Annotated in this window: 49 protein-coding genes (1 of these 49 cut by a window edge); 26 read left to right on the top strand and 23 right to left on the bottom strand. The window is 72.4% G+C overall.

Translation table 11 applies throughout. From position 1 onward, the window contains the following. Together AC0682_RS22220 and AC0682_RS22215 are read left to right on the top strand one after the other, a co-directional pair. Positions 1-717 carry the 3' portion of an AzlC family ABC transporter permease gene (locus AC0682_RS22220; RefSeq protein WP_478534791.1) on the top strand. It extends 129 nt beyond the left edge of the window, so 717 of the gene's 846 nt are visible here — the last part of the coding sequence; the start codon falls outside the window, past its left edge; its stop codon occupies positions 715-717. After that, entirely contained in the window at positions 714-1,022 is a 309-nt protein-coding gene (locus AC0682_RS22215; protein WP_478534790.1) for an AzlD domain-containing protein, read from the top strand. The genes AC0682_RS22220 and AC0682_RS22215 overlap by 4 nt, the downstream gene beginning before the upstream one ends. 44 nt (positions 1,023-1,066) lie before the next feature. Here AC0682_RS22215 and AC0682_RS22210 read toward each other — a convergent pair whose 3' ends face one another. Continuing rightward, positions 1,067-1,993, bottom strand: coding sequence for a hypothetical protein (locus AC0682_RS22210; RefSeq protein WP_478534789.1), 927 nt, complete (start codon positions 1,991-1,993; stop codon positions 1,067-1,069). Between the two features lie 80 nt (positions 1,994-2,073). Here AC0682_RS22210 and AC0682_RS22205 point away from each other — a divergent pair, with 80 nt between their 5' ends. Both AC0682_RS22205 and AC0682_RS22200 read left to right on the top strand, forming a co-directional pair. Next, positions 2,074-2,268 carry a DUF3046 domain-containing protein gene (locus AC0682_RS22205; RefSeq protein WP_478534788.1) on the top strand — a complete coding sequence of 65 codons (195 nt, stop codon included), beginning with the start codon at positions 2,074-2,076 and terminating at the stop codon, positions 2,266-2,268. 217 nt (positions 2,269-2,485) lie between these two features. Next, the gene (locus tag AC0682_RS22200) at positions 2,486-3,613 is read left to right on the top strand and encodes an AI-2E family transporter (protein WP_478534801.1); all 1,128 of its coding nucleotides are present in this window, start codon (positions 2,486-2,488) and stop codon (positions 3,611-3,613) included. Positions 3,614-3,649: 36 nt separating this feature from the next. On the opposite strand, the gene AC0682_RS22195 is transcribed toward AC0682_RS22200, so the two are convergent. The 7 genes from AC0682_RS22195 to AC0682_RS22165 all read right to left on the bottom strand — a co-directional run bounded on the left by AC0682_RS22195 (position 3,650) and on the right by AC0682_RS22165 (position 13,805). Beyond that, complete coding sequence (locus AC0682_RS22195; RefSeq protein WP_478534787.1) at positions 3,650-4,426, bottom strand: cytochrome d ubiquinol oxidase subunit II; 777 nt, start codon at positions 4,424-4,426, stop codon at positions 3,650-3,652. Positions 4,427-4,435: 9 nt separating this feature from the next. Further along, complete coding sequence (locus tag AC0682_RS22190) at positions 4,436-5,734, bottom strand: cytochrome ubiquinol oxidase subunit I (RefSeq protein ID WP_478534786.1); 1,299 nt, start codon at positions 5,732-5,734, stop codon at positions 4,436-4,438. A 210-nt stretch (positions 5,735-5,944) separates the two neighbouring features. Continuing rightward, positions 5,945-6,610: a response regulator gene (locus tag AC0682_RS22185; RefSeq protein ID WP_478534785.1), complete on the bottom strand. Its 666-nt coding sequence runs from the start codon at positions 6,608-6,610 to the stop codon at positions 5,945-5,947. Then, entirely contained in the window at positions 6,607-7,851 is a 1,245-nt protein-coding gene (locus AC0682_RS22180) for a sensor histidine kinase (RefSeq protein WP_478534784.1), read from the bottom strand. Before AC0682_RS22180 ends, AC0682_RS22185 begins: the two co-directional genes overlap by 4 nt. A gap of 87 nt (positions 7,852-7,938) precedes the next feature. After that, complete coding sequence (locus tag AC0682_RS22175) at positions 7,939-8,940, bottom strand: SDR family oxidoreductase (RefSeq protein WP_478534783.1); 1,002 nt, start codon at positions 8,938-8,940, stop codon at positions 7,939-7,941. 49 nt (positions 8,941-8,989) lie between these two features. After that, positions 8,990-11,860 carry an ATP-binding protein gene (locus AC0682_RS22170; protein WP_478534782.1) on the bottom strand — a complete coding sequence of 957 codons (2,871 nt, stop codon included), beginning with the start codon at positions 11,858-11,860 and terminating at the stop codon, positions 8,990-8,992. 352 nt (positions 11,861-12,212) lie between these two features. Next, positions 12,213-13,805 carry a S8 family peptidase gene (locus AC0682_RS22165; RefSeq protein WP_478534781.1) on the bottom strand — a complete coding sequence of 531 codons (1,593 nt, stop codon included), beginning with the start codon at positions 13,803-13,805 and terminating at the stop codon, positions 12,213-12,215. Positions 13,806-14,297: 492 nt separating this feature from the next. Between AC0682_RS22165 and recA the strand changes: the two genes are divergently transcribed. Continuing rightward, positions 14,298-15,425: a recombinase RecA gene (recA, locus tag AC0682_RS22160; protein ID WP_478534780.1), complete on the top strand. Its 1,128-nt coding sequence runs from the start codon at positions 14,298-14,300 to the stop codon at positions 15,423-15,425. A gap of 9 nt (positions 15,426-15,434) precedes the next feature. Further along, entirely contained in the window at positions 15,435-16,112 is a 678-nt protein-coding gene (recX, locus tag AC0682_RS22155; protein WP_478534779.1) for a recombination regulator RecX, read from the top strand. 127 nt (positions 16,113-16,239) lie between these two features. Here recX and AC0682_RS22150 read toward each other — a convergent pair whose 3' ends face one another. The 9 genes from AC0682_RS22150 to AC0682_RS22110 form a co-directional block, all read right to left on the bottom strand. Then, the gene (locus AC0682_RS22150; RefSeq protein WP_478534778.1) at positions 16,240-16,881 is read right to left on the bottom strand and encodes a DUF6197 family protein; all 642 of its coding nucleotides are present in this window, start codon (positions 16,879-16,881) and stop codon (positions 16,240-16,242) included. A 139-nt stretch (positions 16,882-17,020) separates the two neighbouring features. Next, positions 17,021-17,467: a rhodanese-like domain-containing protein gene (locus AC0682_RS22145; protein WP_478534777.1), complete on the bottom strand. Its 447-nt coding sequence runs from the start codon at positions 17,465-17,467 to the stop codon at positions 17,021-17,023. Next, the gene (locus tag AC0682_RS22140) at positions 17,464-18,075 is read right to left on the bottom strand and encodes a cupin domain-containing protein (RefSeq protein ID WP_478534776.1); all 612 of its coding nucleotides are present in this window, start codon (positions 18,073-18,075) and stop codon (positions 17,464-17,466) included. The genes AC0682_RS22145 and AC0682_RS22140 overlap by 4 nt, the downstream gene beginning before the upstream one ends. A 73-nt stretch (positions 18,076-18,148) precedes the next feature. Continuing rightward, positions 18,149-18,235, bottom strand: a complete 87-nt coding sequence (locus AC0682_RS22135) for a putative leader peptide (RefSeq protein WP_311605579.1) — start codon at positions 18,233-18,235, stop codon at positions 18,149-18,151. A gap of 32 nt (positions 18,236-18,267) precedes the next feature. Then, positions 18,268-20,007, bottom strand: coding sequence for an FAD-dependent monooxygenase (locus AC0682_RS22130; protein ID WP_478534775.1), 1,740 nt, complete (start codon positions 20,005-20,007; stop codon positions 18,268-18,270). Positions 20,008-20,173: 166 nt separating this feature from the next. After that, positions 20,174-21,127, bottom strand: a complete 954-nt coding sequence (locus AC0682_RS22125; RefSeq protein ID WP_478534774.1) for an amino acid ABC transporter permease — start codon at positions 21,125-21,127, stop codon at positions 20,174-20,176. Next, complete coding sequence (locus AC0682_RS22120; RefSeq protein WP_478534773.1) at positions 21,124-21,771, bottom strand: amino acid ABC transporter permease; 648 nt, start codon at positions 21,769-21,771, stop codon at positions 21,124-21,126. Before AC0682_RS22120 ends, AC0682_RS22125 begins: the two co-directional genes overlap by 4 nt. 154 nt (positions 21,772-21,925) lie before the next feature. Next, the gene (locus AC0682_RS22115; protein ID WP_478534772.1) at positions 21,926-22,849 is read right to left on the bottom strand and encodes a glutamate ABC transporter substrate-binding protein; all 924 of its coding nucleotides are present in this window, start codon (positions 22,847-22,849) and stop codon (positions 21,926-21,928) included. Positions 22,850-22,904: 55 nt separating this feature from the next. Beyond that, a complete protein-coding gene (locus AC0682_RS22110) occupies positions 22,905-23,690 on the bottom strand; it encodes an amino acid ABC transporter ATP-binding protein (protein WP_478534771.1) in 786 nt (261 codons plus the stop codon). A gap of 347 nt (positions 23,691-24,037) precedes the next feature. On the opposite strand from AC0682_RS22110, the gene AC0682_RS22105 reads away from it, so the two are divergent. Together AC0682_RS22105 and AC0682_RS22100 are read left to right on the top strand one after the other, a co-directional pair. Next, positions 24,038-24,730, top strand: a complete 693-nt coding sequence (locus tag AC0682_RS22105) for a response regulator transcription factor (protein WP_478534770.1) — start codon at positions 24,038-24,040, stop codon at positions 24,728-24,730. 18 nt (positions 24,731-24,748) lie between these two features. Continuing rightward, the gene (locus AC0682_RS22100) at positions 24,749-26,170 is read left to right on the top strand and encodes a sensor histidine kinase (RefSeq protein WP_478534769.1); all 1,422 of its coding nucleotides are present in this window, start codon (positions 24,749-24,751) and stop codon (positions 26,168-26,170) included. A 16-nt stretch (positions 26,171-26,186) separates the two neighbouring features. Here the strand turns inward: AC0682_RS22100 and AC0682_RS22095 are convergent, their stop codons facing one another. Further along, entirely contained in the window at positions 26,187-27,185 is a 999-nt protein-coding gene (locus tag AC0682_RS22095) for a TAXI family TRAP transporter solute-binding subunit (RefSeq protein ID WP_254811518.1), read from the bottom strand. A gap of 89 nt (positions 27,186-27,274) precedes the next feature. Between AC0682_RS22095 and miaB the strand changes: the two genes are divergently transcribed. Further along, complete coding sequence (gene miaB, locus AC0682_RS22090) at positions 27,275-28,795, top strand: tRNA (N6-isopentenyl adenosine(37)-C2)-methylthiotransferase MiaB (RefSeq protein WP_478534768.1); 1,521 nt, start codon at positions 27,275-27,277, stop codon at positions 28,793-28,795. Positions 28,796-28,919: 124 nt separating this feature from the next. Beyond that, on the top strand, positions 28,920-29,633 hold the full coding sequence (locus AC0682_RS22085; protein WP_478534767.1) for a class III extradiol dioxygenase subunit B-like domain-containing protein: 714 nt from the start codon (positions 28,920-28,922) through the stop codon (positions 29,631-29,633). 67 nt (positions 29,634-29,700) lie between these two features. Here AC0682_RS22085 and AC0682_RS22080 read toward each other — a convergent pair whose 3' ends face one another. Continuing rightward, the gene (locus AC0682_RS22080; RefSeq protein ID WP_254811515.1) at positions 29,701-29,970 is read right to left on the bottom strand and encodes an antitoxin; all 270 of its coding nucleotides are present in this window, start codon (positions 29,968-29,970) and stop codon (positions 29,701-29,703) included. Between the two features lie 168 nt (positions 29,971-30,138). On the opposite strand from AC0682_RS22080, the gene miaA reads away from it, so the two are divergent. From miaA to hflX, 6 genes are all read left to right on the top strand, one after another. Next, positions 30,139-31,077, top strand: coding sequence for a tRNA (adenosine(37)-N6)-dimethylallyltransferase MiaA (miaA, locus tag AC0682_RS22075; protein ID WP_254811514.1), 939 nt, complete (start codon positions 30,139-30,141; stop codon positions 31,075-31,077). A 107-nt stretch (positions 31,078-31,184) separates the two neighbouring features. Continuing rightward, positions 31,185-31,634 (top strand): hypothetical protein, encoded by a 450-nt coding sequence (locus tag AC0682_RS22070; RefSeq protein WP_254811513.1) that lies wholly within the window; start codon positions 31,185-31,187, stop codon positions 31,632-31,634. 158 nt (positions 31,635-31,792) lie between these two features. Further along, the gene (dapF, locus tag AC0682_RS22065; RefSeq protein ID WP_478534766.1) at positions 31,793-32,674 is read left to right on the top strand and encodes a diaminopimelate epimerase; all 882 of its coding nucleotides are present in this window, start codon (positions 31,793-31,795) and stop codon (positions 32,672-32,674) included. A gap of 188 nt (positions 32,675-32,862) precedes the next feature. Continuing rightward, positions 32,863-35,070: a RelA/SpoT family protein gene (locus AC0682_RS22060; RefSeq protein ID WP_254811511.1), complete on the top strand. Its 2,208-nt coding sequence runs from the start codon at positions 32,863-32,865 to the stop codon at positions 35,068-35,070. Positions 35,071-35,246: 176 nt separating this feature from the next. Further along, on the top strand, positions 35,247-36,704 hold the full coding sequence (locus AC0682_RS22055; RefSeq protein ID WP_478534765.1) for a M1 family metallopeptidase: 1,458 nt from the start codon (positions 35,247-35,249) through the stop codon (positions 36,702-36,704). A 187-nt stretch (positions 36,705-36,891) separates the two neighbouring features. Continuing rightward, positions 36,892-38,412, top strand: a complete 1,521-nt coding sequence (gene hflX, locus AC0682_RS22050) for a GTPase HflX (protein WP_254811509.1) — start codon at positions 36,892-36,894, stop codon at positions 38,410-38,412. A gap of 213 nt (positions 38,413-38,625) precedes the next feature. Here the strand turns inward: hflX and AC0682_RS22045 are convergent, their stop codons facing one another. Next, a complete protein-coding gene (locus tag AC0682_RS22045; protein ID WP_478534764.1) occupies positions 38,626-39,072 on the bottom strand; it encodes an ATP-binding protein in 447 nt (148 codons plus the stop codon). Between the two features lie 131 nt (positions 39,073-39,203). Then, positions 39,204-40,376, bottom strand: a complete 1,173-nt coding sequence (locus AC0682_RS22040) for a trypsin-like serine peptidase (RefSeq protein ID WP_254813179.1) — start codon at positions 40,374-40,376, stop codon at positions 39,204-39,206. A 356-nt stretch (positions 40,377-40,732) separates the two neighbouring features. On the opposite strand from AC0682_RS22040, the gene AC0682_RS22035 reads away from it, so the two are divergent. Genes AC0682_RS22035 through AC0682_RS22015 form a run of 5 tightly spaced genes read left to right on the top strand, consistent with a single transcriptional unit; the run spans position 40,733 to position 48,875 of the window. Continuing rightward, on the top strand, positions 40,733-42,133 hold the full coding sequence (locus AC0682_RS22035; RefSeq protein WP_478534763.1) for a diaminobutyrate--2-oxoglutarate transaminase family protein: 1,401 nt from the start codon (positions 40,733-40,735) through the stop codon (positions 42,131-42,133). A gap of 29 nt (positions 42,134-42,162) precedes the next feature. Then, on the top strand, positions 42,163-44,067 hold the full coding sequence (locus AC0682_RS22030) for an IucA/IucC family protein (protein WP_478534762.1): 1,905 nt from the start codon (positions 42,163-42,165) through the stop codon (positions 44,065-44,067). A gap of 54 nt (positions 44,068-44,121) precedes the next feature. Continuing rightward, complete coding sequence (locus tag AC0682_RS22025; protein WP_478534761.1) at positions 44,122-44,904, top strand: GNAT family N-acetyltransferase; 783 nt, start codon at positions 44,122-44,124, stop codon at positions 44,902-44,904. A gap of 60 nt (positions 44,905-44,964) precedes the next feature. After that, on the top strand, positions 44,965-46,866 hold the full coding sequence (locus tag AC0682_RS22020) for an IucA/IucC family protein (protein ID WP_478534760.1): 1,902 nt from the start codon (positions 44,965-44,967) through the stop codon (positions 46,864-46,866). A 38-nt stretch (positions 46,867-46,904) separates the two neighbouring features. Continuing rightward, on the top strand, positions 46,905-48,875 hold the full coding sequence (locus AC0682_RS22015; protein ID WP_478534759.1) for an ATP-dependent DNA helicase: 1,971 nt from the start codon (positions 46,905-46,907) through the stop codon (positions 48,873-48,875). Positions 48,876-48,952: 77 nt separating this feature from the next. On the opposite strand, the gene lexA is transcribed toward AC0682_RS22015, so the two are convergent. After that, the gene (gene lexA / locus AC0682_RS22010) at positions 48,953-49,750 is read right to left on the bottom strand and encodes a transcriptional repressor LexA (protein WP_019762227.1); all 798 of its coding nucleotides are present in this window, start codon (positions 49,748-49,750) and stop codon (positions 48,953-48,955) included. 517 nt (positions 49,751-50,267) lie between these two features. On the opposite strand from lexA, the gene nrdR reads away from it, so the two are divergent. Both nrdR and AC0682_RS22000 read left to right on the top strand, forming a co-directional pair. After that, positions 50,268-50,780 (top strand): transcriptional regulator NrdR, encoded by a 513-nt coding sequence (nrdR, locus tag AC0682_RS22005; RefSeq protein WP_254811505.1) that lies wholly within the window; start codon positions 50,268-50,270, stop codon positions 50,778-50,780. 165 nt (positions 50,781-50,945) lie between these two features. Beyond that, positions 50,946-53,840, top strand: coding sequence for a vitamin B12-dependent ribonucleotide reductase (locus tag AC0682_RS22000; protein WP_478534758.1), 2,895 nt, complete (start codon positions 50,946-50,948; stop codon positions 53,838-53,840). 468 nt (positions 53,841-54,308) lie between these two features. On the opposite strand, the gene AC0682_RS21995 is transcribed toward AC0682_RS22000, so the two are convergent. Beyond that, positions 54,309-54,845 carry a TerD family protein gene (locus AC0682_RS21995; RefSeq protein WP_478534757.1) on the bottom strand — a complete coding sequence of 179 codons (537 nt, stop codon included), beginning with the start codon at positions 54,843-54,845 and terminating at the stop codon, positions 54,309-54,311. 224 nt (positions 54,846-55,069) lie between these two features. Between AC0682_RS21995 and AC0682_RS21990 the strand changes: the two genes are divergently transcribed. The 3 genes from AC0682_RS21990 to AC0682_RS21980 all read left to right on the top strand — a co-directional run bounded on the left by AC0682_RS21990 (position 55,070) and on the right by AC0682_RS21980 (position 57,327). Further along, positions 55,070-55,675, top strand: coding sequence for a YdbC family protein (locus AC0682_RS21990; protein WP_478534756.1), 606 nt, complete (start codon positions 55,070-55,072; stop codon positions 55,673-55,675). A gap of 71 nt (positions 55,676-55,746) precedes the next feature. Continuing rightward, positions 55,747-56,406, top strand: a complete 660-nt coding sequence (locus tag AC0682_RS21985) for a histidine phosphatase family protein (protein WP_478534755.1) — start codon at positions 55,747-55,749, stop codon at positions 56,404-56,406. 12 nt (positions 56,407-56,418) lie between these two features. Continuing rightward, positions 56,419-57,327, top strand: coding sequence for an ADP-ribosylglycohydrolase family protein (locus AC0682_RS21980; RefSeq protein ID WP_478534754.1), 909 nt, complete (start codon positions 56,419-56,421; stop codon positions 57,325-57,327). Positions 57,328-57,671: the final 344 nt, after the last annotated feature.

Genomic DNA, 57,671 nt, shown 5'->3' with positions numbered 1-57,671 from the left:
GCCGTCGGCATCGCCGTAGGGCTCTCCGGCTTCGCCTTCGGCGTCACCGCCGCCGGCTCCGGGCTGAGCCTGCTCCAGATCTGTGCCCTGAGCCTCCTCGTCTTCACCGGTGCCTCGCAGTTCGCTCTGGTCGGGGCGTTGGCGGCGGGCGGCAACCCGTACACGGCGGCGGCCGGGGCGTTCTTCCTGGGCGTCCGCAACGCCTTCTACGGGCTGCGCCTCTCGCAGCTCCTGGTGCTTCCCGGGGCGGTGCGGCCCCTCGCCGCCCACTGGGTGATCGACGAGACGACCGCGGTCACCCTGGCCCAGCCCACCCGGCGGGCCGCGCGCATCGGCTTCACGGCCACCGGGCTCACCCTCTACGTGCTGTGGAACCTCACCACCCTGGGGGGTGCCATGGGGGCCGAGGCGCTGGGCGACACCGAGGCCTGGGGCCTGGACGCGGCCGGCCCCGCCGTCTTCCTCGCGCTGCTCGCGCCGATGCTCAGGAGCACCACCGAACGCGTCACCGCCGGGCTCGCGGTGCTGCTGGCCCTGACGCTGCTGCCCGTTCTGCCGGCCGGCGTACCGGTGCTGCTGTCCGCGCTCGCGGCGCCCGTCGTCCTCTTCCTGACGGGGCGGCGCGCGCGGGGAGCCGGCCCTGTGGCGCCGAGGCAGCGGAAGGGAACGACGGCGTCGGAGGAGACGGCGGAGAAGAAGGGCGACCGGGACTCGTGAACGTATGGATAGCCATCGGCCTGACCGCTGTGGGCTGCTACCTCGCCAAGTACGCGGGCCTGCTGGTACCCGCCGGAGTGCTGGAGCGGCCGCTCGTACGGCGGATGGCGACCCTGCTGCCGGTGGCGCTGCTGGCGGCCCTCACCGCGCAGCAGACCTTCGGCGACGGACAGCACCTGGTCCTCGACGCCCGGGCCGCCGGACTCGCCGCCGCGGCGATCGCGCTGATCCTGCGCGCCCCCTTCCTGGTGGTCGTCGGCGCGGCCGTGGCGGTCACGGCGGGCGTCCGCGCGCTGGGGGGATGAGCGGAGCGCCGGGGCGAGCGGAGGGAAGGACCGGAAGAACCTGGTCAGCCCGGCGTGCGGCCGTAGGCGCGCAGCGTCTCCAGGGCCCTGAGTGTCACCAGGGGCCGCCCCTCCAGGGCGGTGCCGGGGGCCCACTGCCGCCAGTTCACCGGCCAGCCGCCGTCCTCCTGCTGCTCCGCCGCCAGGTGGTCCAGCGAGCGCTCCAGCTCCTCGTCGGTGAACCAGCGGCGGGCCAGCGAGTCCGGCGTACGGGCGTAGTCGTACGGGAAGTGGTGCTCGCCCGGTGCGTAGCCGGGTGCGTAGCCCGGGGCCACCGGGTACTCCGCCCGCCGGGCCGGATCCAGCACCGCGAGCCGCTGGGCGCGCACCAGCCGGCCGAGCCGGTCAGCCGCCCGCTCGGCACGGGGCCGGTCCGGCACCCCGTCCAGGAAGGCGACCGCGGCCTCGATCTCGTACGGGTGCGACTGCTCCAGGGCGTCCACGGCGCTCCAGCAGAAGTCCGTCGCCCGGAACAGCCAGGCGTGCCACACCTCGTTGCGGTGCAGAAGTCCGACGATCGGACCGGTCGAGAGCAGTTCGGCCGGTGGGTCGTCGACGACGGGTGCGAAGGGGGCGGCGGGATAGCCGCGCTGGGCGGGGAGCAGCGCGGGAAGCGCGCCCTCTTTCGTCGACACGTCGCTCAGATAGCGGCAGATGCGCTCCACGCGCGATCCGTCGCAGCGGCCGATGGAGTCGAGGACGCCGAGGGCGTGGGCGGTGTGCAGCGGCTGGCTGACCGGCCCCCGCAGATCGGGTTCCAGTGCGTGGGCGTAGCCGCCGTCCTCGTTGCCATAGGCGGCGAGCGCCGTTTCGACGAGGTCCGGGGAGCCGTCGAGGAAGCGGTGGGCGAACCTGCGCTGTTCGAGGACGCGGGCGGTGAGCCAGATGAAGTGCTCGGCGCGGGCGAGGGGAGGTGCTCCGGTTCCAGCCATGGACCGACCGTAGAGGGGGACGAGGCCCCGGCACAGGCCCGGCGGACCGGCTGCACTCTCAGGAGCGCGATACTGGTGGCATGCGGTTGACGATTTTCTGGGAGCGCATGGCGGACCACTTCGGTCCCGCGTACGCGGATTCCTTCGCGCGTGACCATGTGATGGCCGAACTCGGCGGCCGTACGGTGCACCAGGCGCTGGACGCGGGCTGGGAGACGAAGGACGTCTGGCGTGCGGTCTGCGCCTCCATGGACGTCCCCGCCGACAAGCGCTGACCCCGTCGGTCCCGCCCGGGACCGCCCGGTGCGGTACGTGCTCCGACCGGCCGGGTCCGCCCGGTGGTACGTGCTCCGACCGGCCGGGGGATCCGCTGTCAGTGGCGTAGGCGAGACTTGTCCCGTGCCATCGACAGACGAGACCGTCCCGGCCGAGCCGCCCGCCTCCCCGCCCGCCGAGCCCCCAGCGCCGCCGTCCGGCCCGGGGCCCGCCCGGATGCCGGGCTGGCTGCCGCGCGCGATGGTGCTGGCCCTGGCGCTCTACGCCTGCTTCCAGCTCGGCAGCTGGGCCTTCGACCAGCTCATCGGGTTGCTGACCAATGTGCTGATCGCGTTCTTCCTCGCGCTCGCCATCGAACCCGCCGTGGGCCGGATGTCGGCGCGCGGCATGCGCCGCGGGCTGGCCACGTTCCTCGTCTTCATCGGCCTGATGATCTTCAGTGCGGGGTTCGTCGTCCTGCTGGGGTCGATGCTCGCGGGCCAGATCGTCGACATGGTCGACGACTTCCCCAAGTACATCGACTCGGTGATCAACTGGGTCAACCAGACCTTCCGCACCGAGTTGTCGCGGGTCCAGGTCCAGGACAGCCTGCTGCACTCCGACTGGCTGCAGAAGTACGTCCAGAACAGCGCCTCCGGGGTGCTCGACGTCTCCACCACGGTCCTGGGCGGACTGTTCCGGCTGCTGACGATCTCCCTGTTCTCGTTCTACTTCGCCGCTGACGGCCCCCGGCTGCGCCGCGCCCTCTGTTCCGTGCTGCCGCCGGCCCGGCAGACCGAGGTGCTGCGCGCCTGGGAGATCGCGGTCGACAAGACCGGCGGCTACCTCTACTCACGAGGCCTGATGGCCCTGATCTCCGGCGCCGCGCACTACATCCTGCTGGTCGTCCTCGGCGTGCCCTACGCTCCGGCGCTCGCGGTCTGGGTGGGGCTCGTCTCGCAGTTCATCCCGACCATCGGTACGTATCTGGCGGGCGCCCTGCCGATGCTGATCGCCTTCACGGTCGACCCCTGGTACGCCCTGTGGGTGCTCGGCTTCGTGGTCGTCTACCAGCAGTTCGAGAACTACGTTCTCCAGCCCAAGCTGACCGCCAGGACCGTCGCCATCCACCCGGCGGTCGCGTTCGGTTCGGTGATCGCGGGAACGGCCCTGCTGGGGGCCGTCGGCGCCTTGATCGCCATCCCCGCCGTCGCCACCCTCCAGGCGTTCCTGGCGGCCTACGTGAAGCGGTACGACGTCACCGACGACCCCCGGGTGCACGGCGGCCCCCGGCCGCGGCGCGGGGAGCCGGTCCTCTCCCGGATACGCCGCGCGCTCGGCGGCCAGGGGCGTACGGGCCCCTGAGGCGGGGCCGCCGAGCACCCGGGGCAGCCCCCGGGGTCAGAGGTACGAGGGGCGTGTCACCCGGTGGCGGAAGGTGTGCCAGGTCCACGCCTGGGCGGCGACCAGAAGCGGGCAGAACGCCAGCAGGACCGGGACGAGCAGGGTGAGCGTCGCCCCGTCCGCCGCGTGTGCCGACGGGTGGAGCGCCGGGCCCGCGAAGAGCGGCAGTGCGCCCATCAGGACGGCGGTCAGGGCGAAGGACCGGCCGGGACCGGTGCGCCCCACCAGCCGGTGCGCCCGCGACCAGGGCCGCCCCGTCAGCCGCAGCGCCGCGAACCCCAGACCGTGCGCGGCGAACAGCGCGGCGACGGCCAGCGCGGTCACGGCCCCCACCGGGGCGGTCGCCGTCCGCTCCGGCGTCCCCGAGAAGAGCGCGGCCAGCAGCCAGCCCCAGGACAGCGCCACCGCCCAGCTGCCGCACACCACGGCCCCGTCGCACCCCGCCCGCCACGGCCGTCCGCCACCCCGCCCGCGCAGCCACAGCCCCGCGTCGCGCACCGTCCAGCCCGCGACCAACGCCACGACCACGGTGAACTGGGCGCTCAGCAGCTCCCCCTCCAGGACCGGGAAACAGCCCACCAGCACGCCCGCGGTGGCCACGAGCCACACCTCGTTGCCCAGGAAGAACGGGGCGAAGGAGGCGATCACCAGGCGTCGTTCGCGGTCGTCCCCGCCCAGGTACGGCAGCAGCATGCCGGTGCCGATGTCCGCACCGGCGAGGACGAAGTAGCCGGTGGCGAAGAAAGCGAGCAGGCAGACGGCCAGGGTGTCCACGACGGCTCCTCAGTAGCGGGGGGTGAAGGGCGGTGCTCCGGCGTCCGGGACGGCATCAGCAGAGGCGGGGACCCGCTCGTCGTGTCCGAGCCCCGCCTCCACCGGCCCGGTCCGCGCGTGGCGCAGGAGCAGCCGGCCGTTGAGGACGGCCAGCGCCGCGAAGAGCACGGTGAAGACGATCAGTGAGGTGAGCATGGTGCCGGGGGAGTGGCTGGAGACGGCGTCCCCGGTCTTCAGCAGCCCGTACACCACCCAGGGCTGGCGGCCGGCCTCCCGGAAGACCCAGCCGCTGATCATCGCCAGATAGGGCAGCGGCACGGCGGCCATCAGCACCAGGTGCCAGAGCCGGAAGCGCTCGACGGCCTTGCGGAAGCAGGCGAGCACGACCCCGGCCAGCGAGAGGTACATCATCAGCGCGAAGGCGAGCAGCATCAGCAGGGCGCCGCCCCGTGTCCACACCTCGGACGGCACGTAGTCGCCGGGGCCGAACCGGGCGACCATCTCCGCCTGGAGGTCGGCGATCTCCGCCGTCTTCCGACCGAACACGGCCGACTTCATCGGCTGGAGATCCGCCAGCCGGGCCAGCTGGACCCCGCCGAAGCCCGCCGTGACCCACAGGGCGGGGAACGACACGAACACCCCGATACGCAGACTCCGTACGAAGAACTCACCCTCGGCGGTGCGCCGGAAGAGGTGGTAGGCACTGACGCCCGCCATGAAGAACCCGGCCGTCAGCAGCGCCCCGCCCAGGATGTGCCCGAAGGCCAGCAGCGTACTGGGGTTGGTGAGCAGCGCCCCGGCGTCCGCGAGGACCAGCCGGCCGTTCTCGGTGCGATGGCCCACGGGGTTGTTGAGGAAGCCGTTGGAGACGAGGATCCAGTACGCGGACAGGCAGGCGGTCAGGGCGACGATCCAGATCGTCGTCAGATGGACCCACCGGTTGAACCGGTGCCATCCGAAGATCCACAGCCCGAGGAACGTCGACTCCACGAAGAACGCGACGACCGTCTCGACGGCCAGCGAGGTGCCGAAGACATTGCCCGCGTAGTGCGTCAGACCGCTCCAGCTCAGTCCGAACTGGAACTCCATCACCAGCCCGGTGATGATCCCGACCGCGTAGTTGATGACGTACAGCTGCCCCCAGAAGCGCACCATGCGGTGGTACGGAGCCTTCTTCGTGACCGTGGCCGCTGTCTGGATGCAGGCCACGACGAGGGCCAACCCCAGCGTCAGGGCGACGAAGAGGAAGTGGCCGCCCGCCGTGAGGGCGAACTGCAGCCGCGCGAGGTCGAGCGTTTCCGGATCCACCCCGAAAGCCTCGGTGCGGGGCAGGTGCCCGCGCGTCGGCCCGGGGAGGACAACGGGCCTACACCGGGAGTTGTGGCCGGTGCCGTCCGCGTACTACGGAAGTTGACCCCCGGGGCGCCGGAGATCCAGGTGCCCGGAGATCCAGGTGCCCGGAGACCCAGGTGCCCGGAGACCCTGGGGCCCGGATACCCGGCCCCAGGCGCGTCCCGCTCAGGCCAGCCAGCCCGGCGTGATCATGCCCGACTCGTAGGCGAGGACCACCAGCTGCGCCCGGTCGCGGACGCCGAGCTTCGTCATGATCCGGCTGACATGGGTCTTGGCGGTGGCGGGGCTGAGCACCAGCCGGGCGGCGATCTCGTCGTTGGAGAGCCCGGTCCCGACCAGCCCCATGACCTCTCGTTCCCGATCGGTCAGGGCATTGAGGCGCGGCCCCGGCTCCGGCTGCCTGCGGCGGCTCGCGAACTCCGAGATCAGCCGCCGGGTCACGGCCGGGGCGATCAGCGCGTCGCCCCGCGCCACCACCCGTACGCCGTGCAGCAGCTCCATCGGCTCGGTGTCCTTCACCAGGAAACCGGAGGCTCCGGCGCGCAGCGCCCCGTAGACGTGGTCGTCCATGTCGAAGGTGGTCAGGATGACGACCCGGACGGCCGCCAGCCGCGGGTCGGCGGTGATGCGGCGGGTGGCCTCCAGACCGTCCGTCCCGGGCATCCGGATGTCCATCAGGACCACGTCCGGACGGTGCTCGTGGGCCAGGGCGACGGCCTGTTCGCCGTCGGCCGCCTCACCGACGACCTCGATGTCCTCCTCGTCGGACAGGATCGAGCGGAAGCCCGCCCGCACCAGCGTCTGGTCGTCGGCCAGCACTACGCGGATCATTCGGTCCTCCCGCTCCCCTCGGCCGGCTGCCCGGCGTCGATCGGCAGCCGGGCGCTCACGCCGAAGCCCTGTGCGGTGTTCCGCGCGGTCAGCTCGCCGCCGAAGGCCCTGGCCCGCTCGGCCATGCCCCGGATGCCGCTGCCGAGCGGAGACCCCTCGGGCGAGCCCGCGCCGTCGTCGTCGACCCGGACCCGTACGGCCCGTCCGTCGGTGTAGTCGACCGTCACCACCGCGCCGGTCGCCTGTGCGTGCCGGGTCACGTTGGTGAGCGACTCCTGCACGATCCGGTACGCCGCCAGGTCGACCGGGGGCGGCAGGGGCCGCCGCTCGCCCTCGGTGCGCAGGCGTACGTCGATGCCCGTGGCGCGGGCCCGGGCGACCAGTTCGTCGAGCCGGTCCAGCCCGGAGGCGGGGGAGGTCGGGGCGCTCTCGTCGGGCCTCCGCAGCGCGCCGAGGGTGGAGCGCAGCTCGCGCAGCGCGTCCTTGCTGGTCGCCCTGACCGCCTCCAGGGCCTCCTCGGCGGCGGACAGGGCCGTGGCGGGTTCGGGCTTCTTGCTCAGCTTGTGCAGGGCCGCGCCCGACTGCACGTTGATCAGCGAGACGCTGTGCCCCAGCACGTCGTGCAGCTCCCGGGCGATCCGCAGCCGCTCCTCGGTGGCGCTCTGCTCGGCCCGCGCCTCCTGCTCCCGCTCGGCGGCGAGCGCCCGCTGCTCCACCTCGCGCAGGTAGGCGGCACGGGTCCACTGGCCCCGGCCCACCGCCACCAGGCTGACCAGCCAGCCCGCGAGCATGAACAGCGACATGTCGTCGATCTGCCGGTTGCCGCCGTGCTGGCGCGCCTCGCCGAAACCGACGGCGATCAGGGTGACGACCGCGAGGGCGACCGCGGCCGTGAACCGCCCCTCGGCCGCAGCTGTGTAGAGCGCCAGCGCGAACGTGACCATAAGAGGGCCGTCGTACACGGACAGCGGGTAGTAGACGACGCAGACGGTCAGGGTCACGACGGCCACGGCGACGGGTGCGCGGCGTCGGAGGTACAGCGCGCCGCACCCCACGGCGATGAGCGCCCAGCCGATCACCGTACGGTTCAGCGGCTCGCTCTCGTACCGCATGGCCAGCCCCGTCCAGACCACCACCAGCAGGGTGACGGCGGCGGCCACCCCGATGTCGGCCGTCCGTGCGCAGAGGCCACCGCCCCGGGGGCGGGCGGGACCGGTACGGGGGCCGGGAGGGAGGGGCATGTCAGGAAGGATAGGCACCGCAAGCGGAGGGCGACGACTGCCGTGAACCAGATGACCGCCGTGTACCGGGGGTTGGACGGCCACCGATCAGCGGTAGCCCGTCACATCGGCAGGCAGGCCCCGGTCCTGCACCTCCGTCAGATACCGCCAGGCGTCAGGTCTGCTGCCGTCGGTGTCGGTGAAGCCGTAGACCCGGGCGAGCTGCCCGCTGGAGAGCGACTGCCCGTTCCAGCGTGCCACCCCGGGGTCGCGGGCGAGGGCGGCGACGGCCCGGCCCACATAGGCGGGGGACTCGGAGATGGCGAAGTGGGGCGTGTGCGCGATCGCCTCGCGCCAGGTGGCCTCGGTGACCCCGTGGGCCTGGAGCATCGCCTCGGAGCGGAGCCAGCCGGGGGTGAGCGCCACGGCGGTCGACCCGTACGGTGCCAGCTCATGGCCGAGCGCGAAGGCCATCCGGTTCACGGCGGCCTTCGCCAGGTCGTAGAAGAAGGAGACGCGGTAGTGGGCCGCGTTGTACTCGTCCGTCCCGTCGGTCATCTCGACGACGAGACCGCCCGGGGTCTCGATCAGCAGCGGCAGCGCGAAGTGGCTGGTGATGGCATGCGTGTCGACGGCCAGTCGCAGGGTGTGCAGCCCGGTGTCGAGCGAGGACTCCCAGACCGACCTGTTCCACTCGATCTCGGCCCCCCAGATGTCGTTCACCAGGATGTGCAGGGCCCCCTGCTCGCCGGAGATCCGGGCGACGAGCGCGCTGACCTGGTCGGGGACCAGGTGGTCGACCTGTACGGCGATCCCGCGGCCGCCCGCCGCGTCGACCAGGGCCGCGGTCTCCTCGATCGTCTCGGGCCGGTCCATCTCGGAGCGCTCGGAGCCGCTCGTACGCCCGGTGACGTAGACGGTCGCCCCGGCGGCGCCGAGCTGGACGGCGATCCCGCGGCCCGCCCCGCGCGTGGCTCCGGCGACGAGCGCCACCCGTCCGGCCAGGTCCGAGCCCGTGTCGGAGCCGGTCAGGGAGGAGTTGTCCGGAACCGGGGCACCGCTCGGAGTGGGGGTGCTGTCCGGCTTTCCCGGTGTTGAAGATGGTCCCATATCGCCTCAATGTAGGGCATATATGCCCTCAAGGTCGGGCGGCTGCCGGTCAGGGCCCGAGCTGCGAGCCGATCTCGGTACGGGACGACACCCCCAGCTTCCGCAGGGCGCGGGCCACATGGTGCTCGACCGTCCGGTGGGAGAGGACCAGCTCGCGGGCGATCTCGCGGTTCGAGAGGCCGAGCGAGGCGAGCCGGGCCACCGCCCGCTCCCGGGGCGACAGATGGTCCCCGTACCCCAGCGCGCCGGGCCTGCGGGCGGTGACCTGGCCGTGGTCCCGCAGCCCGCGCTGACAGCGCAGCACATCCCATACGGCGTCGATCTCCTGGTACCCCGTGATCGCCTCGTGCAGCACGGTACGCCCGCCCGCCGCGCCCGCTGCCAGCAGCCGGATCCCCCAGGCCTCCCTGACGTACGCGGCCTCGTATGGGCGTTCCAGTTCCGTCCAGGCGTCCATGGCGGCCAGATACGGGGCGTCGGCCCCGCCGGTCCCCGGCTGCGGGCCGGCCGTGTCGGTGAGCAGCGCCCGGCAGGTCAGCAGGGCGGCCCGGGCGGCGGGCGCGTCCCGGCGCGCGATGCCGTCGGCCAGCTCGGTGACCATGAGGTGGGCCTCCCCGGCCCGGCCGGCCCGGAGCAGTGCCTGGACGGCCGGCGGCGCGAGGGTGCTCGCCCACACCCACGCACCGGTGCGGCGGACGTGGTGCAGCGCCCCTTCCATCGCCTGGGCGGCCGGGCCGGGGCGGTCGGCGGCCAGGTGGACCCGGACCCGGGCGGCCGCGGCGGAGGTCAGCACGATGCCGGTGTCCAGCGCGGTGGTGCGGACGGCCCGCTCCAGGAGGCGGCGCGCCACATCGGTCTGCCCCTTGGTGTGCAGGCGCAGCAGCCCGCAGACGAGGAGGGCCTCCGCGTGGAAGTCGGGCACGTCCCGGTACTGCTCCTCGGCGTGCTCGGCCCGTTCCAGCAGTCCGGTCCACCGGCCGAGCGTGAAGGCGGTGAGCATGTCCGTGGTCTCCACGAACGCTTCGAGATACGGGGCGTGGTGGGTCCGGACGGCCTGCCAGGCCCGGGTCTGGCAGGCGCGGGCGCGTTCCGGATGGCCGAGGGCTGTCGCGGCCCCCGCCAGATTGGCGTGCACCCGGGCCTCCGCCTCGCCGCTGAGGGTGTCGGGCAGTTCGGCCACCGCGTCCCAGGCCGAGGGATCGCCCATCAGGGCCAGGGCGGCGGCCCGGTTGGCCAGGACGGCCGCGCGCAGATCGCCTCCGCCGACCTGGGGCAGCAGCCGTTCCGCCTCGGCCAGCAGCCGTCGGTGCTCACTGAGCGGCCACCCCTTGAGAGAGGGGATGGCGATGATCGCCAGGGCTCGTGCGGCCTGCCCCGGCGAGACGGCGAGGAGGTCCGGGACGGCACGCGCTATCTCCTCCAGCGCCTCCAGGCCCGAACCCGACTGGTTGCGCAGCAGCAGCCCCAGGAGCAGCCGGATCTCGCCGCTCGGCCCCGGCCCCAGGGAGCACCGGTCGAGCACCTGCCGCAGGGCGGCGGGCACCTGCGGCCCGGGCCGGGCGTTCAGTGCGACCCGTGCCAGCTTCAGCGCGACCCGGTCACGGACGACGGCCGGGGGCCCGCCGCGCAGGGCGGCCAGATAGTGGTCGGTGGCCGCACCGGCGTCCCCGTCCCCGGCGGCGCGGTCCGCGGCCGCCTCCAGCCACCGCACCGCCTCCGCGGGGCGGCCGGCCAGCCGGTGGTGCCCGGCGATGCGCACCAGCGGGAGGGGCGAGATGTGCCGGGCGAGGGCGCGGGCCGCGCGCAGGTGCAGCACGGGCCGTTCCGGCTCGGCGACCGCCTCGTACGCCGCTCTGCGCGCCAACGCGTAGGGAAAGGCGTAGGTGCTGCCCTCCGCGCCCTCCGCTGTGCGCAGCACACCTTCCGTGAGCGCCGCGGCGAGCGCGCGGCGGGTCTCCTCCTCGCCCAGCCCCGCGACCGCTCCCAGCAGGCGTACGGGGGCGGGGTCGTCGAGCACCGCCGCCGCGGCGGTCACCATCCGCGCGTCCGGGGCGAGGCGGCTCAGCCCCTCCACCACGAGTCGGCGTACGGACGCGGGCAGGGGCGGCTCCGAGATTCCGGCTCCGCCCGTCCCGGTGGGGTGTGCCAGGGGCTCGGGCCACCGGCGCAGCACCTCCTCGATCACGTACGGAAGGCCGCCCGTCCACCGGTGCAGCTGTTCAGCGAACCCCTCGGGGACCGCCCGCCCGCCGAACAGACCGGCGGCCAGCGCACCCGTCCCGGCCACCGACAGCGGTACGAGATGCCGCTCGGCCAACGCCACATGGGGCGGCGGGCGCAGTGGGAAGGGGAACGCGTCACGGTCCTGGCCGCGCGCGGTGAGGACGAGCCCCAGATGCGACGGCGGGTCGGAGACCAGCGTACGGAGGAAGGCGACGGTGGCCTCGTCGGCCCACTGGAGGTCCTCCACGACGAGAACCGCCCTTCCCAGGGATGCGGTCAGCCCGCACAGTGCCCGGGTAAGGCGGTGCTGTTCGGCGCGCGGGTCGCCTACGGGGGGCGGCGCGGGCGGCAGGAGATCGGCCAGTTCGGGCAGCAGCCCCCGGAGCACCCCGGTCACGGGCGGGAGGTCCTCCGTCCGGGGCCGGCAGCGGGCCAGCGCCTCGACGAGCGGTGCGAACGGGGCGGGGGCGTCCGACTCCCGGCAGCGGGCGACCAGGGCGGGGGTGTCCGACGGCGGTGTCCGCGTGAGGAGTTCGCGGACCAGCCGGCTCTTTCCCACCGCCACCGCACCGGTGATCACCACGAGGGCGGGGCGGCGGCCCAGCTCCGCGGACAGGTCGTCGCGGAGGCAGTCCAGGAGCGCGGCGGGCCCGGTCGGGGCTCCGGCGGGGAGGGCGGTCGGCGGGTCGGCGTCCATGGCTTCCTTCCGCGCCCGTGGGCGGCAGGGGCATGACGGCGGGGGCCGGTCGGCCGCCCGGCGGGCTCATGATGGCCTTCTCACGACGGTGGGGGAAAGAGGAGTGACGCCTGCGGCGCATGTGCGGGCGCCGCAGGCGTCCCCCGACCGGCCGGTGAGGTTCGCGGAGAGGTCTCACCGGCCGGGGTGTGCCGGGATCCACCAGGGTTCGGGACGTGGATCACCGGCGGTCCGGTGGGGCGTTCCCGGAGGGGGCGGAGCTCAGGAAGGCTTCCGGGGCTCCGCCGGAACTTCGGTCGGCCGGAGTGTCAGCCGGTCGAAGCCCCGGTCGGACAGGCTTCGGCGCGGTCGGTCAGAACTTCAGCGACCAGGAGTTCAGCGTCCCGGTGTCGTTGACCCAGGTGTCGCTCACCCGCAGCTTCCAGGTGCCGTTGGCGGGTTTGGCGGAGGCGTTCACGGTGAAGGTGCCGCGCACGTCGTGGGCGCTGTCGTCGGGGTTGTAGTCCTTGAGCCGGAAGGTCCCGCCGTCCGGGGCGACGAGGTCGACCCGGAGGTCGCCGCGGAAGGTGTGCCGGATGTCGACCGTGACGGAGAGCGTGGCGGGTGCGTTGCCCATCATGCCGCTCACGGTGACGGGGGACTCGACGGTCGCGTTGTCGCGGATCGGGTAGGCGGTGGTGTTCTCGAAGGTGGTGCCGGTGGGCGGCGGCGTGGTGCCGCCGTCGTTCGGGACGTACAGCAGGCGGTTGGGCGAACCGGTCCTCGCGTCGGTGACCTTGTTCGGGGTGGCGTCGGCGATCAGCCGGTCGTGGACCTGCCGGGGTGTCCAGGAGGGGTTGGCGGAGAGCAGCAGGGCCGCCGCGCCCGCCACGTGCGGGGCGGCCATCGAGGTGCCGCCGTCGGAACGGGGGCCGGTGTCGTTGAGGTGGGAGGCGGAGACGATGTCGGAGCCGGGGGCGAACAGGTCCAGGCAGGTGCCGTGGTTGGAGGACTTGCCGCTCGGCCAGACCGACCGGGCGTCGCGGCTGTCGGTGGCGCCGACCGTCACCGCGGCCGGCACGGCGGCCGGGGAGGTGTTGCAGGCGTTGGCGCCGTCGTTGCCCGCGGCGACGACGTAGGTGACGCCGGAGGCGATCGACCGGGCCAGCGCGTCGTCGACCGAGGAGTTCCGGCCGCCGCCGATGCTCATGTTGGCGACCGCGGGCTTGACGGCGTTCTTGGTCACCCAGTCGATACCGGCCAGCACCGGGGCCCAGGTGGAGCCGGAGGAACCCTGGCAGTTCAGGACCCGTACGCCCACGAGCTTCACCGCCTTGGCCACGCCGTAGGCCGTACCGCCGACCGTGCCCGCCACGTGGGTGCCGTGCCCGTTGCAGTCCTGGGCGACGGAGTCGTTGTCGATGAAGTCGTAGCCGCTCACCGCCCGGCCGCCGAAGTCCCGGTGCGAGGTGCGTATGCCGGTGTCGAGTACATAGGCCGTCACATCGGATGCCGTGTTGGGGTACGTGAAGGTGCGGTCGCCGGGCAGATCACGCTGGTCGATGCGGTCCAGGCCCCAGGTCGGGTCGTTCTGGGTGCCCAGGGCGTACGCGACTCCGTCAGCCTCCACGCGGGCGACGGAGGGGTCGGCGGCCAGCCGTCCGGCCTGCTTCTCGCCCATCTTCACGGAGAAGCCGCGGAGCGCGGCGGTGTAGGTGTGGCCGATCTTTCCGCCGTGCCGGTCGGCGAGGGATCTCGCCGTCCTGTCGATGTCCGCCCGGGCCACCGAGTCCTTGAAGGTGACGATGTACGAGCCCTTCACCGCGCCGACGCGGTCGGCGCCCAGGACGCGCCCTTCGGCGGGCGGGGGCGTGGGTGCTGCACCGGCCGTACCGGCACCCGCTATCAGCGCGCCGACCGCACATGCGGCAGCGGCGACCCGCCGCACCACAGCTTGAGACACCATGCGATTCCTCCTGAGGGGTGGGCCGGGACCGGCTCCGGTCCCGGCTGGGCCCGCGCACGGCGAACACCGGGCACGGGCGAAGGAAGGGGCGCGGCGGGGGCTCCGGACGGGGGGCGTCGACCTCGTACGGCGGATGCCGATCCTGGGGGCCGGCAGATGCACGAGGGGCGGAGCCACCGCCGCCTCAGGAAGAATCGAGCCCTGGGGGCGGGTCGAACAATGCGTAGGTGTACCCAAACGTTCCGACGGGGTGGGCACCGCCCGTTCCGACCGGTGCCGCCGCCGGTACGCCCCTCGCCCCGGTCGGCCGGACCCCGCGTGGTGCGCTTGACACCAAAATCGAACATCCATTCTCATGGATTTCGGCCGAGTTTCTCCGGGCCCGGCCGTGGAGTTGTCCACAGGCCGGGAGGACGTCGAGGCCCATTGTCAGTGGCAGGGGTTAGCGTCTTTGACGTGAAGCGATCGACTCAAGCAAATCGGGTGGAACCCATGGCAGGAACCGACCGCGAGAAGGCGCTCGACGCCGCGCTCGCACAGATTGAACGACAGTTCGGCAAGGGCGCGGTGATGCGCCTGGGTGAGCGGCCCAACGAGCCCGTCGAGGTCATCCCGACGGGATCGACCGCCCTCGATGTCGCCCTCGGCGTCGGCGGTCTGCCGCGCGGCCGCGTGGTGGAGGTGTACGGACCGGAGTCCTCCGGTAAGACGACGCTGACGCTGCACGCGGTGGCGAACGCGCAGAAGGCCGGCGGCTCGGTGGCGTTCATCGACGCCGAGCACGCCCTCGACCCCGAGTACGCCAAGAAGCTCGGCGTCGACATCGAGAACCTCATCCTGTCCCAGCCGGACAACGGTGAGCAGGCCCTTGAGATCACCGACATGCTGGTCCGCTCCGGTGCCCTGGACCTGATCGTCATCGACTCCGTCGCGGCCCTGGTGCCCCGTGCGGAGATCGAGGGCGAGATGGGCGACTCGCATGTGGGTCTCCAGGCCCGTCTGATGAGCCAGGCCCTCCGCAAGATCACCAGCGCGCTCAACCAGTCCAAGACCACGGCGATCTTCATCAACCAGCTCCGCGAGAAGATCGGCGTGATGTTCGGCTCCCCGGAGACCACGACCGGTGGCCGGGCGCTGAAGTTCTACGCCTCGGTGCGCCTCGACATCCGGCGGATCGAGACGCTCAAGGACGGCACGGACGCCGTCGGCAACCGCACCCGCGTCAAGGTCGTCAAGAACAAGGTCGCCCCGCCCTTCAAGCAGGCCGAGTTCGACATCCTCTACGGCCAGGGCATCAGCCGCGAGGGCGGGCTGATCGACATGGGCGTGGAGCACGGCTTCGTCCGCAAGGCCGGCGCCTGGTACACGTACGAGGGCGACCAGCTCGGCCAGGGCAAGGAGAACGCCCGCAACTTCCTCAAGGACAACCCCGACCTCGCCAACGAGATCGAGAAGAAGATCCTGGAGAAATTGGGCGTCGGTGTCCGCCCGGACGACGGGTCCGCCGAGCCGGCCGCGGAAGGAACGGCGGCGGCGGGAGCGGCGGAGGCGGCGGCGAAGCCGGCGGCCACCACGGCCACCAAGGCGAAGACGGCCAAGACCGCGGCGGCCAAGAGCTAGGGCCCAGCCGTGACACGTCGTACGGAGTGGCCGGGAGACCCCGTCGAGCCCGGTACCGGGCTCGACGAAGGGGCGGGCAGCCTTGCCCGCTCCGCCACCAGGAGCAGCGGTTCCCCCTCCTCGTCGAGGGCCGAGCAGGGGGAGCCGCGTGACCGGCGGGACCGGGGGCGGCAGCACACGGGGGAGCCGCAGGACCCGGTCGAGCAGGCGCGCAACATCTGTCTGAGCCTGCTCACCGGGACGCCCAGGACGCGCAAGCAGCTCGCGGACGCCCTGCGCAAGCGGGGGATCCCGGACGAGGCGGCCGAGGAGGTCCTCGCCCGCTTCGAGGACGTCGGGCTGATCGACGACGCGGCCTTCGCCGGGGCATGGGTGGAGTCCCGGCACCACAGCCGGGGGCTCGCGCGCCGCGCCCTCGTCCGTGAGCTGCGGACGAAGGGCGTGGACTCCGCCGTGATCGACGAGGCGGTCGGTCGGCTCGACACCGACCAGGAGGAGGAGCGGGCCCGGGAGCTGGTGGCCCGCAAACTCCGTTCCACCCGCGGCCTGGACCGCGACAAGCGGTTGCGCCGCCTGGCGGGGATGCTCGCCCGCAAGGGATACGGGGAGGGCATGGCCCTACGGGTGGTGCGCCAGGCGCTGGAGGCGGAGGGCGAGGACACGGAGGGCCTGGACGAGCCGTTCTAGGACCCGCTCCCGGAGGCGGCCCGAGGGCCGAGGCGCCCTGCCCGTCCGCTCGGCGATCCGCCTGGGTGTGCCAACGGTCCGGGGTGCGACCGCCGGAGGGCCGTCCGGGGCCTGGCGGACCCGCCGGTCAGTGTCCGGCCAGGGCCGCGCGGCGGGCGGCTGCGTCGATGAGGGACAGGGCGTCCGCGGCGGTGCGGCCGGGGGCCCGGTTCCAGGGGCCGATCAGTCCGGTCCACCCCTGCGAGCGCAGCTCGGTGATCAGCCAGGCACCGGCCCGGTCCACGGTGGCGGGGGAGCCGTAGCCGAGCCGGTGCGCGGTGAGTAGCGCGCCGCAGACACAGCGGGCGCCCCGGGCGTTGCGCAGACGGTACGGGGTGTTCTGCCAGCCCCATTCGGCCAGGATCTGCCGCGCGTAGCCGAGGTGGACGGAGGGCTGCACATCGGCCTGGCCCACCCGCCGCCAGGCATGGGCACGGTCGGGCAGGACCGCCCCCAGGCGGCCCGGGAGCGGGCGTTCGGGCGGCGGAGCGGCCGGCAGCGCCCGTAGCGAGTCGTCGATGAGCTGCTCCACGGGGACGGTCAGCAGGCCCCGCCAGTCGGCGGGCCGGTCCTCCGCCGAGGCGGGCCGGTCCTCCCCGGAAAGCGGCGAGGCCACGGGCTCGGGGGCGGTGCGCTCCCACCCCGAGACGATCTCCCGCCATGCCGGGGTGTCGTACAGCCGGGAGGCCTGGGCGTCGAGCCGGTCCGGGGTGAGAACAGGGATCGCCATGAGTGCGTCATCTCCGTACATTTCGTCTCTGTATGAGGCGAATGTCGGTCGTGCATGGCGATGGCTCCACCGGAATGCGGCGTTCGGGTGTGTTCCGCGGCGGAGGAAGCCGGATGGGAGAGAGCGGGGCGAGGTGGTGTCAGGGGCGTGTCACCGGGAGGCCGGCCGCACGCCAGGCCTGGAAACCGCCGATCAGATCGGTGGACCGGTGCAGCCCCAGTCGGCGCAGCGACGCCACCGCGAGACTGGAGGCGTACCCCTCGTCGCAGATGACGACGACCTGGAGGTCGTGGCTCACCGCCTCGGCGGCGCGGTGGCTGCCCTGCGGGTCGAGCCGCCACTCCAGTTCGTTGCGCTCCACGACGAGCGCGCCGGGGATGAGCCCGTCGCGTTCCCGGAGGGCCGCGTACCGGATGTCCACCAGCAGCGCCCCGTCCGTCGCCGCCGCGGCCGCCGCGTGCGGGTCCACCCGCCCGTAACCGGCCCGGATCCGCTCCAGCAACTCGTCGATCCCGATCCGCTCTGCCGCGTCCGCGCTCGATGTGGGCCCGGCCCGGTCGCCGCGGTCACTGCGGTCGCCGCTCACTGCCAGTCCTCCGGGGCCTCGGTCTGCTCCAGCCGGAGCACGGCACCCGTGCGGCTGAAGCGGCGGATGCGCGGCAGCGGCGGGTAGTAGGCGTGGACGGAGACGGCGTGCACGCTGTCGGACTCGTTCAGCACCTCGTGCACATGGTTCTGCCCGAAGGTCCGGCCCTGACCGGTCGGCAGCTCCCGCTCCCGGTCCACCCCGTCGTTCAGCTCCAGGGTCCTCCAGCCGTCGGTCGGCAGCCGCACGGCCAGCGAGCGCTCCGTGAGCGTGCCGCACACCGTGGTGAACGCGCCGACCGAGTCGGCGTGGTCGTGCCACCCCGTCCCGGTACCCGGAGGCCAGCCGATCAGCCAGGCCTCACTGCCCCCGGGCCCGTCGAGCCGGAGCCAGGTGCGGCCCTCCGGATCGAGCGGGAGGGAGGCGACGAGCGCGGTGTCCTCCGCGGTGCGGCGGACGAAGTCGAGCAGTTCGGCGACCGTCGGACCGGCGGCCGCGGTACGGGCCGAGCCGATCCGGGCGGAGACAGCGGGGGCCGAGACCTCCGGAGCGGTGGCGGGGGAGGGCATGGAGGCCGCCGTGGGCACGGCGGAAGAGGGGGAAGACACAGGGACCGTCCTGGGAGCTCGCGCGAGGGCCGACCGTGCGGAAAGAGGGCACGGGCCGGTGGAGGAAGGCGATTCAGCAGGACGGGCGACACACGCAGCCCGCGTAACGGACGAGGTCCATATGGACCCTCCGCCACAGGCGCACATCGGTGTCGGTCATGATCTGGAGTACACCATGCGCGCCTGTGACGGTCAATTGATCCCAGCGGCCCGGTCGGCGTGAATGCGGTCGCGCGGACCCGGCGTGCGCGCCGCGCCCTCACGCTCCCCGGACTCCGAACCGGCCCCCTGGCCCGGGCCCGACCCCGCACCCTCCGGCCCGGACCCCTCCCCCGTCCCAGCCGATCCGCCCAGCCCCGCCCGGGCCGCCGCCAGCAGCTCCGCAGGACGTACGCCCGCGAAGGCGGCCACCAGATGCCCGTCGGGCCGTACCAGCAGGACCGTATGGGCCGAGGCTCCCGGATAGTTCTCCGTGACCAGCAGCTCCGCCGGTGACGGCAGCGCCTCCACCGCCTCCACCAGCCGCGGCATGATGCCCGCGGTCAGCCAGTGGCGCCGGTCCCACACCCCGGTGCCGGGCGCCACCAGGATCACCAGTGGGCGGCCCTGCCCGAGCCGCTCCCGGAGCCGTACCGCCGTCCCGTCCGGTGCTGTCACCCGCACATCGGTGACCGGCGCACCGGGGGGCGTGCCCACGGCGGTGTGCGCCTCGGCGTGCGGTGGTGCAAGGGGGGAGTGCGAGTACGAAGGGGGCGCACCGAGGGCTCCACAGCCCAGGTGGCCGTCGGCGAGCAGGGTGTCGTGGCCCCGGGCCGCCCCCGGGACCAGTGCCCGCAGCCCGCCGCCGCCCCGCAGTATCGGCAGGGACTGGTCGGCGGCGCGCAGCCGGGAGGCGACGGCGGCCCGGCGCTCGGCCTGGTAGCTGTCGAGCAGGGGGTCGGCGCCGCCGTGGTGCCAGGCGTGGGCGAGCTTCCAGGCCAGGTTCTCGGCGTCCCGGATCCCCTCGTCGAGACCCTGGGTGCCGAGCGCCCCCAGCAGATGCGCCGCGTCCCCCGCCAGGAAGGCCCGCCGCACCCGCCACCGCCGGGCGAGCCGGTGGTGGAGCGTGTGGACCCCGGTGTCGAGCAGTTCGTACGGAGGGGTCTCGCCGCACCAGCCGGCCAGGGTGTCCCGGATCCGGGCGACCAGGGCGTCCGGGGTGACCAGCTCGCCGCGCGGAGGGAGCAGCCAGTCCAGCCGCCAGACGCCGTCCGGCAGCGGCCGCGCGCTGATCTCGGCGCCTCCGCCGCGCCACGGCGGCTGCCGGTGCAGCACCGCCCGGTCGGGCCAGGGCAGTTCGGCCCGGAGCGCGGCGACGGCGTGCCGCTCCACCGCCGTACGACCGGGAAACCGGATGTCCAGCAGCTTGCGCACGGTCGACCGGGCGCCGTCGCAGCCGACCAGATGACTGCCGCGCCACCAGGTCGGATCCGGCCCCTTGGTGTGGACCGTGACCCCCACGCCGTCCTGTTCCAGGCTGTCGACGCGGCTCAGCTGCGCCACCTTCACCAGCGGGTGGGCCGCGACCGCAGCCCGCAGGGCCGAGGCCAGTGCGTGCTGCGGGATGTGCAGGGGGGCGGGGAGCGGGGACCCTTCCGGCTCCCCGCCCCCGGTGTCCTCGGCGTCCACGCCCAGCGGCACATCGCGGACCAGCTGCTTCCGGCGCATGGAGCGCCATCCGATCCAGCGCAGCCCGTCCTTCTCCAGGGCGGTGGCGCCGAGCCGTTCCACCAGGTCGGCGGTGTCCTCACGCAGCACGACCGTGCGGGCGAGACGGACCTCCTCCGTGCCCGGCCCCTCGTCGAGGAGCACGCTCGGGACGCCCTGGGCGGCCAGGGCCAGCGACAGCGTCAGACCGACGGGTCCGGCGCCGACGACGATCACCGGGTCCACGGCGCGTCTCCTCCGGCCCGTACGGTCGAGCGGAACGTGGCAGTCGAAGCCGGGTGCGTGATCACAGAACGTATGCAACCCATTGGTGGTGCTTGCGTCAAGTGACCGAGGCAGCGACGCGTGCGCCGCTGCCTCGAATGCTTTTGCCGGGAGAGGCCGGCGGGGGTCAGTCCTTCGTCACTCCGGCCCCACCGGCACCGTCGGTGCCGGTGCCTGCGCCCCTTGCGCCCCCTGCACCGTCGGCGGTCGGGCCGAACGTGCCGGCCGTCGCGTCGATGGTTCCGGGCGCCTGGACGGCCGGGGCCACCGCGATGCCGGTCTTGGCACGGCGCCCGCGCTTCTCGATCCAGGTGGCCAGCGAGGAGAGCAGCAGACACAGCACGATGTAGATCGTGCCGATGACGGCGATCGTCGAGACGTACGGGTACTGGCCGTTCACCAGCGTGTTGGAGGCGATCAGGCGCGCGGTCTGGAGCAGCTCCGGGTACAGGATGATGTAGCCGAGCGAGGTGTCCTTGAGGGTCACCACGAGCTGGCTGATGATCGTCGGCAGCATGGACCGGACGGCCTGCGGTATCAGGACGGTGACCATGACCTGGGTCTTGCGCATGCCGAGTGCGTAGGCGGCCTCGCTCTGCCCCTTGGGGACGGCGTTGACGCCGGCGCGCAGGACCTCGGCCTGCACACAGCCGTTGTAGATGGACAGGCCCGCCGCCAACGCCCACATCGAGTGGTCGGTGAGGAAGCCGACCCAGATGGCGTAGATCGTGATCAGCAGCGGGAGCGAGCGGAACAGCTCGATGAAGGTGGTCGCCACCCAGCGGACCGGCTTGTGGTCGGAGAGTCGGCCCACCGCGAGCAGCACGCCGAGGACCAGCGAGCCGATCGCCGCCAGCCCGAACACCTTGAGCGTGGCGACCAGAGCGCCGGCGATGTTCTGCCGGATGCCCGTGTAGTTGAAGATGTCCCACATCTCGGGGGCGAGGTGGCCCTTGTCGGCCAGCCGCAGCACGCTCGCGACGATCAGTGCGGCGATGGCGACGGTGCCGACGGCCGTGTAGATCCGGTTGCGGACGACGGTCTTGGGCCCCGGGGCGTCGTAGAGAACACTGGCGCTCATCGGGCGACCTCCAGGCGACGCTCCAGCAGCCGGAAGAGGCCGCTGATGGCGAACGTGACGACGAGGTAGCCGATGGCCACCCAGATGAAGACGGAGACGATGTCATAGCCCCGGTCGCTCATCAGCATCTGCCAGCCGAACAGTCCGGCGACGCTGAAGGCACCGGCGATCGCGGAGTTCTTGGTGAGCGCGATGAAGATGCTGCTCAGCGGTGCGATGACGGTTCTGGTGGCCTGGGGGAGCACCACGATGCGCAAGCTCTGGGAGAACGTCATACCGATCGAGCGAGCGGCCTCGGCCTGCCCCAGCGGCACGGTGTTGATGCCGGAGCGGACCGCCTCGCAGACGAACGCGGACGTGTAGAGGCCGAGGGCCAGTGCGCCGAGGACGAACGGGCTCATCCCCGGGAGGAGGATCTCCGGGACGACGAAGGAGAAGATCAGGAAGAGCAGCGTCAGCGGGGTGTTGCGCATCAGCGTTACCCAGGCGGCGCCGAAGTACCGCAGCGGTGGCACCGGCGAGACCCGGAACCCGGCGATGATCACACCGAGGACGAGGGCGATAACCGAGCTGACGGCGGTGATCGACACGGTTCCTATGAAGCCGTCGCGGAACTCTGGGAAATTGTCGAGCAGTACGTTCATGAGGTCTCCGCGTCGGCGGTCAGCGGCATCAGGGCAGGGGAAGGGGCGCCCCGTACGCCCGCCGCGCCCCACCGGGGCGGCGGCGTACGGGACGCCTCACGTCACACGCGGTGCGTCGGTGACGGGGCGTCGGCCGGGGGACGGCCGGCCGGCGTCAGTAGCGCTCAAGCGCCGGCGGCTCGATGTAGTCCGAGCCGGACAGGCCCAGCGTGGCCTCGTAGATCTTCTTGTACGTGCCGTCCTTGACGTGGTTCTCCAGCGAGTTGTTGATCGCGTCGCGCAGGACCTTGTCGTCCTTGTTCAGGCCGACGCCGTAGGGCTCGCTGGTGAACGGCTGGCCGACGACCTTCAGCTTGCCGGGGTTGGCGGCCGCGTAACCCTTGAGGATCGAGTCGTCCGTGGTGAGGGCGTCGACCTGCTTGGTCAGCACCTGCTGCACGCAGTCGGAGTACTTGGCCAGCTCGACGACGTTCGCGCCGTACTCGGGCTTCTTGATCTCCTGGAGCGGCGTGGAACCGACGATCGAGCAGACCTTCTTGCCCTTCACCGACTCCTTGCCCTTGATCGAGTCGTCGTCCTTGCGGACCAGGAGGTCGGCGCCCGCCTTGTAGTACGGACCGGCGAAGCCGACCTGCTTCTTGCGCTCGTCGTTGATCGTGTACGTACCGACGAAGTAGTCGACCTGGCCCTTGGAGATCGCCGTCTCACGGACGCCGGAGTCGACGGTCTTCCACTCGATCTGCTTCTCCGTGAAGCCGAGGTCCGCCGCGATCATCTTGGCGATCTCGATGTCGAAGCCGGAGCGCTCCTTGGTGGACTGGTCCTCGAAGCCGAGGTAGGGCTGATCCGCCTTGGCGCCGATGATCAGCTTGCCGCGCTGCTTCGCCCTCTTGAAGACCGGCGAGTCCAGGGCGACGTCCTTGGCGACCTCGTACGTGGGCAGCTCGGGCGCCTCGGAGGAACCGGGCTGGGTGCCGCCCGGCTTGTCACCGGCGGAGCCCTCCTTGCCGCCACACGCGGTCGCGGTCAGGGCGAGGACGGCGATGGCCGCGACGGCGGCCGACTTGCGGAGCTTCATGTGAGTTTTCCTTATGCCGAAAGGTCGTTGTCGTCAGTCGTCGGAACGTCGTTCGTCAGTGGTGAAGGATCTTCGACAGGAAGTCCTTGGCCCGGTCGCTGCGCGGGTTGCTGAAGAACTGCTCGGGCGTGGCCTCTTCGACGATCTTCCCGTCCGCCATGAACACCACGCGGTTGGCGGCGGAGCGGGCGAAGCCCATCTCGTGGGTGACGACGATCATCGTCATCCCGTCCCGAGCCAGCTGCTGCATGACTTCGAGGACCTCGTTGATCATCTCCGGGTCGAGAGCCGACGTGGGCTCGTCGAAGAGCATGACCTTCGGGTCCATCGCCAACGCCCGCGCGATCGCGACGCGTTGCTGCTGGCCACCGGAGAGCTGTGCCGGGTACTTGTCGGCCTGCACGCCGACGCCCACCCGGTCGAGAAGGGTCCGGGCCTTCTCCTCCGCGGCCTTCTTGTCGGCCTTGCGGACCTTGGTCTGGCCCAGCACGACGTTCTCCAGCACCGTCTTGTGCGCGAAGAGATTGAACGACTGGAAGACCATGCCCACGTCGGCGCGCAGCCGCGCCAGCTCCCTGCCCTCCTGGGGCAGGGGCTTGCCGTCGATCGAGATCGCACCCGAATCGATCGTCTCCAAGCGGTTGATCGTGCGGCACAGCGTGGACTTCCCGGACCCGGAGGGCCCGATGACGACCACGACCTCGCCACGGGCGATGGCCAGGTCGATGTCCTGGAGCACATGCAGCGCGCCGAAGTGCTTGTTGACGTTGCTCAGTACGACAAGGTCGTCGCCCGCGGGCGCGGCATCCTCGGCGGCCTTGGTCACTGAAACTCCGCTCATCGGCTTCTTGCTCCGTCCTCCTCGGGTTCCAAGGACACTAATGACGCGGTGCGACCAGCGTCATTACATCTGAGCGGAAATTGAGCATAACGATCCGGCGGCAACCGGACACTCCGCGTGAAGGGGACGCCGCGAGCGGTGCGAGGGCGTACCGGGTACATAACGGAAACCTCCCCGCAACCGGCAACCCCTTGACTGGCGTGCCCGTCATCGGAGTGGATGCCCTGTGCGGCGAAACGAGCGAAGCGCCGACGAAAGCGGTGAAACGCCATCGCGCGGAAGGGGAAGCCGGTCCACGTGAACGAGTCCGGGAAAGCCTCGAGGCCCGGGGGACGGAGAGGAGGGCCATGAGACTGCTGCTCGTCGAGGACGACGACCATGTGGCGGCGGCCCTGTCCGCCGTGCTCGCCCGGCACGGCTTCCAGGTCGTGCACGCCCGCAACGGCGAGGAGGCGCTGCGCGCGCTGCTGCCTGCCGAGAGGGAGCCCTTCGGGGTCGTCCTCCTCGACCTCGGCCTGCCCGACCAGGACGGTTACGAGGTGTGCGGCAAGATCCGCAAGCGCACCGCGACCCCGGTGATCATGGTGACCGCCCGCGCCGACGTGCGCTCCCGCATCCACGGGCTCAACCTCGGCGCCGACGACTACGTCACCAAGCCGTACGACACCGGCGAGCTGCTCGCCCGTATCCACGCGGTCGCGCGGCGCACCACCGGCACCGAGGACACCGCCCCGACCCCGGTCGCCGCCCTGCGGCTGGGATCCGTCGCGATCGAGCTGCCCACCCGGCGCGTCAGCGTCGACGGCGCCGAAGTCCAGCTCACCCGCAAGGAGTTCGACCTCCTGGCCCTCCTCGCGCAGCGGCCCGGTGTGGTCTTCCGCCGCGAGCAGATCATCAGCGAGGTCTGGCGCACCAGCTGGGAGGGGACCGGGCGCACCCTGGAGGTGCACGTGGCCTCGCTCCGGTCCAAGCTGCGGCTGCCCTCCCTCATCGAGACCGTGCGGGGGGTCGGCTACCGGCTCGTCGCGCCGTCCGCGTGACGGGCCGGTACGCCCCCGGTGCGCACCCGTCTCCTTCCGCTGCTCATCACGCTCATGGCGGCCGTCCTGGTCACCCTGGGCTTCCCGCTCGCGGTGAGTGTGGCCGCCGCCGAGCAGCAGCGGCTGGTGATCGACCGGATCGACGACACCGCCCGGTTCGCCGCTCTCGCCCAGCCCATCACCGACACCGTCCCCGCCTACGACGAGCGCCGGCTCACCCTCGCCACCGACCTGGAGGTCTACGCCTCCGTGTACGGGATCCGGGCCGGCGTCTTCTACCGCAACGACCTGGCCCTGGCGAAGGCCCCGGACGGCTGGATGCTGCCGTCCGAGGGGGAGGGGCGCACCGCCTTCAACGAGGCGCTGCTCGGCCGCCGTTCGCACGATCCCCCGCAGGTGTGGCCCTGGCAGGACGGCCGGGTCGTCGTCGCCTCGCCCGTCGTGCGCGACGGTGACGTGGTCGCCGTGGTCGTCATCGACTCGCCCACCGACGAGATGCGCGCCCGGATCCTGCGGACCTGGCTGCTGATCGCGGTCGGGGAGGCCCTGGCGATGCTGGTCGCCGTCGGCGCCGCCGTCCGGCTCACCGGCTGGGTGCTGCTGCCGGTCCGGGTCCTGGACGCGGCCACCCACGACATCGCCGTCGGCCGCATGCGCTCACGGGTCGCCGCCGCGGGCGGACCGCCGGAGCTGCGGCGGCTGGCCCGGTCCTTCAACGAGATGGCCGACAACGTCGAGGACGTCCTGGAACAGCAGCGCGCCTTCGTCGCCGACGCCTCCCACCAGCTGCGCAACCCGCTCGCCGCGCTCCTGCTGCGCATCGAGCTGCTCGCCCTGGAGCTGCCCGAGGGCAACGAGGAGATCGCCGCCGTACGGACCGAGGGCAAGCGGCTGGCCCGGGTCCTGGACGATCTGCTCGGCCTGGCGCTGGCCGAACACACCGAGGCCGACCTCCAGCTCACCGACATCGTCCCGCTCACCGCCGACCGCGTCGCCTCCTGGCGCCCGATGGCGGACGAGAAGGGCGTCCACCTCTTCCAGGACGGGGCGCCCGCCGCCACCGCCTGGGCCGACCCGGTGGCGCTCTCCAGCGCACTGGACGCGGTCATCGACAACGCCCTGAAGTTCACCCCGGCCGGGCAGGACGTCCGGGTCACGGTCACCCCGGGGCCCACCGCGGTGACCGTCGTGGTCGCCGACCGGGGGCCCGGCCTCACCGACCAGGAGCTGGAGCGCGTCGGGGACCGCTTCTGGCGCAGCGCCCGCCACCAGAACGTCAGCGGGTCCGGCCTCGGCCTCTCCATCTCCCGCGTACTGCTCGCGGCGGGAGGCGGCTCGATCGCCTACGGGCGCCATGAGCCGCACGGCCTGCGGGTGACGCTCTCCGTGCCGCGCGAGCAGCCGTCCACCGCCGGACGCCAGGGCCCTGCCGAGCGGTAGCCACCGGGCGGTGGCCTCAGGGCTTGACCGAGCGGTAGTAGCGCCTGGCCCCTTCGTGCACGGTCAGCGGGTCGGTGTAGATCGCCGTCCGCAGATCCACCAGCTGGGCCGCGTGCACCTCGCGGCCGATCCCGTCCCGGCTGTTGATCACGGTCCGGGTGAAGGCCTCGGCCATGGCCGGATCGATACGTTCCGTGGTGATGAGCAGATTGGCCACCGCCACCGTGGGCACCGATATGCCCCGCTGGGCGTAGCGGTAGGCGTCGGCGGGCATCGTGGCCGACCGGTAGTAGCGGGCGGAGCCGCCGTTCGACTGCAACTCCTTGACCAGCTCCTCCTCCAGCGGGACCAGCTTGATCGCGAACCGCTGCGACAGCTCGTGCACAGCCCCCGTCGGCAGCCCGCCGGACCAGAAGAAGGCGTCGAGATCCCCGGAGACCAGCCGGTCCGGCATCGTGTTGATTCCCGCCGAGACGGCGGTCAGGTCCCGCTGCGGATGGACCCCCGCCGCGTTCAGCAGCCGGTCCGCGACCAGCCGGACCCCGGAGCCCTCCTGGCCCACACCGACCCGCCTGCCCCGCAGATCGGCCACGCTCGCGATGTCGGAGTCGCGCGGGACCACCAGCTGCACGTAGTCGTCGTAGAGCCGCACACAGCCCCGCAGCAGATGGGCCCCGGGCCTGCCGTCGCGCACGTAGGTCGCCACGGCGTCGGCGGTGGCGATGGTGAAGTCCGCCTTCCCCGTCGCCACCCGCGCCAGGTTCTGCTGGGACCCTTCGCTGGTGAGGAGCTTTATGGAGACCTCGGGCATGTCCTTGGCAAGGGCGCCTTCCAGCCGTTCCCCGTACCGCTGGTAGACCCCGCTCGGCACCCCCGTGGAGAAGGTCAGAGTGCCGCTCGGCGCCCGCTCACCCAGCGGGAGGAGCCACCACGCGAGCAGCCCGAGCACGACCGCGAGGACGACGCCCGTCCGAAGGGCGCGCCAGCGGTCGAATCGGGACAGAGCAGGGAGCATGCGCGCGATCCTGCCAGCTCACCGCCCCGGTGACCAGGCCCGGCCGGGCAGGGGCCGGGGCGCACCCGGCCACCGCCTACCCTGGTCACATGAGCAGCGGCAACCGGAGCGAAGCAGTGGACGTCCAGAAGAGCTACGAGGTGCGCACCTACGGGTGCCAGATGAACGTCCACGACTCCGAACGGCTGTCGGGTCTCCTGGAGGACGCCGGTTACGTCCGCGCCCCCGAGGGCGCCGACGGCGACGCCGACGTCGTCGTCTTCAACACCTGCGCGGTACGGGAGAACGCCGACAACAAGCTCTACGGCAACCTCGGCCGCCTCGCCCCCATGAAGACCAAGCGCCCCGGCATGCAGATCGCCGTCGGCGGCTGCCTGGCCCAGAAGGACCGCGACACCATCGTCAAGCGCGCCCCCTGGGTGGACGTCGTCTTCGGCACGCACAACATCGGCAAGCTGCCCGTGCTGCTGGAGCGCGCCCGCATCCAGGAGGAGGCGCAGATCGAGATCGCCGAGTCGCTGGAAGCCTTCCCCTCCACGCTCCCCACCCGCCGCGAGTCCGCCTACGCCGCGTGGGTCTCCATCTCCGTCGGCTGCAACAACACCTGCACCTTCTGCATCGTCCCGGCCCTCCGCGGCAAGGAGAAGGACCGCCGCACGGGCGACATCCTGGCCGAGATCGAGGCCCTGGTCGCCGAGGGCGTCTCCGAGATCACCCTGCTCGGCCAGAACGTCAACGCGTACGGCTCCGACATCGGTGACCGCGAGGCATTCTCCAAGCTGCTGCGCGCCTGCGGCAGGATCGAGGGTCTGGAGCGCGTCCGCTTCACCTCGCCGCACCCCCGCGACTTCACCGACGACGTCATCGCCGCCATGGCCGAGACGCCCAACGTGATGCCGCAGCTCCACATGCCGATGCAGTCCGGTTCCGACCGCATCCTCAAGGCGATGCGCCGCTCCTACCGCCAGGAGCGCTTCCTCGGCATCATCGAGAAGGTGCGCGCCGCCATGCCGGACGCCGCCATCTCCACCGACATCATCGTCGGCTTCCCCGGCGAGACCGAGGAGGACTTCGAGCAGACGATGCACGCGGTCCGCGAGGCCCGGTTCGCCAACGCGTTCACCTTCCAGTACTCCAAGCGCCCCGGGACCCCGGCCGCCGAGATGGAGGGCCAGATCCCCAAGGAGGTCGTGCAGGAGCGGTACATGCGCCTGGCCGCCCTCCAGGAGCAGATCTCCTGGGACGAGAACAAGAAGCAGGTCGGCCGCACCCTGGACGTCATGGTCGCGGAGGGCGAGGGGCGCAAGGACGGCGCCACCCAGCGTCTGTCCGGCCGTGCCCCCGACAACCGCCTGGTCCACTTCACCCAGCCCGAGCAGCCCGTGCGCCCCGGTGACGTGGTGACCGTCGAGGTCACCTACGCAGCCCCGCACCACCTCCTCGCGGAGGGCACCCCGCTCGCCGTACGGTCCACGCGTGCGGGCGACGCCTGGGAGAAGCGCACCACGGCCGCCGCCGCCAAGCCGGCCGGGGTGATGCTCGGCCTCCCCACCATCGGTGCCCCGGCCCCGCTCCCGGCGGCCTCGGCCCCGGCCTGCGGGATCGGCTGACCGTACGCGGGCGGCGGGGGGCCGTGCCGGGCCGGCGAACCGTCGGGCCGGTCAGGAAGGGCGGGCCGGGAGCGCTGTACGGCGGCGCGGAGAGCTGTCTCCCCCGCCCAGTACGCTGACCGGCATGCTTGTCGCCGCCGCCGTGTGTCCCTGTCCGCCGCTCCTGGTGCCCGAGGTCGCCGCCGGGGCCGCGCCCGAACTCGACCCCGCGCGGGCCGCGTGCCTCGACGCCGTGGGGGTGCTCGCCGCCTCCCGCCCCGACCTGCTCGTGGTCGTGGGGCCGGGGGACGACCGGACCGCCGGGGCGTACCCGGCAGGCGCGTACGGCTCCTTCCGCGGTTTCGGCGTCGCTCTCGACGTGACCCTGGGCGCGCCGGACCCGGCCGCACCGGGGCCGCGGCTGCCGGACTCCCTCGCGGTCGGCGCCTGGCTGCTGGAGCGGGCCCGCTGGACGGGCGCGCCGGTCGAGGCGCTCGCGGTGGACGGGCGCGCCCCCGCCGACAAGTGCGCCCGGGCCGGGCAGGAGCTGGCCGCCCGCGCCGACCGTGTCGCGCTCCTCGTGATGGGCGACGGCAGTGCCTGCCGCACGGTGAAGGCGCCCGGCTATCTGGACGAGCGGGCCGAGGCCTTCGACGCCCGGGTCACCCAGGCGCTGGGCGCGGCGGACCTCGCCGCACTCGACGCCCTGGACGAGACACTCGCGTACGAACTCAAGGCGGCCGGCCGAGCCCCCTGGCAGTTCCTCGGCGGTGCCGCACAGGGTGCGGGTCTCGGCGGGCGGCTGCTGTACGAGGACGCGCCCTACGGAGTCGGCTACACCGTCGCCGCCTGGTCCTGAACGCAACCGATGGCGGCACCGGAAGGCTCCGGTGCCGCCATCGGGCATGTCGTACCCGCCGACCGGGTCAGGAGGCGGGCGGCGTCGGGGGCGGGGTGGCGCCAGGGGTGCCGCCGGGGGTGCCGCCGTCCTTGTTGCCCAGTTTGTCCACGGCCTCCTTGGCCTTGCGCGTACCCGAGTCGATCTTGTCGCTGTACTTGCCCTTGGTCTTCTCGTCGACCGTGCGCGCGGCCTTGTCGAGGCCCTGCCCGATCTTGTCCCCGTGCTGCTGCGCGAGGTCGCCGACCTTTTCCTTGGCCGGTGCCAGCTTGGCCTTGAGGTTGTCCAGGAGCCCCATGGGGTCACCTTCCGTGCAGTGAGGACGGTCTGCGGGAGCGTTCTCCCGCCCCCCATTGTCCGTCACCTGCCCTTTCCTGCCGACTTCACTCGGCCGCCAGCGTTTCCCTGACGGCTCCCGGGCCCGGGGACGTGCGGGAGGGCCCGGGGGGTTTGGGAGACTGTTCCGGTGAACCGTCCCGCTTCAGCCCCCCGTGTCATCACCGTCGTCGGCCCCACCGCGGCCGGAAAATCCGATCTGGGGGTCTTCCTCGCCCGGGAACTCGGCGGTGAGGTGATCAACGCCGACTCCATGCAGCTCTACCGCGGGATGGACATCGGTACGGCGAAGATGACGCCCGCCGAGCGCGCGGGCGTTCCGCACCATCTGCTGGACGTCTGGGAGATCACCGAGGCCGCCAGCGTCGCCGAGTACCAGCGCCTGGCCCGGCTGGAGATCGACCGGCTGCTCGCCGAAGGCCGTACGCCGATCCTGGTCGGCGGCTCCGGGCTGTACGTGAAGGGCGCCATCGACGCCCTGGAGTTCCCCGGTACGGACCCCGAGGTGCGCGCCCGCCTCGAACAGGAGCTGGCCGAGCGCGGCTCCGGCTTCCTCCACCAGCGGCTCGCCGCGGTCGACCCCGACGCCGCGCGCTCCATCCTGGCCGGCAACGGCCGCAGGATCGTCCGCGCCCTGGAGGTCGTCGAGATCACCGGCAAGCCCTTCACCGCCAACCTCCCCGGCGAGAAGCCCGTCTACGAGGCCGTCCAGATCGGCGTCGACGTGGAGCGCCCCGAGCTGGACGAGCGCATCGCCCTGCGCGTCGACCGGATGTGGGAGGCGGGCCTCGTCGACGAGGTGCGCGCCCTGGAGGCGGCCGGACTGCGCGAGGGGCTCACCGCCTCACGGGCCCTGGGCTACCAGCAGATCCTGGCCGCGCTCGCGGGGGAGTGCACCGAGGAGGAGGCGCGGGCCGAGACCGTGCGCGCCACCAAGCGCTTCGCGCGCCGGCAGGACTCCTGGTTCCGCCGCGACCCGCGGGTGCGGTGGCTCGGCGCCGGACACCGTGACCGGGAGGAACTCCCGCACCGGGCGCTGACGTTGATCGAACGAGCGGTCACAGCCTGATCACGTGATGGCATCGGGACGCTCCGGCCGTCAATGAGGCACCCCTGATCGTGCCATCATCGAGCATCGATCCACCAGTGCAGTCCGAGTTGGGAGGGCGCGTGGCGATGGAGGCCGGCCCTCGCGACACGGAGCAGCACGACGTACCGCCGCCGCGGCAGATCGCGGGGCGGCTGAGCCCTGACGGGCCCGACGGTCCGGACGGGCAGGACGTGGCCCCCGAGGTCGAGGTCGAGCTGCGGCCCGCCCGCAGGCTGCGGATCTGGCAGCTCGCGCCCATCGTCACGCTGGCCGCCGTCGGCTCCCTGATGTTCGCCTTCCCGCTCGCCTTCGAGTTCGGGGACGGCGGTGCCGTGGTCGCCATGCTGGGGCTGCTGATCAGCTGCTGCGCGGCCGGCTGGGGCATGATGGCGGCCCGCCGCGTCGGCCACACCTGGCCCGGCCTGCCCGCCCGGGGCTCCGGCGACCGCCCCGACTGGCGGGTGATCGCGTTGTACGTGGCGGTGGGCGCCGGACTGGTCGCCCTCGCGGTCTGGCGCGTGGCCCGACTGCGCTGACGGTCCTCGGGGCGCCTTCCGGGGCGCTCACTCGGCCGCCCGTACCGGGGCCTCAGGGGCCCTGGAGGCCGCCCGGGGCGTCCTCAGGGGACACGCCCTGGAGCCTCCCGGCGGGTCCGGCCTCGCGGAGTGTCGGTGGCGGCTCGTACAGTTGCCCTGTGAGCACTTCGAGCACTTCGCGGATCAGCTTCCTCAAGGGTCACGGCACCGAGAACGACTTCGTGATCGTCCCCGACCCGGACAACGCCCTCGCGCTGCCCGCTCCCGTCGTCGCGCGGATCTGCGACCGCCGGGCCGGTATCGGCGCCGACGGGGTGCTGCACGTGGTCCGCTCCGCCGCCCACCCCGAGGCCCGGGACATGGCCGCCGAGGCCGAGTGGTTCATGGACTACCGCAACGCGGACGGCTCCATCGCAGAGATGTGCGGCAACGGCGTGCGCGTCTTCGCCCGCTACCTCCAGCGCGAGGGCCTCGTCGAGCAGGGCGGCCTGGCCGTCGCCACCCGGGGCGGCGTCAAGCAGGTGCACATCGCCAAGGACGGCGACATCACCGTCTCCATGGGGCGCGCCCTGCTTCCCGAGGAGAGCGCCGCGGTCGCCGTCGGGGAGCGCAGCTGGCCCTCCCGCAACGTCAACATGGGCAACCCGCACGCGGTCGCCTTCGTCGACGACCTGGCCCACGCGGGCGACCTGCTCTCCGCGCCCCCGGTCAGCCCCGCCGCGGTCTACCCGGACGGCGTCAACGTCGAGTTCGTCGTCGACCGGGGCCCGCGCCACGTCGCCATGCGCGTCCACGAGCGCGGCTCCGGCGAGACCCGCTCCTGCGGCACCGGCGCCTGCGCCGTGGCCGTCGCCGCCGCCCGCCGGGACGGCACGGACCCCGCGGTGACCGGCCTCCCCGCGACGTACCGGGTGGACCTCCCCGGCGGCACCCTGACCATCACCGAGCATCCGGACGGTTCGGTCGACATGACCGGCGCCGCCGTGATCGTCGCCGAGGGCACCCTCGACCCGGCCTGGCTGGAAACGGCCACCGGCTGACCGGCCGGCACGCCCCGGAACCTCCGGCTCGAAACGGTGATCGGTCCGGGCTTCGCTCGAATGGGTGATCCGTTTCACGCTGGGCGAGAGCGGGACTGCGCCTCGTGGTGGGGTCGATAGCATCAAGCACCGGCCCGGAGCGGCATCCGCCCTCCCCACCGCCGGTCGATGCTGCCGGAGGTACCCCCATGAGTGCAGAGGCCGCCGACCCCGCCGCTGTGCCCCGCAGGCGGAGCCGGCCCCGGATCGATCTGCGCAGACTGGGCCGGGTGGCGCTGCTCGGCCCGGTCCCCCGCGACCGGCTGCCCGCGGCCATCAGCCATGTCGCCGACGCGCACCGGGCCCACCACCCCGACGCCGACCTGGCCATCCTGCACCGCGCCTACGTCCTCGCGGAGTCCTCGCACCGGGGCCAGATGCGCAAGAGCGGCGAGCCGTACATCACGCACCCGCTGGCCGTCACCCTGATCCTCGCGGAGCTGGGCGCCGAGACCACCACCCTGACCGCCTCCCTCCTCCACGACACCGTCGAGGACACCGAGGTGACGCTCGATCAGGTGGGGGAGCAGTTCGGCGAGGAGGTCCGCTACCTCGTCGACGGCGTGACCAAACTGGAGAAGGTCGACTACGGCGCCGCCGCCGAGCCCGAGACCTTCCGCAAGATGCTCGTCGCCACCGGCAACGACGTCCGGGTCATGTCGATCAAACTGGCCGACCGGCTGCACAACATGCGCACCCTCACCGTGATGCGCCCCGAGAAGCAGGCCCGGATCGCCAAGGTCACCCGGGACGTCCTCATCCCGCTGGCCGAACGCCTCGGTGTCCAGGCGCTCAAGACCGAGCTGGAGGACCTGGTCTTCGCCATCCTGGACCCCGAGGGGCACGAGGAGACCCGCGCTCTCATCGCCGGTGCCACGGGTGGCGAGGACCCTCTGTCCGCCATCGCCGACAACGTCCGCACGACCCTGCGGGAAGCGGGCATCAGCGCCGAAGTCCTGATCAGGCCGCGCCACTTCGTCTCCGTACACCGGGTCCGCCGCAAGCGCGGCGAGCTGCGCCCCACCGACTTCGGGCGACTGCTCGTCCTGGTCGCGGAGGACGCCGACTGCTACGCGGTCCTCGGTGAGCTGCACACCTGCTTCACTCCGGTGGTCTCCGAGTTCAAAGATTTCATCGCCGCCCCCAAGTTCAACCTGTACCAGTCGCTGCACACCGCCGTCGTCGGCCCTGGGGGCGCGGTGGCCGAAGTCCTCATCCGCACGCACCGGATGCACAAGGTCGCGGAGGCGGGCGTCGTCGCCCTGGGCAACCCGTACGCCCAGGGACCCGCCGCCCCGCAGGCCGAGCCGTCCGACGAGCGCGCCGACCCGACCCGGCCCGGCTGGCTCTCCCGGCTGCTGGACTGGCAGGAGTCCGCCACCGACCCGGACACCTTCTGGACCACGCTCCGCGCCGACCTCGCCCAGGACCGCGAGATCACCGTCTTCCGCACCGACGGCCGCACCCTCGGCCTGCCCGCCGGGGCCAGCTGCGTCGACGCCGCCTACGCCCAGCACGGGGAGCGGGCGCACGCCTGCATCGGAGCCCGGGTCAACGGCCGTCTGGCCACCCTGAGCACCGTCCTCAGCGACGGCGACACCGTGCAGCTCCTGCTCGCCCAGGACACCGCATCCGGGCCGTCCCCCGAGTGGCTCGACCACGCCCGCACCCCCGCCGCCCGGATCGCGATCAGCGGCTGGCTCACCGCGCACCCGGAGGCAGTGGGGCCGGAGGGCGGGGTCTTCGACCCCTCCTGCCCCGAAGGAGCGGACTCCGACGGTCCGGCTCCCGGGGCCGGGCGGGCGGGCGGCGCCGAGGACCGTACGGAACCGGCGGCGGGCGGTCCGCAGCCCGCCGCGTCCGCCGGCACCCGGTCCCGGGCGGGCGCCGCGGGCGTCGTCGTCGACGGCCCCGACAGCCCCACCCGCCTGGCCGGCTGCTGCACGCCGGTGCCCCCGGACGCGGTGGTCGGCATCGTGGTCCGGGGCGGCGCCGTCACCGTGCACCGCCGGGAGTGCCCCGCCGTCGCCCGGATGCGCGAGATCGGGCGCGCCCCCGTCGCGGCCCGCTGGCGCGACGAGGACGGCGGGAGCGACACCGCGGGCTGCCGGGTGACCCTCGTAGCGGAGTCCTTCGGGCGGCCCCGGCTGCTGGCCGACCTCACCGAGGCGATCGCCACGGCCGACGCGGCCATCGTCTCCGCCACCGTCGAACCGCCCAGCGAGCAGCGGGTCCGGCACACCTACACCCTCCAGCTCCCCGACGCCGCGGGGCTGCCCGCGCTCATGCGGGCCATGCGCGAGGTCGCCGGGGTCTACGACGTCAGCCGCGCCCAGCACCCGGCCGCCACGGGCTGACCCACCCGTCCGGCCACCGGCCGGTGCCCCCCCAGGTGCCCGGGTCACCGGCCGACCGGCCACCAGCGCACCGTCACCGGTCGACCCGTCACCGGAGCGGCTCGGTGTCCGCCCCGTTCGGGTGGTGCGGCGCGCGGCGTCGCCGGGAGTGCGCCCGGCGCTGATAGCGGTAGTCCATGCCGCACCTCTCCCGCCGTCTGCGCGCCGCCCTCCTGGCCACCGCGTCGTTCACCCTCGTCGCCGCTGCCGCCCTGCCCGACCCCGAGCCGCTGGGCATCGGCGACCGGCTCTTCCCCGAGCTGGGCAACCCCGGGTACGACGTCCTCGCGTACGACATCGCCTTCACGTACCACGGCAGCAACACCAAGCCCCTGGACGCCGTCACCAAGATCGCGGCCCGCACCACCGCACCGCTGGACCGGATCAACCTCGACTTCGCGCGGGGCACCGTCCAGGGCGTCGAGGTCAACGGGCGGGCCGCCGACTTCGGGAGCAAGAACGAGGACCTGGTCGTCCAGGCCCCCCGCCGCCTCCCCGCAGGCGTCCCGCTCAACATCACCGTCCGGCACACCAGCGACCCGGCCGGCACCGCGGGCAACGGCGGCTGGATCCGTACCGCCGACGGCCTCGCCATGGCCAACCAGGCCGACGCCGCCCACCGGGTCTTCCCCGGCAACGACCACCCGTCGGACAAGGCGCACTTCACCTTCCGTATCACCGCCCCCAAGGACCTCACGGCCGTCGCCAACGGGCTGCCCGCGGGCCACACCCGCAACGGCACGACCACCACCTGGACGTACCGCACCGAGCACCCCATGGCCACCGAGCTGGCCCAGGTGTCCATCGGCCGCTCCCACGTCCACCACCACACCGGCCCGCACGGACTGCCGCTGCGCGACGTCGTCCCGGCCGCCGACCGCGAGAAGATGGAGCCCTGGCTGGAGAAGACCCCGGCCCAGCTGGAGTGGATGGAGCGGCGGGTCGGCCGCTATCCCTTCGAGGCGTACGGCGTCCTCGTCGCGGACAGCCGCATCGGCTTCGCCCTGGAGACCCAGACGCTCTCGCTCTTCGGCAAGTCGTTCTTCACGGAGCCCGCCTACCCCGAGTGGTACGTCGACTCCGTGATGATCCACGAGCTGGCCCACCAGTGGTTCGGCAACAGCGTCTCGCCCGCCACCTGGTCCGACCTCTGGCTCAACGAGGGGCACGCCACCTGGTACGAGGCCCTGCACGCCGAGGAGAGCGGGGGCGTGACCCTGGAGCGGCGGATGCGGGAGGCGTACCGGCTCTCCGACGGCTGGCGGGCGGACGGCGGCCCGCCGGCGCGCCCGGACAGTCCGGCCGAGGGGGAGAAGCTGAGCCTCTTCCGCCCGGTCGTCTACGACGGCAGCGCCCTGGTCCTCTACGCCCTGCGCCAGGAGATCGGAGAGGCGGCCTTCGACCGGCTCCAGCGCGCCTGGGTCCGCGTCCACCGGGACTCCACGGCGACCACCGAGGACTTCACCCGGCTGGCCTCCGGCATCGCCGGACGGGACCTGACGGCCTTCTTCGAGGGGTGGCTGTACGGGGAGAAGACCCCGCCGATGCCCGGCCACCCCGACTGGCGGGCGGCCCGGACCGCTGCCACCCCGTGAGCACGAGGGCGAACCCCCGGTCGTGACCGTGGGGGAAACCCCCGTGACGGGCCCCATGGGGCCGTGCCACTATCGACGGGTCGGTACGGCGGACCGCACGGGCTCGCCCGGCGGTGGTGATCGGGAATCATCCGCAAAGATCACGCGTTGTGACTGACGTAAAGACTTCTATCGACGTAAGGATCCAATGACCTCCTCTTCTTCCCTTCCCCAGGACGCGCAGGACGCGCGGAGCGCCACGGAGAACACCCCCGGGAGCCTCACCGAGAGCCTCCGGGCCGACGCCCTGATGGAAGAGGACGTCGCCTGGAGCCAGGAGATCGACGGAGCGCGCGACGGCGATCAGCTGGACCGCTCCGAGCGTGCCGCCCTGCGGCGCGTCGCCGGTCTCTCCACGGAGCTCGAGGACGTCACCGAGGTCGAGTACCGGCAGCTGCGCCTGGAGCGCGTCGTGCTGGTCGGTGTCTGGACCTCGGGGACCGTGCGGGACGCGGAAATCTCCCTCGCGGAGCTGGCCGCCCTCGCCGAGACGGCCGGCGCCCAGGTGCTGGACGCGGTGTACCAGCGGCGTGACAAGCCCGACCCGGCGACCTACATCGGTTCCGGCAAGGCGCTGGAGCTGCGGGACATCGTCCTCGAATCCGGCGCCGACACCGTCGTCTGCGACGGTGAGCTGAGCCCCGGCCAGCTGATTCATCTGGAGGACGTCGTCAAGGTGAAGGTGGTCGACCGCACCGCCCTCATCCTCGACATCTTCGCCCAGCACGCCAAGTCCCGGGAGGGCAAGGCGCAGGTCTCGCTGGCCCAGATGCAGTACATGCTGCCGCGGCTGCGCGGCTGGGGTCAGTCGCTCTCCCGTCAGATGGGCGGCGGCGGTTCCAGCGGCGGTGGCGGCATGGCCACCCGTGGTCCCGGTGAGACCAAGATCGAGACGGACCGGCGGCGGATCCGCGAGAAGATGGCGAAGATGCGCCGGGAGATCGCGGAGATGAAGACCGGCCGCGAGATCAAGCGGCAGGAGCGCAAGCGCAACAAGGTGCCCTCCGTCGCCATCGCCGGATACACCAACGCGGGCAAGTCCTCGCTGCTCAACCGCCTCACCGGCGCCGGTGTCCTGGTGGAGAACGCCCTGTTCGCCACCCTGGACCCCACCGTGCGCCGGGCCGAGACCCCGAGCGGCCGGATCTACACCCTGGCCGACACCGTGGGGTTCGTCCGGCATCTGCCGCACCACCTGGTCGAGGCGTTCCGCTCCACCATGGAGGAGGTCGGGGAGTCCGATCTCATCCTGCACGTGGTGGACGGCTCGCATCCGGTGCCGGAGGAGCAGCTCGCCGCGGTCCGCGAGGTGATCCGGGACGTCGGCGCGGTCGACGTGCGCGAGATCGTCGTGATCAACAAGGCGGACGCGGCGGACCCACTGGTCCTCCAGCGGCTGCTGCGCAACGAGAAGTACGCGATCGCGGTCTCGGCCCGGACCGGCGAGGGCGTCGACGAGCTGCTCGCGCTCATCGACGCCGAGCTGCCGCGCCCGTCCGTCGAGATCGAGGTGCTCGTGCCGTACATCCAGGGGGCTCTGGTCTCCCGGGTGCACGCCGAGGGTGAGGTCCTCTCCGAGGAGCACACCCCCGAAGGCACCCTGCTCAAGGCCCAGGTCCATGAGGAACTGGCCGCGGAGCTGGGGACGTTCGTCCCCGCCGCGCACTGAACGCCCGCGCACTGACTGACCCGCACTGACCGCCGTACGGCGGCCCGGGCCGTGACGAGGACGCCCGACCGGTAGACCCCGGCCGGGCGTCCTCGCGTTCACGCCCGCTCCGGTGCCGTCCCGTTCCAGCCCGTTCCGGCACCGGTCCCGCCCCTGCCGTCGTGCCGCCGTACGGCCGTCGTTCAGCCCGCCCCGCCGTACCGCCGTCGCGGTTCACACCCGCTCCGCCGTACCGGAACCGCCCGCCGCGTCCCCGTACCCCGGCGGCACGAAGCACGCGGTCACGGTCTTGCCGTCCCGCTGCGGATGGTGGTGCCAGCTGTCGGCCAGCGCGTCGACGATGGCCATGCCCCGGCCGCCGAGCGCCCCGGCGTCCGCCTCACGCGGCGCGGGCGGCTGCGGACTGGAGTCGTGCACGCTGACGTGCAGGCACACGCTGTCCCAGGTCAGCACGAGCTGGGCGTCGCTGTGGGCGTGCCGGTGCGCGTTGGTGATCAGCTCGGAGACGGCGATGAGCACCGAGTCCACCGTGTCGGGCGCGCCCTCGGCCCATTCCAGGGACGCGAGGTGCTCGCGCGCCCAGTGCCGTCCCGCCCGTACCCCTTGGGACATGGGGAAGGACCGCGCCCAGCCCACCGCCCTCATCGTGGAATCGGTCATCACCCTGCCTCTCCGTCATGGCCGCACGGAACGCGGTGCCCGGTCGCCTTCCGTGTACCCGCCGAAACGCCGAACACCGTCCCGCCGGGCGGCGGGACGGTGTTCGCGGTGGTCGGCCGGGCGGCAGAGCCCTACTGGCCGGCGTACTTCTCGCTGACCGCGCGGTAGACGCCCTCGGCCTCCTTGCCCAGCCGGGGACCGGCCAGCCAGCCCGCCGAGACCGGGCCGATCGAGGTGTTCGAGACCAGGGCGGGCCTGCCGTCCGACCCGGCAGCGACCCAGCCGCCGCCGGAGGAACCACCGGTCATCGTGCAGCCGATGCGGTACATCGTCGGTTCGTCCCGGCGGACCGACAGCCGGCCGGGCTTGTCCTTGCACTGGAGCAGCTTCTGCCCGTCGAACGGCGGCGCGGCCGGGTAGCCGGTGGCCGTCATGTCCGCGATCTGCGCGACGGCCGGAGCGTTGAACTCGACCGGCAGCGCCGAACCGACCGTCTCCTCCAGCGACTTGCCCGTCGAGCCCTTCTCCGGCGTCACGTGCAGCACCGCGAAGTCGTACGGGGCACCCTGCCCGCCGGTCGCCGCGCCCTCGGTGATCCACTGCTCGGAGGTCTGGGCCCACCGGCCCCACCACACACCGTAGGGAGCGATCTTCTCCTTGGGTGCGGTCTCCAGCTCCGCGAGCGACAGACCGTCGTTGTTGTACGACGGGACGAAGGCGATGTTGCGGTACCAGCCGCCCTTCTTGCCCGCGTGCACGCAGTGCCCGGCGGTCCACACCATGTTGGACTTGCCGGGGTTGGCCGGGTCCTTCACCACGGTCGCGGAGCAGACCATCGAGCCCTGGGGGCCGTCGAAGAGCAGCTTCCCGGACTCCGGCGCGCTGTCGTGGTACGGCGTCGCGACCCCGGCCGCCCGGACGGGGGCGGGTGTCGGGTCCGTCACCCCGTCGTCGCCGGAGATGTCGTTGTCGACCGGGGCCTCCGGGGGCGTCTCGGCCTCCCGCATCCGGTCCGGGTCCCAGAGCCCCTCGATGATCGGGTTGACGAAGTCCTTGGCCTCACGCAGCCACTTGTCCTTGTCCCAGTTCTTCCACTCGCCCTCCCGCCACTTGTCCGGGTCGATCCCGTGCTCCTTGAGCCGGTTCTTCAGGTCGTCCGGGATGGTGACCTTGCCGTCGGACGACTGGTCGGTCGAGGCGCTGGGCGTGGCGCCGCCCGCGTTGTCCTCCTCCGGGCCGCAGGCGGTGGCGGTGAGCGCCAGGACGGCGGCGACCGCCGTGGCGGCGAGCACACCGGAGGGCATCCGGCGCACGCGCCTGCCGCGGCGCGCGCTGTCGGTCGGGCGAACGGTTGGCATCTCGTGATCCCCCTGGGACTTCGTCACTCGGTACTCCGTGCTGCATTTCGGACAATCCGGGGCCGTGGAGCAGCTGTTTCCGGCCCTGGTGCGGCCCCCACTATGCCGGTGCCGACGGGGACGACACGCGGCAGGTCCGCGGTTCCGTTCCCGCAAGGACGCGGGGGTGTACCCGTGATCCCTTGCGGTCGGCGTCGTTGGTACGTACGGGGGACACCAGGACAGCGTTCACCCCCGCACTCCGTCCGCGTGCATCCGTACCGACGTGCGACGCAACTGTTACCGCAGGAGGATCAAGAGTCGTGTCCGTGACCGAACCCGCTCCGGTGGCCCCGCCTTCCGCGCCCCCCGTGCACGAGGGCATCCTCCGCCGCCAGTCGCTGCGCGAGTCGGCCGCCCGCACCTACGCGCGGTCCCTGCCGATCGTCCCGGTCCGGGCACGCGGGCTCACCATCGAGGGCGCGGACGGGCGGCGCTATCTGGACTGCCTCTCGGGCGCGGGCACCCTGGCGCTCGGCCACAACCACCCGGTCGTGCTCGAAGCCATCCGCAAGGTCATCGACTCCGGCGCCCCCCTCCATGTGCTCGACCTCGCCACCCCGGTCAAGGACGCGTTCACCACCGAGCTGTTCGCCACCCTGCCGCGCGAGTTCGCGGAGAACGCCCGCATCCAGTTCTGCGGCCCCGCCGGCACGGACGCGGTCGAGGCCGCGTTCAAGCTGGTCCGCGCCGCGTCCGGCCGCGAGGGCTTGCTGACCTTCACCGGCGCCTACCACGGCATGACGGCCGGGGCCCTGGAGGCGTCGGGCGGCGCCGGGGACGTGAGGGTGACCCGGCTGCCCTTCCCGCAGGACTACCGCTGCCCGTTCGGCGTCGGCGGCGAGCGCGGTGCCGCCCTCGCCGCCCGGTGGACGGAGTACCTGCTCGACGACGAGAAGGGCGGCGTCCCGGCCCCGGCGGGGATGATCGTGGAGCCGGTCCAGGGCGAGGGCGGCGTCAACCCCGCCCCGGACGCCTGGCTCCGCAGGATGCGCGAGATCACCCGTGCCCGGTCCATCCCGCTCATCGCCGACGAGGTGCAGACCGGCGTCGGCCGGACCGGCGCCTTCTGGGCCGTCGAGCACAGCGGGATCGTCCCGGACGTCATGGTCCTCTCCAAGGCGATCGGCGGCTCCCTCCCGCTCGCGGTCATCGTCTACCGCTCTGAGCTGGACCTCTGGCAGCCGGGGGCCCACGCGGGTACGTTTCGTGGCAACCAGCTCGCCATGGCGGCGGGCGCGGCCACCCTCGCGTACGTCCGGGAGAACGGGCTGGCGGACCGGGCGGCGGCCTTGGGGGCCCGGATGCTCGACAGCCTGCGGACGTTGCGGGTCGACCACCCGGGGATCGGCGACGTACGGGGGCGCGGACTGATGATCGGCCTGGAGCTGGTGGACCCCGAAGCCGCGCCCCCGCGGGCCGGGGCCGACGACCCCTCCCCGGCCCCGCCGCCGGACCCGTCCCTCGCCCGCGCCGTCCAGCAGGAGTGCCTGGACCGCGGCCTCATCGTCGAACTCGGCGGCCGGCACAGCGCCGTGGTCCGCCTGCTGCCCCCGCTCACTCTCACCGACGAGCAGGCGAGCGCCGTCGTCGACCGGCTGGCCGACGCGCTGGCGGCCGCGGAGCGTTCGCCGCACCGCCGGGCCGCCGCGCTGACCTCCTGATCCCCCCTCGAACCACAAGGAAGACCGCCGTGAACCCCACCTCCGCGCCCGAGGCCGACGGCCCCGGCACCCCCCAGCACCGAGGACAGGACGGACCGGCCGCCCCCGGCACGGTCGAGGCGACGACGGCCGTACCCCGTCAGAAAGCGCCGTACGAGGGTGACTTGGCCGCCCCTGTGTTCCCGGGCGGTGAACTCCCTCACGGCGAAGACCCCCTGGACCACCCCGACCCGCTGCGGGCCGCCGACGCCGCCGGCACCGAGAGCCTGCTGCGGTGCTGGATCCGCGAGAACGGCCTGTCCCGCCCCGAGGGCGACACCCTGCGCGTCGCCTTCCCCGCCACCGGCACCGCCCTGCTCGTCCCCGTCGTCTACTGGTCCGCCACCGGGGCGCACCGCTTCGGCCCCCCGGCCCTGGAGAGCGCCCCCGAGAAGGCCTCGCCCGCCGATGCCGTCACCGTCGCCGTCCTCATCGGCCGCGAGGCCGGCCGCGAGGCCGGCCGCGACGGCTCCGCCGACCTGGTCGCCCGCGTCGCCGACTCCGTACGCCACACCGCCGGGTTCGTCGAACAGCGCCGCCGCCACCCCGCCGAACCGGCCGACGCCGACCTCTTCCTCACCGCCGAGCAGTCCCTCCTCCTCGGACACCCCCTCCACCCCACCCCCAAGAGTCGCGAAGGGCTCTCCGAAGCGGAGGCGCGGCGCTACTCGCCCGAGCTGCACGGCTCCTTCCCGCTCCACTGGTTCGCCGTCGACCGCTCCCTCACCGTCACCGACTCCGCCTGGTCCGAAGGCGGGCCGGCCTCCGCCGAGGAGCTGCTCGCCCCGCACCGCGAGGGGCTGCGCCTGCCGCCCGGTACCACCGCCCTACCACTCCACCCCTGGCAGGCCGCCGACCTGCTGAGCCGCCCGCAGGTCGCCGCCCTCCAGGAGTCCGGCCTGCTGCACGACCTCGGCCCGTACGGCGAGTGCTGGCACCCGACCTCGTCCATCCGCACCGTCCACCGCCCCGGCGCCCGCGTCATGCTCAAGCTCTCCCTCGGCGTCCGCATCACCAACTCCCGCCGGGAGAACCTCCGCAAGGAGTTGCACCGGGGTGTCGAGGTCCACCGCCTCCTGACCACCGGCCTGGCCGACAGCTGGCAGCGGGTCCACCCCGGCTTCGACATCGTCCGCGACCCCGCCTGGCTCGCCGTCGACGACCCCGAGGGCGCCCCCGTCACCGGCCTCGACGTGATGCTCCGGCAGAACCCCTTCGGCCCCGGCGACGACGCCGTCTGCATCGCCGGGCTCACCGCCCAGCGACCCCGCCCCGGCCGGCCGGAGATGCGCTCCCGGCTGGCCGAGGCCGTCACCGCCCTCGCCGCCCGGAGCGGACGGCCCGTCGGCGACATCTGCGCCGAGTGGTTCCGCCGCTATCTGGACAAGGTCGTACGCCCCGTCCTCTGGCTGGACGCCCACGCCGGGGTCGCCCTGGAAGCCCACCAGCAGAACACCCTGGTCCTGCTGGACCCGGACGGCTGGCCGGTCGGCGGCCGCTACCGGGACAACCAGGGCTACTACTTCCGCGACTCCCGCCGCGAGGAGCTGGAACGGCGCCTTCCGGGCATCGGCGCCGTCAGCGACACCTTCGTCTCCGACCCGGTCACCGACGAGCGGTTCGCCTACTACCTGGGCATCAACAACATCCTCGGCCTCATCGGCGCGTTCGGCGCCCAGCGGCTCGCGGACGAGCGGGAACTCCTCACCGTACTGCGCCGGTTCCTCACCGAGGCGGCGGACCTGGGCTCGCCCCTGCCCGCGTATCTTCTGGACAACGGCCACCTGCGCTGCAAGGCCAACCTGCTCACCAGGCTGCACGGACTCGACGAACTGGTCGGCCCGGTCGACACCCAGTCCGTCTACGTCTCCATCGCCAACCCCCTGCACACCTGAGGGGACGGCCGCGACCGCGTCGGCCGCCCGCTCCCGAGAGAGGAGAGTGCCCCTGTGCCTCCCGCCGACGCGCCCGCGGAATCCCCCACGGCGCCTCCGGAAGGGGCCCACCCGCACCCGCAGCCGCGCCCCGGACCCCCCGGCACAGGCGCAGGGCACGGCGCAGGCACCGAAGACACCCTCGATCTGAAACTCACCGAGGATTTGCTCGCCCTGACCGGCGGGGACCGGCGGCGGTCGGCGGCCACCGGAAGCGCATCCTCCGGCGAGCTGCTCACCGACCCGGCCACCTGGCCCGGAGCGACCACCGGGGCCGGGGTGTTCCACCTGGTCCCGGTAGTCCTGGAGCGCGATCTCGCCCTGATCAGCCGCTGGATGAACGACCCCGCCGTGGCCGCCTTCTGGGAGCTGGCCGGGCCCGACTCCGTCACCGCCGACCACATCAGGGCCCAGCTCGAGGGGGACGGCCGCTCCATCCCCTGCCTCGGCGTGCTCGACGGAACACCCATGAGTTACTGGGAGGTCTACCGCGCCGATCTGGACCCGCTGGCCCGCCACTACCCCGCCCGCCTCCACGACACCGGCCTGCACCTCCTCATCGGGGGCGTGAACCACCGGGGGAAGGGCCTGGGCACCACCCTGCTCCGGGCCGTGGCCGACCTCGCCCTCGACCACCTTCCACGGAGCGGGCGGGTCGTCGCCGAGCCGGACCTTCGGAACACCCCGTCCGTGGCAGCCTTCCTGAGCGCCGGATTCCGGTTCTCCGCCGAGGTGGACCTCCCCGACAAACGTGCCGCCCTGATGATCCGCGACCGAACGTACCGTGATCACCTGTGAACACCGCATCGCACCGTCCACACCGCTCGAACCCCATCGGTCCCACCCGGAGGAGTCCCCGTGCCGACATATCCCGCGAGCCATGACACAACCGATCCCCGCCCGCTGCTCAGCCCCCCGGAGCTGAACCGGCAGGTCTGGGACCGGGCCGCGGCGCGGCTGCTCGCCAAGATGCTCGGTGAATTCGCGTACGAGGAGATCATCGAGCCCGAACGACGGCCCGGCGACGGCCGCCTCCACGCCCTCACCCTCGACGACGGTACGGAGCTGCGCTTCACGGCCCGCCGGGGCGTGTACGGGAGCTGGCGCGTCGACCCCGACTCCATCGCGACGGCCCATCCGCCCGCGAACCCCCCTTCCAACGGCGCCTCCTCACACCGGGCGCCCGCCGACGGCCCGTCGGAGGGGACGCTCCGGCCGTTCCGCGACCCGCTCCGGTTCCTCACCCGTGCCCGCTCCCTGCTCGGCCTCGACGGCGCCACCCTCGGCCACCTCATCCGCGAACTGACCCTCACCCTCACCGCCGACGCCCGGCTCGACCACACCGCCCTCACCGCGGCCCAGCTCGCGGACGTCGGCTACGCCGAGCTGGAGGGCCACCAGACCGGCCACCCCTGGCTGGTGGCGAGCAAGGGGCGGCTGGGGTTCTCCGCCGCCGACGCGGCACGCTTCACCCCCGAGACCCGCACCCCCCTCCGGCTGCCGTGGATCGCCGTGAGCACCCGGATCGCGCAGTACCGGGGCGTGGGCCGTCTCACCACCCCCGAGCACCTGTACGCCGGAGAGCTCGACCCCTCCGTCCGCGCCGCGTTCGCCGCCGAGCTGCGGACCCGGGGGCTCGACCCGGAGAGCTACCTCTACCTCCCCGTACACCCCTGGCAGTGGGACGAATGGATCGTTCCGCTCTTCGCCCCCGCCATAGCCGACGGGGACATCGTGGCGCTGCACACCGACGGCGACGCCCGCCTCGCCCAGCAGTCCGTCCGCACCTTCGCCAACGTGTCCCGTCCCGACCGGCACACGGTCAAGCTGCCGCTCTCCATCCTCAACACCCTGGTCTGGCGCGGCCTGCCCACCGAGCGGACCCTCGCCGCCCCCGCCGTCACCGCCTGGGTCCAGGGCCTGTGCGAGGCCGATCCCTTCCTGCGCGACACCTGCCGGGTCGTCCTGCTCGGCGAGGTCGCCTCCGTCACCGTGGAACACCCGCTCTACGACCACCTCCCCGAGGCCCCGTACCAGTACAAGGAAATCCTCGGCGCGATCTGGCGCGAGCCCCTGCCGCCCCGCCTCGCCCCGGGCGAACGCGCCCGTACGCTCGCCTCCCTCCTCCATACGGACCCGGCGGGCCGCGCGTTCACCGCCGAGCTGGTCGAGCGCTCCGGCCTCACCCCGGAGGCCTGGCTCACCCGCCTCTTCGCCGCCCTGCTCCCGCCCCTCCTGCACTTCCTCTACCGCTACGGCACGGTCTTCTCCCCGCACGGCGAGAACGCCATCGTCGTCTTCGACGAGAACGACGTTCCCGTACGCCTGGCGATCAAGGACTTCGTCGACGACGTCAACATCAGCGCCCACCCGCTGCCGGAGCACGCCACCATGCCCGCCGAGGTGCGCGCGGTCCTGCTCACCGAGGAGCCTTCCTTCCTCACCCAGTTCATCCACTCCGGCCTCTTCGTCGGCGTCTTCCGCTACCTCTCCCCGCTCTGCGAGGAGCAGTTGGGCGTGAGCGAGGACGTGTTCTGGTCACTCGTCAGGGCGGAGACCGTCCGCCACCACGCCCGCTTCCCGGAGCTGAAGGAGCGGTTCGAGCTGTTCGACATGCTCACCCCCGAGATCGAACGCCTCTGTCTCAACCGCAACCGGCTCCACGTCGACGGCTACCGCGACCGGTCCAGCCGCCCGCACGCGGCGATCCACGGCACGGTTCCCAACCCGCTGCACCCCGCCGCCCGGGTCCGGGAGTGATCGCCGTTGTCAGCGGTGCGCCGTAGGGTGGTCGGGCTATGACGAAGCCATCCCTCCCCGAGCTCCTGCACGCCGCCGTCACCGCCGTCGGCGGTACGGAGCGCCCCGGCCAGGCCGCCATGGCCGAGGCCGTCGCCGAGGCGGTCGACGACCAATCCCACCTGCTGGTCCAGGCCGGCACCGGCACGGGCAAGTCCCTCGGCTATCTCGTGCCGGCGCTGGCGCACGGGGAACGGGTCGTCGTGGCCACGGCCACCCTCGCCCTCCAGCGCCAGCTGGTGGAGCGGGACCTGCCGCGCACGGTGGAGGCCCTGCATCCGCTGCTGCGCCGCCGCCCGCAGTACGCGATGCTCAAGGGCCGCTCCAACTACCTCTGCCTCCACCGGCTCCATGAAGGGGCCCCGCAGGACGAGGAGGAGGGGCTCTTCGACCAGTTCGAGGCGGCGGCGCCCACGAGCAAGCTCGGCCAGGACCTGCTGCGGCTGCGGGACTGGTCGGACGATACGGAGACCGGCGACCGGGACGACCTCACCCCCGGCGTCTCCGACCGGGCCTGGGCGCAGATCTCGGTCTCCTCGCGCGAGTGCCTGGGCGCGACGAAGTGTGCGTACGGCGCCGAGTGCTTCGCGGAGGCGGCCCGCGAGCGCGCCAAGCTCGCCGATGTGGTTGTCACCAACCACGCGCTGCTCGCGATCGACGCCATCGAGGGCGCCCCGGTGCTGCCCCCGCACGAGGTGCTGATCGTGGACGAGGCCCATGAGCTGGTCTCCCGGGTCACCGGGGTCGCCACCGGCGAGCTGACCCCGTCCCAGGTCAACCGGGCGGTCCGGCGGGCGGCCAAGCTGGTCGACGAGAAGGCCGCCGACGCGCTCCAGAGCGCCGCCGAGGGGTTCGAGCGGGTGATGGAGCTGGCGCTCCCGGGACGCCTGGAGGAACTGCCCGAGGATCTGTCGTACGCGCTGATGGCGCTGCGCGACGCGGCCCGTACGGTGATCTCCGCGATGGGCGCGACCCGCGACAGGTCCGTCCAGGACGAGGACGCCGTACGCAAGCAGGCGCTGGCCTCGGTCGAGTCGATCCACGGGGTGGCCGAGCGGATCACCCAGGGCTCGGAGTACGACGTCGTCTGGTACGAGCAGCACGACCGGTTCGGCGCCTCCGTGCGGGTGGCCCCGCTCTCGGTCTCCGGGCTGCTGCGCGAGAAGCTCTTCACCGAGCGTTCCGTGGTCCTGACCTCGGCCACGCTGAAGCTCGGCGGGGACTTCAACGGGGTGGGAGCCTCCCTGGGGCTCGCGCCCGAGGGCACCGCGGGCGACGACCTCCCGCAGTGGAAGGGGCTGGACGTCGGCTCCCCGTTCGACTATCCGAAGCAGGGCATTCTGTACGTCGCCCGCCATCTGAACACCCCGGGGCGCGAAGGCTCCCGTGCGGACATGCTCGACGAGCTGGCCGAGCTGGTGGAGGCGGCGGGCGGGCGGACGCTGGGGCTGTTCTCGTCCATGCGGGGGGCCAAGGCGGCCGCCGAGGAGCTGCGGGGGCGGCTGGACAAGCCGATCCTGCTCCAGGGCGAGGAGACCCTGGGGGAGCTGATCAAGAACTTCGCCGCCGACCCGGAGACCTGTCTCTTCGGCACGCTCTCGCTCTGGCAGGGCGTCGATGTGCCGGGGCCGAGCTGTCAGCTGGTGGTCATGGACCGGATTCCGTTCCCACGGCCCGACGACCCGCTGATGAGTGCCCGCCAGAAGGCGGTGGAGGAGGCCGGAGGCAACGGCTTCATGGCGGTGGCGGCGACGCACTCCGCACTGCTCATGGCCCAGGGCGCGGGCCGTCTCGTCCGGGCCACGGGCGACAAGGGCGTCGTGGCCGTCCTGGACCCCCGGCTGGCCACCGCTCGGTACGGCAGCTATCTGCGTGCCTCGCTGCCGGACTTCTGGTACACCACGGACCGCAATCAGGCCCGCCGCTCCCTGGCCGCGATCGACGCCCTGGCCAAGGCGGAGGGCAGGTAGGACACGACGGAGCCCCGGGACGCCATACGGCTGGCCCGGGGCTCCGTCGTGTCCTCCAGGTCGACGAACGGTGGCCTTCACACCCGCCGCAGCACCGCCACCACCTTGCCGAGGATCGTCGCCTCGTCACCGGGGATCGGCTGGTACGCGGCGTTGTGCGGCAGCAGCCAGACGTGCCCGTCCTCGCGGCGGAAACGCTTGACCGTCGCCTCGCCGTCCAGCATCGCCGCGACGATGTCCCCGTTCTCCGCGACGGGCTGGCGGCGCACGGTGACCCAGTCACCGTCACAGATCGCTGCTTCGATCATCGAATCACCGACGACCTTCAGCACGAACAGCTCACCGTCACCGACGAGCTGGCGCGGCAGCGGGAAGACGTCCTCGACCGACTCCTCGGCGAGGATCGGCCCACCGGCGGCGATCCGGCCCACCAGGGGGACGTAGGAAGCGGCGGGCTTCCCTGTCGTGTCGGTCGGCTGGGTGCTGGGCTGGTCCGAGCCGCGCACCTCGTAGGCGCGGGGCCGGTGCGGGTCGCGCCGGAGGAAGCCCTTGCGCTCCAGGGCCATCAGCTGATGGGCGACGGACGACGTGCTGGACAGGCCCACCGCCTGACCGATCTCCCGCATGGACGGCGGGTACCCCCGGCGCTGCACGGAGTCGCGGATGACCTCGATGACCCGCCGCTGCCGGTCCGTGAGACCCGAGCTGTCCGCCCTGATCCCTGGAGGCCTGCCGGGCAAGGCGCGTCCGGGGCGGCCGGGCTCGGGCCCGTCCGTGTTCGTCAGTGAGTCATTCATGGCATGCACCGGCTCAAGTCGGCTCTGGGAGCGGTGGTCCCGGGCGGTGATGGTGGCACTGTCTGCGGTCGTGGTCACGTCGGCGGCCCCTCTCGAATGGTCTCCCTGGCTGGACAACGGTAGTAGCTTTCGAAAGGTTGCGCCAAACACACGTTCGAGTGAAAAACGAATAAAGCGCTGCCGGGATACGGCCCACAGGTGTATGAGCGGCGGGCGGAAGGCGGGTGCGGCGCGGACCCGACGTTCCGCGGGTCCGCGACCCGGGTGTCCACGGGCTCGCCCGAGCCCTCCCCGTCCAGTCTTTCACCCGGTGCCCCGTCCCGGCGCCCCCGGCGGTTCGCGGAGTGTGCGATTCCCGTACCCTCTTCCCTGGCCCGCGCCTCCTCGAGGCGGTACCCGGGGTGCGACACGCGGTAGGCCGAAAACCCCGCCGAACCCTAGATCTAGTGGTTGGATCGTCCCGGCCGCCCAGAAGTAGTGGTCCTGGGTTCAATCGGCCCCAGGCCATCGCCTATGCTGGGGACTGCCTCCGAGGAGCCCGAGAGGGTCGGCCGGAGAGGCTATTCGTTCGTGCTGTGAAGGAGGGTTGGGAGCCATGCACTGCCCCTTCTGCAGGCACCCCGACAGCCGGGTCGTCGACAGTCGCACCACCGACGACGGCACGTCGATCCGCCGCCGACGGCAGTGCCCCGACTGCTCCCGCCGTTTCACCACGGTGGAGACCTGCTCGCTGATGGTCGTCAAGCGCAGCGGCGTGACCGAACCCTTCAGTCGTACCAAGGTCATCTCCGGCGTCCGCAAGGCATGCCAGGGCCGGCCCGTCACGGAGGACGCCCTCGCCAAGCTCGGCCAGCGGGTCGAGGAGGCGGTGCGTGCCACCGGCAGCGCCGAACTGACCACCCACGACGTGGGTCTGGCCATACTCGGCCCCCTGCAGGAACTCGACCTCGTCGCGTACCTGCGCTTCGCGTCCGTCTACCGGGCGTTCGACTCTCTGGAGGACTTCGAGGCCGCCATCGTGGAACTGCGCGCGCAGCGGCCCACCGCGGAGGACCCCGGGAGCGGCGAGACCCTTGAGGTCCCCGCCCCCGCCATCGCCGCCGACTGAGCGGTACGCGCCCGTCACGGTCCGGAGCCAGCTCCGCCGACCGGTGACCGGGCGATTCAGGACCTGTCCCCGTGGCCGAGCGCGGTCCACGGGGCAACGGACACACACTGTGCCTGGGAAGAACTGGGCACTTCAGGGCGTTTTTGCCCACATATGGGAGGCGGCATGACAGAGACGGCGAGCGGCCCGCGAGGTTCCCGCACCAAGGGCGCCAAGGCAAGCAAGGGTCTGCGTATCGAGCGCATCCACACCACCCCCGGCGTGCATCCGTACGACGAGGTGGCGTGGGAGCCCCGTGACGTCGTCATGACCAACTGGCGCGACGGCTCGATCAACTTCGAGCAGCGTGGCGTCGAGTTCCCCGACTTCTGGTCGGTGAACGCGGTCAACATCGTCACCAGCAAGTACTTCCGCGGCGCCGTCGGCACGCCGCAGCGCGAGACCGGCCTCAAGCAGCTGATCGACCGGATCGTGAAGACGTACCGGAAGGCCGGCGAGGACCACGGCTACTTCGCCTCTCCCGCGGACGCCGAGATCTTCGAGCACGAGCTGGCCTACGCCCTCCTGCACCAGATCTTCAGCTTCAACTCCCCGGTCTGGTTCAACGTCGGCACGCCCCAGCCCCAGCAGGTCTCCGCCTGCTTCATCCTGGCCGTCGACGACTCCATGGAGTCGATCCTCGACTGGTACAAGGAAGAGGGCATGATCTTCAAGGGCGGCTCCGGCGCCGGCCTGAACCTCTCCCGTATCCGCTCCTCCAAGGAGCTGCTCTCCTCCGGCGGCAACGCCTCCGGACCGGTCTCCTTCATGCGCGGTGCCGACGCGTCCGCCGGAACCATCAAGTCCGGTGGCGCCACCCGCCGCGCGGCCAAGATGGTCATCCTCGACGTCGACCACCCCGACATCGAGGCCTTCATCGAGACCAAGGTGAAGGAGGAGGAGAAGATCCGCGCCCTGCGCGACGCGGGCTTCGACATGGACCTGGGCGGCGACGACATCACGTCCGTCCAGTACCAGAACGCCAACAACTCGGTCCGCGTGAACGACGAGTTCATGAAGGCCGTCGAGGCGGGCGGCACGTTCGGGCTGCGCTCCCGGATGACCGGCGACGTCATCGAGGAGGTCGAGGCCAAGTCCCTCTTCCGCAAGATGGCCGAGGCCGCCTGGGCCTGCGCCGACCCCGGTATCCAGTACGACGACACCATCAACGCCTGGCACACCTGCCCGGAGTCCGGCCGGATCAACGGCTCGAACCCGTGCAGCGAGTACATGCACCTGGACAACACCTCGTGCAACCTCGCCTCGCTCAACCTGATGAAGTTCCTCAAGGACGACGGGCTGGGCAACCAGTCCTTCGAGTCCGAGCGCTTCGCCAAGGTCGTCGAGCTGGTCATCACCGCGATGGACATCTCGATCTGCTTCGCGGACTTCCCGACGCAGAAGATCGGTGAGAACACCCGCGCCTTCCGCCAGCTCGGCATCGGCTACGCCAACCTCGGCGCCCTCCTGATGGCGACCGGCCACGCCTACGACAGCGACGGCGGCCGGGCGCTCGCCGGGGCCATCACCTCGCTGATGACCGGCACCTCCTACAAGCGCTCCGCCGAACTGGCCGCGGTCGTCGGCCCGTACGACGGCTACGCCCGCAACGCCGAGCCGCACCAGCGCGTCATGAAGCAGCACGCCGACGCCAACGCCAAGGCGATCCACGTCGACGACCTGGACTCGCCCGTCTGGGCCGCCGCGACGGAGGCCTGGCAGGACGTGATCCGGCTCGGCGCGAAGAACGGTTTCCGTAACGCGCAGGCCTCGGTCATCGCCCCCACCGGCACCATCGGTCTCGCGATGTCCTGCGACACCACAGGTCTGGAGCCCGACCTCGCCCTGGTCAAGTTCAAGAAGCTGGTCGGCGGCGGCTCGATGCAGATCGTCAACGGCACGGTGCCCCAGGCGCTGCGCCGCCTCGGTTACCAGCCGGAGCAGATCGAGGCGATCGTCGCCCACATCGCCGAGAACGGCAATGTGATCGACGCCCCGGGCCTGAAGACCGAGCACTACGAAGTCTTCGACTGCGCGATGGGCGAGCGCTCCATCTCCGCGATGGGCCACGTCCGGATGATGGCGGCCATCCAGCCGTGGATCTCCGGTGCACTCTCCAAGACGGTCAACCTCCCCGAGACCGCCACCGTCGAGGACGTCGAAGAGGTCTACTTCGAGGCGTGGAAGATGGGCGTCAAGGCGCTCGCGATCTACCGCGACAACTGCAAGGTCGGCCAGCCCCTCTCCGCCAAGACCAAGGACAAGGAGAAGGAAGAGGTCACCGCGAAGGCCGAGGAGACCATCCGTACGGCGGTCGAGAAGGTCGTCGAGTACCGCCCGGTCCGCAAGCGCCTCCCCAAGGGCCGCCCCGGCATCACCACCTCCTTCACGGTGGGCGGCGCCGAGGGGTACATGACCGCCAACTCCTACCCGGACGACGGTCTCGGTGAGGTCTTCCTCAAGATGTCCAAGCAGGGCTCGACCCTCGCGGGCATGATGGACGCCTTCTCCATCGCCGTCTCGGTCGGCCTGCAGTACGGCGTTCCGCTGGAGACCTACGTCTCGAAGTTCACCAACATGCGCTTCGAGCCGGCCGGTATGACCGACGACCCGGACGTGCGGATGGCGCAGTCGATCGTCGACTACATCTTCCGCCGCCTGGCGCTCGACTTCCTGCCCTTCGAGACCCGCTCCGCTCTCGGCATCCACTCCGCCGAGGAGCGCCAGCGCCACCTGGACACCGGTTCGTACGAGCCGTCCTTCGAGGCGGACGGGGTGGACTCCGAGAGCCTCGCCCAGTCAGCCCCGGTCCAGAGCGAGCCCCTGAAGTCGGTGGCGGCTCCCCGCGAGTCCGCCGAGAAGCCGGCGCCGACGACGGCCCACACCTCGGCCGAACTGGTCGAGATGCAGCTCGGCATCAGCGCCGACGCCCCGCTCTGCTTCTCCTGCGGTACGAAGATGCAGCGCGCCGGCTCCTGCTACATCTGCGAGGGCTGCGGCTCGACCAGCGGTTGCAGCTGAGCCTGAGCAGTGACGGGGGGGGGGGGGGGGGGGGGAAGGGGGGGGGGCGCCCCCCCCCCCGTCCGCCCGACGCGCGTTACGGGGGTCGGGCTGGAGGGGGGGGAGTGGGGGAAGGGGTGGGGGGTTTGTGGGGGGTCGAGGGGGGGGGGGGGGGGGGGGGGGGGAAACCCCCCCCCCCCCCCCCCCCCCCCCCCCCCCGCCGTCGTCACCCGGATCGCCCGGACCGTTGCCGTCACCGGGCCCGACCGGACGATCCGGGTCGCACCGTCTTCACGGCGTACACCGGATCGAGCGGCTCCACCAGCTCCCCCGGCGCCCGGACCGCGGCCTCGCGATCGGTCATGCGGGCGGCTTCGCGTACGGGCCCCGGCGCTGCCCGGGGGTTCCGGCCGTGGCAGTGCCGGGGCCCGCGCGCAGGCCGTCCCCGGCGGACGACCCACGCGGTTGGCCGGAACTGGTCGCTGCCGTTCAGGCTCCGGCGACGCGGTTCCCCATCACCGCGGCGAACGCGTCGGGGTCGGCGTCGAAGCCGCGTACGTCCGCGCGGAACACCCACGGCCCCGACCCCGTACGGGAGAACTCCCCGACGACCGCCGCCGTCGACGGGGCGACACCCGCGAAGTCGTCCTCGATCAGGTTCCTGTACCCCTCCCGGATCTGTACGACCGTGCTGTCGACCTCACCGAAGGTCCTCCGGCCCCCGCGCTGCTGGATCGCCACGCCGACCACCACCCGCCCGTACCGCTCTGCCAGCCGGTCCAGCTCGATCGTCATGACCTCGTCGAAGCCGAATCCCTGGCCCGTCCTGCTGTCCCGGTTCAGGGTGATGGTCCCGTCCGGCGAGCGGCTGTCGAAGTGGACCAGGTACGCGGGGCTGCCGTACGGCTCCTGTGCCCGGTAGGTCGCCGCGATGATGTCCAGGTCGATGTCGGGTTCACCGTGCGGGCTGGGATCCCATTTGATCCGTACTTCGACTTTCCCGATGTCCTTGTTCGGAGTGCTCACCGGACTTCCCCTCCTGGCCGACGGTCCACGGACCGTTCTCCTCACCCGATTCCCCGATCATGTCCGGAACAGGCCGCACAGCCAACTGCGCCCGTTCCGGACGGCGGATTCGGGCCATCTGCCGCGTGTGCCCCGGTGCCGGGTGTGGCGGACGGGCCCGGTGCGCCCGGGCGTTCGGCGGACGGCCGTGATCCGGGCCACGTTCCGCGCCGTACGATGGCGCGGTGCTGGTGAAGTGGATTCGCTGTTCCGTGGTGGACCGCCATGGGTTCGAACAGGGGCAGCGGAAGTGGGCGGGGCTGCGCGGCGAGCCGGGGTTCAGGGGGCAGAGCGGCGGGTGGAGCCGAACGCGCCCGGATGTCGCCCATGTCTTCGCGTTCTGGGAGAACCGCGTCTTCTACGACTCCTTCACCGCCCGCGGACAGGACCGCCCGGCGACCGGGCAGGCGGGCACCTTCCGCGATATGCAGGTCATGCTCTTCGAGCGCCGGTTCGACGTGAAGACCGGCTTCGAGCCCGAGTTCACGGAGTCGGACGTCGTCCGGGTCGCCCACAGCAGCGTCCACGAGGACCGGGCCGAGCACTTCGTGCTGATGCAGAAGCAGGTGTGGAACCCGGCGATGGCCGGTTCCCCCGGAATGGTGCGCGGGGTCTTCGCGGAGGCGCCCGGCAACGAGTTCCTGGTGCTCTCGATGTGGAAGTCGAGTGCCGAGCGCGGCAAGTACCGCGCCGAGGGCGCCCAGCGTCTGGCGGCCCGCGCGCAGACCGACACGGACGTGGCCGCGCTGACGGGGGACGTCGTCCGACTGGAACCGTCCTGGACGGTCTGACGACGGCCGGTCCCCGCGTCCGGTGCCCTCCGGGGTACGCGGAATCGCCGTACACCGCCTAGGGTCGGTGCATGGCACGACCGCAGCGCATCGTCCTCGTCCGGCACGGCGAGTCCGAGGGCAACGCCGACGACACGGTGTACGAGCGGGAGCCCGACCACGCGCTCCGGCTCACCGCGACCGGGCTGCGGCAGGCCGGGGAGACCGGGGCGCTCCTGCGTGAGCAGTTCGGCGAGGAGCGGGTGAGCGTCTACATCTCGCCCTACCGTCGCACCCACGAGACGTTCCGGGCCTTCGGTCTCGACCCGGCACGCGTCCGGGTCCGCGAGGAGCCCCGGCTGCGCGAGCAGGACTGGGGAAACTGGCAGGACCGGGACGACGTACGGCTCCAGAAGGCGTACCGGGACGCCTACGGGCACTTCTTCTACCGCTTCGCCCAGGGGGAGTCCGGCGCGGACGTCTACGACCGGGTGGGCGCCTTCCTGGAGAGCCTGCACCGCAGCTTCGAGGACCCCGGCCACCCCGAGAACGTCCTGCTGGTCACGCACGGGCTGACCATGCGGCTCTTCTGCATGCGCTGGTTCCACTGGTCGGTGGCCGAGTTCGAATCGCTCTCCAACCCCGGCAACGGGGAGACGCGCACCCTGCTCCTCGGCGCGGACGGCCGCTACACCCTCGACCGCCCCTTCCAGCGCTGGCGCACCCCTGAGCCGTACGGCCGTACCGGATAGAGTGGCAGGGCGATGACCGTTGATCCTGCTTCCGAGCGGCGCTTCGAACGCGCCCTGGCCAGTCTGCGTGGCCTGTCCGTGGGAGACGCCCTGGGCTCCCAGTTCTTCGTCCCGGTCAACTACCCGCTGCTCAAGCGGCGCGTCCTGCCGCCCGGCCCCTGGCAGTGGACCGACGACACCGAGATGGCTTCCTCGGTCCTGGCCGTGCTCACCGTCCACGGCCGCATCGACCAGGACGCGCTCGCGACCTCCTTCGCCGAGCGCCACGACTTCGACCGCGGGTACGGCCCCGCCGTGAACCGGCTGCTCCGGCTCGTCCGGGAGGGCGGCGACTGGCGCGAGCTGGCCTCGGCGCTCTTCAACGGACAGGGGTCCTGGGGCAACGGTTCGGCCATGCGGATCGCCCCGCTGGGCGCCTGGTACGCGGACGACCCGGAGCAGGCCACCCACCAGGCCGAGATCTCCTCGTACACCACGCACCAGCACCGTGAGGCGGTCGTCGGCGCGATGGCTGTCGCGGCCGCCGCCTCGCTCGCCGCCGCTCCGGACGGGCCGCCGACGCCGGAGGAACTGCTCGACGGCGTGATCGCGCTCGTGCCCCGCAGCGCGGTCGGCGCCGGGCTGCGCAGGGCCCGCGACATGCTGGACTACCAGGACGCCGGGACGGTCGCCGCGGTCCTCGGCAACGGCCGTCGGACCAGTGCCCACGACACCGTGCCGTTCGCCCTCTGGGCGGCGGCCAGGAGCCTCGGGAACTTCGAGGAGGCCTTCTGGCTGACCGCCCAGGCCGGTGGTGACGTCGACACGACCTGCGCCATCGTCGGCGGTGTCGTCGCCGCCGGTACGGCCGGTGCTCCGCCCGCCGAGTGGCTGGCGCAGACGGAGGAGCCTCCCGGCTGGCTGGTCCCGGCGCGCCCCTGACCGTAGGAGCGCCACTGCCGCCCGGGCGGCCGGTGGCCGAGTCGACTCTCTGTCACGGTCCTGCCACAGCCTCACTCCGCGTGCTCACGAACGCCGGTTCGGGACCTTAGTCTTTCGGCCACGCCGTCCGCCGGTCATCGGTCGACCTCCGCGGGCGCGCGCCGCAGTGAGATGCCCGGACCATGCGCCGCCCGAGGTCGTGCGTATGCCCGGTGGGGGAGGGGTCCCATGCCCGAAGTGCCGTCCGAGCCGTCCGAGCCGTCCGAGCCGTCCGAGCCGTCCGAGCCGTCCGAGCCGTCCGAGCCGTCCGAGCCGTCCGAGCCGTCCGAGCCGTCCGAGCCGTC

This window comes from Streptomyces sp. NPDC043746, assembly GCF_056436485.1.
The sequence above is the reverse complement of the archived record's forward strand: the minus strand, read 5'-3'. Positions and strand labels throughout refer to the sequence as shown.

Excerpts from the sequence above, each read along its gene's own strand:
- AC0682_RS22210 (WP_478534789.1), bottom strand. The coding sequence starts at position 1,993 with ATGGCTGGAACCGGAGCACCTCCCCTCGCCCGCGCCGAGCACTTCATC.
- AC0682_RS22205 (WP_478534788.1), top strand. The coding sequence starts at position 2,074 with ATGCGGTTGACGATTTTCTGGGAGCGCATGGCGGACCACTTCGGTCCC.
- AC0682_RS22200 (WP_478534801.1), top strand. The coding sequence starts at position 2,486 with ATGCCGGGCTGGCTGCCGCGCGCGATGGTGCTGGCCCTGGCGCTCTAC.
- AC0682_RS22185 (WP_478534785.1), bottom strand. The coding sequence starts at position 6,610 with ATGATCCGCGTAGTGCTGGCCGACGACCAGACGCTGGTGCGGGCGGGC.
- AC0682_RS22180 (WP_478534784.1), bottom strand. The coding sequence starts at position 7,851 with ATGCCCCTCCCTCCCGGCCCCCGTACCGGTCCCGCCCGCCCCCGGGGC.
- AC0682_RS22175 (WP_478534783.1), bottom strand. The coding sequence starts at position 8,940 with ATGGGACCATCTTCAACACCGGGAAAGCCGGACAGCACCCCCACTCCG.
- AC0682_RS22170 (WP_478534782.1), bottom strand. The coding sequence starts at position 11,860 with ATGGACGCCGACCCGCCGACCGCCCTCCCCGCCGGAGCCCCGACCGGG.
- AC0682_RS22165 (WP_478534781.1), bottom strand. The coding sequence starts at position 13,805 with ATGGTGTCTCAAGCTGTGGTGCGGCGGGTCGCCGCTGCCGCATGTGCG.
- recA (WP_478534780.1), top strand. The coding sequence starts at position 14,298 with ATGGCAGGAACCGACCGCGAGAAGGCGCTCGACGCCGCGCTCGCACAG.
- AC0682_RS22150 (WP_478534778.1), bottom strand. The coding sequence starts at position 16,881 with ATGGCGATCCCTGTTCTCACCCCGGACCGGCTCGACGCCCAGGCCTCC.
- AC0682_RS22135 (WP_311605579.1), bottom strand. The coding sequence starts at position 18,235 with ATGACCGACACCGATGTGCGCCTGTGGCGGAGGGTCCATATGGACCTC.
- AC0682_RS22125 (WP_478534774.1), bottom strand. The coding sequence starts at position 21,127 with ATGAGCGCCAGTGTTCTCTACGACGCCCCGGGGCCCAAGACCGTCGTC.
- AC0682_RS22120 (WP_478534773.1), bottom strand. The coding sequence starts at position 21,771 with ATGAACGTACTGCTCGACAATTTCCCAGAGTTCCGCGACGGCTTCATA.
- AC0682_RS22115 (WP_478534772.1), bottom strand. The coding sequence starts at position 22,849 with ATGAAGCTCCGCAAGTCGGCCGCCGTCGCGGCCATCGCCGTCCTCGCC.
- AC0682_RS22110 (WP_478534771.1), bottom strand. The coding sequence starts at position 23,690 with ATGAGCGGAGTTTCAGTGACCAAGGCCGCCGAGGATGCCGCGCCCGCG.
- AC0682_RS22105 (WP_478534770.1), top strand. The coding sequence starts at position 24,038 with ATGAGACTGCTGCTCGTCGAGGACGACGACCATGTGGCGGCGGCCCTG.
- AC0682_RS22095 (WP_254811518.1), bottom strand. The coding sequence starts at position 27,185 with ATGCTCCCTGCTCTGTCCCGATTCGACCGCTGGCGCGCCCTTCGGACG.
- miaB (WP_478534768.1), top strand. The coding sequence starts at position 27,275 with ATGAGCAGCGGCAACCGGAGCGAAGCAGTGGACGTCCAGAAGAGCTAC.
- AC0682_RS22085 (WP_478534767.1), top strand. The coding sequence starts at position 28,920 with ATGCTTGTCGCCGCCGCCGTGTGTCCCTGTCCGCCGCTCCTGGTGCCC.
- AC0682_RS22080 (WP_254811515.1), bottom strand. The coding sequence starts at position 29,970 with ATGGGGCTCCTGGACAACCTCAAGGCCAAGCTGGCACCGGCCAAGGAA.
- AC0682_RS22070 (WP_254811513.1), top strand. The coding sequence starts at position 31,185 with ATGGAGGCCGGCCCTCGCGACACGGAGCAGCACGACGTACCGCCGCCG.
- AC0682_RS22060 (WP_254811511.1), top strand. The coding sequence starts at position 32,863 with ATGAGTGCAGAGGCCGCCGACCCCGCCGCTGTGCCCCGCAGGCGGAGC.
- AC0682_RS22055 (WP_478534765.1), top strand. The coding sequence starts at position 35,247 with ATGCCGCACCTCTCCCGCCGTCTGCGCGCCGCCCTCCTGGCCACCGCG.
- hflX (WP_254811509.1), top strand. The coding sequence starts at position 36,892 with ATGACCTCCTCTTCTTCCCTTCCCCAGGACGCGCAGGACGCGCGGAGC.
- AC0682_RS22045 (WP_478534764.1), bottom strand. The coding sequence starts at position 39,072 with ATGACCGATTCCACGATGAGGGCGGTGGGCTGGGCGCGGTCCTTCCCC.
- AC0682_RS22040 (WP_254813179.1), bottom strand. The coding sequence starts at position 40,376 with ATGCCCTCCGGTGTGCTCGCCGCCACGGCGGTCGCCGCCGTCCTGGCG.
- AC0682_RS22015 (WP_478534759.1), top strand. The coding sequence starts at position 46,905 with ATGACGAAGCCATCCCTCCCCGAGCTCCTGCACGCCGCCGTCACCGCC.
- nrdR (WP_254811505.1), top strand. The coding sequence starts at position 50,268 with ATGCACTGCCCCTTCTGCAGGCACCCCGACAGCCGGGTCGTCGACAGT.
- AC0682_RS22000 (WP_478534758.1), top strand. The coding sequence starts at position 50,946 with ATGACAGAGACGGCGAGCGGCCCGCGAGGTTCCCGCACCAAGGGCGCC.
- AC0682_RS21985 (WP_478534755.1), top strand. The coding sequence starts at position 55,747 with ATGGCACGACCGCAGCGCATCGTCCTCGTCCGGCACGGCGAGTCCGAG.
- AC0682_RS21980 (WP_478534754.1), top strand. The coding sequence starts at position 56,419 with ATGACCGTTGATCCTGCTTCCGAGCGGCGCTTCGAACGCGCCCTGGCC.